This window comes from Lacticaseibacillus porcinae (assembly GCF_003946305.1).
Classification (GTDB): domain Bacteria; phylum Bacillota; class Bacilli; order Lactobacillales; family Lactobacillaceae; genus Lacticaseibacillus; species Lacticaseibacillus porcinae.
This window is the reverse complement of the sequence record NZ_RHNS01000001.1, coordinates 1-57,671: the sequence shown is the minus strand read 5'-3', so window position 1 is coordinate 57,671 and position 57,671 is coordinate 1. Positions and strand designations below refer to the sequence as shown.

The window sequence follows — 57,671 nt, the reverse complement described above, 5'->3', positions numbered from 1 at the left end:
AGCTAGCGTGACGATCGGTGGAGTGGTACACGGTAAAATCGATGCGGGATTTATGGTATTGTTAGGCGTTGGCCCTGATGATTCGCAAGATGATGTGGACTATTTGGTTCACAAAATCTCAAAGTTGCGAGTTTTCTCTGATGCTCAAGGCAAGATGAATCTCGATATTTCGCAAATTGGCGGTGGCATTTTGTCGATTTCGCAATTTACCCTTTACGCTAGCACCACCCATGGCAATCGCCCGAGTTTTATTAACGCTGCCCCACCAGCATTAGGGGAACAACTTTATGACGCGTTTAATCACACCATGGCGGCGACTGGGATTCCAGTTGCAGTCGGAGTGTTTGGCGCAGATATGCAAGTCAGCTTGGTCAATGATGGCCCAGTGACAATTTTGATCGATACGAAGGAGAAATAAATTTTTGATTACCAATGCGATTTGGGACCTCGACGGGACCTTGTATGACACTTACCCTGGCATTCTCAAAGCCTTGCACGATACCTTAGAAAGCATCGATGTCCATATCGATCAAGATGAATTGTATAAGATCATCAAACATGGATCTGTGACTGAAACCGCGAAAAACTTTGCTCGCCAACAACACTTAGACGAAGGCGAAGTGCTTGCACAATATCACCAACGCGAAGCTCAAGAAGTGATGAAAGCCACCCCTTATGCGCAAACGGCAGAAGTGTTGCAAGCGGTCGTCGACGCTGGTGGGAACAACTTATTGATGACCCACCGGGATGACAAAGCCTGGGCTTTGCTTGCTCGTAACGGTTTAGATAAGTTGTTCTTAGGTGGGGTGACGAGCGACTTACACCTAGCACGTAAGCCAAAGCCTGATGCGGTATTGTATTTAGTCGATCGTTATCAATTGAATCCTGAACGCACAGCGATGATCGGGGATCGGCGCTTAGACGTGATCGCAGGTCAAGCAGCGAATGTTCAAGGGGTGTACTTCAACATCGACAAACTCAATGATGCGCCAATGGCAGATCATCAAATCGAAACCTTGATGGACATTGTGCCGCTGTTAGGTCGATAAACTAAAACGAGTTACTTCTTTAATAGAAGTAACTCGTTTTTATTTTTCAGGAAGGGGTTTGCTCGGTAAGATCTCGATCACAAGCATGGTTAACATCATACCCCAACTCAGCAACGTTACCCACCAGCTTTGGGATAAATTAGTTGTGACCAAACCGAGCCGCCACAGAATTTGCGGGATCACGCTGACGACGATGCCGGTAATTTGAAAGGTGAGAAAGACGCCCCAGTGAACCCCGGCATCACGAAAACGTCGCACAGCGATTGCAAAACTTGGGATCGCCATGCTTAAAACCATGATGGCGACGATCAACAGCGGCCATAGGTCATAAAAGGAAAATTTAGCGGTGAACGTTTCCGGTGATCGCAAGGCTGCAAACAAGAGCCAAACGAAACTGAGCAGGAATACCGCAGTCAAAACAATCGTCAAAAACAATGTTGACCACCAATATTCGCTACGGGTACTACGGCCTTTGAAATTCGCATAGTTTTGCCAAAAGGCGAGAAAGGCTTTCCAGCCACTGGCGCCGTAATGTTCATTGAAAACAGGTTTCAAAGTGTGGACCTCCCAATCAAATGTTCAACATTATCGCACAAAAAAAGGCCTCATGTCGAGGCCTTTTACAAAAGCTTATTGATGATTGCCTGCTGCAAAGTAAGCATTCATCCCATTGACGATATCTGCGGCAATGGTTTGTTGATAGTAACTCGATTCGATGAACTTGAAGTCGTGATCATCATTGATGTAGCCCATTTCCAGTAACACACTCGGTTGATCGTTATCGCGTAAGACTTCATAATTCCCGAAGGCGACGCCGCGATTGGTGAGACTTAGGTTACTGCCTAACGCTTTGTTCAAGCTGGTCGCTAAGGCTTTATCTTTAGTCGCGTTGTAATAGTAACTGGTAAAGCCACTGGCGGTGTTGGCATTTGGCGTTGAGTCAAAGTGGAAGGAGATAAACGCATCAGCGTGGACTTTCTTAGCCACCACTGGCCGTGGCGCTAAGTCGACGAAAGTATCAGTCGAGCGGGTGTAAACCACTTTAGCACCTGCAGCTTCAAGTTTGGCCCCGACTGCTTTGGCCAATGCCAAGGTGTAAGTCTTTTCATATTTACCAGACGTGGATAAGGCCCCAGTATCATTACCACCGTGTCCAGGGTCGATGACGATCGTTGCTTCAGAAAGCTTCGTCGCGGCTTTGTTGGTGGAGGCGCCAGGCATCGACAAGATCCAACTGGCAATGTATCCAGTCTTCCCATCAGTGGTGCGGACGTGATACCAATCTCCTGATTGATTCAACACCGTCACAGAAGCACCTTTGGCAATACGGGTGACAACGGCAGCATTCAAACCTGCAGTTTGCCGCACATTGGCAGCCAGCGTGGTGGTAGCTTGAAGTGTTGGGGTCGTGGTTTTCGGTGTGGCGATCGCTGTTTGCGTTGGGTTGATCGTGGTGGTGGCACCAGTCAATTGCAATAAATTGGAACTGACCCAGGCCGCGGTATTGTTGTATTGAATCTGGCTCCAACCATTACTTTGATATAACACACTCACTGTGGTGCCACTGCTCAAGGTGCCGAGTTGTTTGGCAGAGCTTGACGCGTATTGCCGCACATTGACATTCGTCGTTGTGCGTGCGACTTTGGCAGCAGTGGTGGTAGCATCATCTTGATGCACCAACCACGAAGCGACCCAGCCGACGCGATTGCCAGCTAAGCGCACTTGATACCAAGAATTTTGTTTTTGTAAAATGGTGAGATTGCCACCTTTTTGTACTTGACCCATGGTGCCATATGACAAACCTGGGCCTAAGCGCACATTGACGACACTGGCGGTAACGGTCAACGTATTGTTATTGGCCAGTACCACTGTCGTTGCCGCAGAGATCCCGATCAACACCGCAAAAGCGATGATCAGCGGCCAGCGGCGGAGTTGTTTGATTTTCATGTGATCAGTCCTTATTTTTCTAGCATAATTATACCAAATTTTGCCTATGAACACGACTACAATTCTAGCAATTCAAGGATTCCGTTAGATTTTCAGCAAGTGGCTGCACTCGCCGGCGAAAAGCCTTGACAATCACGCATTATCTGGGCTATTCTCAATAAGTAATTAAGACATCCGAGCCGTAGAAACTGTAAGAGAGATCGCCTGAAGCGAGTCAGAACTGGTGCAAGCTGACAATGATCGACAAGACGCAGTGGAGGCAGAGTTACTCCGGTCGCCACCGTTATGGCGTGAGTTAAATCACAAGGTGGTACCGTGCTTGCACCCTTCGTTCAATCGAGGGGTGTCTTTTTTTACGGATGGACGAAAAAAGGAGATAGTTAGATGAGCTACCAACGACCAAAAGGCACCGCAGACATTCTGCCTGGCCAAAGTGAACTGTGGCAACAAGTTGAAGCAACAGCCCGCGACATTTTGACGCGCTATCGCTACCAAGAGATCCGCACGCCGTTATTTGAAAACGTCGAAGTCTTCTCCCGTTCTGCAGGTGATACTTCCGATATCGTCACCAAAGAAATGTATGTCTTCGATGATAAAGGCGGCCGCACCATGGCCTTGCGTCCTGAAGGCACTGCCGGTGTCGTCCGCGCTTATGTTGAAAACAAATTATATGGGCCAGAACATGCAAAGCCTGTGAAAGTTTTCTACATGGGGTCGATGTTCCGCTATGAACGCCCACAATCTGGTCGTCAACGTGAATTCCATCAAATCGGTGTCGAAGCATTCGGTTCCGAAAGTCCTGTATTAGATGCAGAAGTGATTGCTTTAGCCAAAGACTTGCTGGAAAGCATGGGCGCCACGAAATTACGTTTTGCCATCAACACCTTAGGCGATCCAGAAAGTCGCAAAGCTTATCACAAAGCCTTGATCGACTTCTTGACACCGTTCAAAGATGAATTATCTGATGATTCTAAGATCCGCTTGGAGAAAAACCCATTGCGTGTCTTAGATTCTAAAGATAAACATGATCAAGAACTCGTAGCCAACGCACCGAAGATCTTAGATTACCTCACTCCTGAAGCCCAAGCGCATTTTGATGCTGTTAAAGCCAACTTAGAAAACCTCGGTATCGACTATGTTGTCGATCCTGATATGGTCCGTGGGTTGGATTACTACAACCACACCATTTTTGAAGTGATGTCAGGCGATCCAGTCTTTGGTGGTGGCTATACCACAATTTTAGGTGGTGGCCGTTACAACGGTTTAGTTGAAGAACTCGGCGGCCCAGAAACACCTGGTGTTGGCTTTGGGATGGGCGTTGAACGGTTGATGTTATTGATGCAAGGCAAACAAAAGCCTAGCGTGTTGCCAGCATACATTGTGTCAATCGATGAAAGTGCCGCACCAACTGCATTGAAGCTTGCCACTGCCATTCGCAAGCAAGGTTACGCTGTGGATATGGACTACTTAGGTCGCAAAGCCAAAGCCCAGTTCAAGTCTGCCAACAAAGCAGGCGCACGTTTGGTGTTGACCTTAGGCGAAAGTGAAATCGCTGATGGCACCGTGCAAGTCAAAGACATGGCGACAGGCGAGCAACAAACTGTTGATCAAAAAGTCGTCGTGGAACAATTTGCCAGTTTATACAAAGAAACGTTGGAGGATTAATCGTGGCTAAGCGAACTTATTATGCAGGCGACGTCACCGAACAACATATCGGTGAAACTGTTACCTTAAAAGGTTGGGTGCAAAAGCGCCGCGACCTTGGGAATTTGATTTTTATTGATTTACGCGACCGTGCTGGTATCGTGCAATTGGTATTTTCTCAAGAAATCAACGCGGATGCTTTGGCCGTTGCTGAAGACTTACGTAGCGAATATGTCATCGAAGCCACTGGTTTAGTGCGCGCTCGTGACGATGCAGCAATCAACAACAAAATGAAAACTGGCCAAGTTGAAGTGGCCATTTCATCAGTTACGGTATTGAACAAAGCTAAAACCGTACCTTTTGATATCGTTGATGGCGTTAATGCTTCTGAAGAAACGAAACTCAAGTATCGCTACTTAGATTTACGCCGTCCTGAAATGCAACAAGCTTTGATCACCCGTTCAAAGATCATGACCGCAACGCATGCGTACTTTGATTCCGAAGGCTTCATCGATGTTGAAACGCCAACCTTGACGGCGTCCACGCCTGAAGGGGCCCGCGATTATTTGGTGCCTTCTCGGATTTATCCAGGGAGTTTCTACGCCTTGCCACAATCCCCACAATTGTTTAAACAATTGTTGATGGGTGCCGGCTTTGATCGTTATTATCAAATCGCGCGTTGCTTCCGCGATGAAGACTTGCGTGGGGATCGCCAACCTGAATTTACGCAAATCGATATGGAAACCAGTTTCTTATCTGCTGAAGAAATCCAAGATCTGACTGAAGGTTTGATCAAAAAAGTCATGAAAGACGTTAAAGGCATCGATGTTAAAACGCCTTTCCAACGGATCAACTGGCAAGATGCCATGGATAAGTACGGTTCTGATAAGCCTGATCTGCGCTTCGGTATGGAAATTCAAGATGTCTCAGACCTCGTCAAAGACTCTGACTTCAAAGTGTTCTCCGGTGCTGTTGCCAACGGCGGTCAAGTCCGTGCAATCGTCGCACCTGGTGCAGCTGCCGCATATTCTCGCAAGAAGATCGACGCACAACAAGACTACATCAAGCGCTTTGGTGCCAAGGGCTTAGCATGGCTCAAAGTCACTGACGACGGCATCACTGGCCCAATTGCCAAGTTCTTCGGCGATGGTGCAGCATTGACGTCAGCCTTGTCTGCGAAGTCAGGCGACTTGATCTTATTTGTTGCGGATCAACCAGCTGTGGTTGCCGCTTCTCTTGGTTACTTGCGGACGCATTTTGGTCATGAATTGAACTTGATCGACGAAAGCAAATTTGCTTTCTGCTGGGTCGTTGACTGGCCATTGTTTGAATATGATGAAGGGATCGATCGTTGGGTCCCAGCCCACCATCCATTCACCATGCCAAATGAAGAAGATGTGCACTTGTTGGACACTGATCCACACGCCGCACATGCGCAATCTTATGATATCGTGTTGAACGGTTACGAATTAGGCGGCGGCTCGATTCGTATCCACACTCGCGAGATCCAAGAAAAAATGCTTCACGCTTTAGGCTTTACCCCAGAACGTGCAGAAAAAGCCTTTGGGTTCTTGTTGAGTGCTTTAGACTTCGGGTTCCCACCGCATGGCGGCTTGGCCATCGGGTTGGATCGCTTCGCCATGTTGTTAACTGGCCGTGACAACATTCGTGATGTCATTGCTTTCCCTAAGAACTCCAAAGCTTCTGAACCAATGACCAAAGCGCCTTATCCAGTTGCAGACAAGCAACTCGTTGATCTTGGTATCGAAGTGCGTGCCGGGGTTGACCCTGAACACGAACATGACGATGATCCTGAAGCTTAGTTGAAAGCTAACGCCTGACTCTTTTGTTGAGAGTCAGGCGTTTTTCATTGTGTTTGTTTGGGAGTAGGGTAGAATAAGCGTAATTGGAGGTGAAACCGTGTCCATTTGTAGTTGATTTCATTTCGCCATACATTGTTGACATTTTTTGAATAAAAAGGAGCATACTGATGCGCAGCCTCACTGAACAAACCAACGACCTCTTAGCTCACGCAGGTTTTACTGAAAATGATCTGGTTTTATATACCACCATTCGCAAAGGCTTTGGTCAATGGTTCCAAGGTGATGCGATGCGGTCGCTATTTGGCAACCAAACCGTATTGTTGGTGTTTACCGAAACAACCTTGACGATGATCACACCGCGTTCAAAGCGTGAGCCTGATGTGATGCAAATCTCATTGAATCAGACCTCTGCGTGGCAACTGACTGCCCAACTCAATTACTTTGTGCTTGAGTTGAAGTATCAAGGTCAAACTTATCGCTTCGGGATCGACAATGGGCAGTACATCTCACTTGACGATGGGCGGACCCAACGTAATTTGAAGAAATTGCTCGCCAACGGCTTTTGTAATCATTTACCACGTAATCCCCAAGCATAAGATTTCCGTTGTGCGCAAGAGTTTAGTACAATATAGGGACAGGAGGGCTACACCATGGATGATAAGGACTTAAAACAGCGTTTGACACCAATGCAATATGAAGTGACGCAACATGCGGCCACTGAGCATCCATTTACAGGTGAGTACGACGATTTTGATGAACCTGGGATCTATGTTGATGTGGTGTCTGGGGAACCGTTATTTTCGTCACTAGATAAATATGACGCCGGGTGCGGGTGGCCGAGCTTCACCAAGCCGATCACGCGACTTACTGAGCATGTTGATCACAAGTTATTGATGCCGCGCACTGAGGTCCGTTCAACTCAGGCAAATTCACATCTCGGTCATGTGTTTACCGACGGTCCAGCTGCGGCTGGGGGCTTGCGATACTGTATTAATTCCGCCGCGTTGAAATTCATTCCAGTTGATGAGTTAAAAAGTGCTGGTTATGAGGAATTTCTTACGCTATTTTCTGAGTAGCGTGTTATACTACTCGCATTGCGTTTTCAGAAAGGAATCTCGTCATGCATGAAATTGATCGACTCATTCGCCGCCATCAAAATTGGAGTCGTTTCACGGCTGCCATTTTTTATGCGATTTGTGTCGGCATTGCCTTAAATATGTTTTGGGAACCAGCAGGGGTTTTCGCCAGTGGGATCACTGGGGCGGCCCAGTTGCTGGCAACTATTGTTCGCAAGTGGTTTGATTTTGCGATTCCGTTTGGGGGCTTGCGCACCACTGATATCTTAAACACTGGGACTTTGTTGTTCTTGCTGAACGTGCCATTGTTTGTGTTAGCTTGGCGTAAAATCGGGCATCGCTTTACGATTTTCACCTTTTTAGCGGTTATTTTCAGTTCGATTTCCATTCGCTGGTTAGGGATCGTGAAGCCTTTAACCACGGATCCCATTGTTTGTGGGATCTTCGGTGCCGTGGTCAACGGCTTAGGCACTGGGTTTGCGTTACGGAACAACTTGTCGACTGGTGGGTTAGACATCATCGGCATTGTTTTGCGGAAGAAAACTGGGACCACCATTGGTACTGTCAATATCGCCGTCAACGTCGTGATCTTGTTCTTTGCAGGATTTGTCAATGACTGGCCGCATGCGTTGTACTCCGCGTTAGCGATTTTCATTAACGGGAAGATCTTAGATTCCGTTTATACGCGCCAGCAACGTTTGCAAGTGATGATCGTGACGGAACATCCTAAAGCGGTGATCAATGAAATCCAAAACACCTTGCGTCGCGGGATCACCATTGTCCATGATGCAGAAGGGGCCTTCCGCCACGAAGAAAAAACGATTTTGTTTACCATCATCTCCCGGGCTGAAATGTATGATTTTGAAACGGCGATGAAAGTCAGTGATCCTTATGCGTTCGTGTCAATGAGCGATTCGATCAAAATCATGGGTCGTTTTTATGAACCAAAGACCGATTAATGGTGAAAGCATTCCGACTTACGGGATGCTTTTTTGACCTTGCAACTGCTCTTGAAACCGGAGACAATAAAGGTATCTCAAAGCTTGGAGGTCAAACATGTCTGAATTTTTAATTGGTGCGAATGTTTCAATGAAAGCGCCGAAGATGTTTCCTGGTGCAGTTGAAGAGGCGTTGCGCTATGGCGCTAATACCTTGCAGTTTTATACTGGCGCGCCACAAAATACTCGGCGCAAGCCGATCGACCAAATGAAGATCCCTGAAGGCTTAGATGACATGCAAGCAGGCGGATTAAGTCATTTGGTGATTCACGCCCCTTACATCGTGAATCTCGGTAACACCAAAAAACCGCAAAACTTTACTTTTGCGGTCCAGTTTATGAAAGAAGAAGTGGCGCGGGCTGATGCATTGCATGCTTATGCCATGCCTTTTCACCCTGGCGCGCATGTGGGTGCAGGGGCCGAGGCTGCGATCCAACAAATTGCCGATGGGTTGAATCAGATCCTTACCCCTGATCAACATGTCATCATTGCCCTTGAAACAATGGCAGGCAAAGGCACAGAAGTTGGTCGCCGATTTGAAGAGCTGGCGGCAATTATTGAACGCGTGGATTTGAAAGACAAAGTCGGCGTTTGCATGGACACTTGTCATATGTCCGATGCCGGATATCCGGTGCGCGATGATTTTGATGGCGTGTTGCAAGAATTCGATGACGTCATCGGGTTAGATAAACTCAAAGTCTTACATCTCAATGACTCAAAGAATCCGCAAGGCGCACATAAAGATCGCCACACGAATTTAGGTGCTGGGACTTTAGGTTTCGAGTGTTTAAATGCCATTGCCCATCACCCGGCGTTAGTCGATATTCCTAAGATCTTAGAAACGCCATATGTTGGGGTCGACGATGCGCGAGACTTTCCTCCTTATGGCGTCGAAATCAACTGGTTGAAAACAGGTGAGTATCAACCTGATGAATTAACAGCTTTATGGGAAGACGCCTAAACATGATTTAATTTTTACAATTACGGGAACGAATTGAATCTGGCTGGTCAAAAAAGAATCGTTACCCTACCTTTTGGGTAACGATTCTTTTTGACTTTATTGGTTGTCGAATTCATCTAAACCGAGTTTTTCTAAGATCAACGTTGCTGTTTCTTCGATGGAGCGGTGCGCGGTGTTGATCACTTCACAACCTAATTCTTTGTACAAGTTTTCTGCAAAGCCCAGTTCTTCGTTGACTTGATCACGTGCAGAGTAGGCAGTGTCTGGGTTTAACCCGTAAGCGATCATCCGCTGACGGCGAAATTCCATTAACACTGAAGCATCAGTGGTCAAACCAAAGATCTTTTTGCGGTCGACTTTGTAGATTTCATCAGGAATATGCGCGTTTGGCACCAATGGCAAGTTCGCCACTTTAAGGTTGCGGTTGGCCAAGAACAGCGATAATGGCGTTTTGCTGGTGCGAGAAACCCCGAGTAACACAATGTCAGCTTCCAAAAAGCCTTTAGGATCTTTGCCATCGTCGTATAACACGGCAAATTCCATTGCTGAGATCCGATCAAAGTACTTGGCGTTGAGATTGTGCACCGTGCCAGCGACACCAGAAGGTTGCTGGTGAATGTGGGCGGTGGCTTCTTTCAATAATGGCGCCATGACTTCGTTGAAGGTCACCCCTTGTTGTTGGGCATACGCTTTGGCATATTGGCCTAGGCCTGGGGTGACGAGAGTGGCGATCACGACGGCATTGTCGGCTTTGGCTTGGTCGATGATCTCTTCGAGTTTGCTTTCGGTGTGTGCGAAAGGAAAACGCAAATATCGCGGTGCGACGTCTTCATATTGGGCGGCGACGGCTTGAGCGAGCTTCAAGCCGGTTTCACCTACTGAGTCTGAAATAATGTAGAAGTTGAGTTCTTCTGCCATTGACGATCCTCCAAGTTGAATTGCGCTGATAGCGCTTTTATTGGTAATAGCTTCATTCTAGCACATTTTCTGGGTAGTTTCTTTGAATCACAGCGATTTCACGTGAATGCCGCACGTACGCCGCTGAAGCCGAATTTCCTTGTGAAAATGCATGAAACTTTTATCAAAAATCAGCAATGCCTTATTGACGCGGTTTTGATGGTTTGGTATCATAGCTTAGAACTGTTGGTGGGGTAATCTGTCAGTAGTTACACAGTGTCGGAGGGAGGGATATCATATGGCAAAGACAGTCGTTAAGAAAAACGAATCTCTCGATGATGCTCTTCGGCGTTTCAAGCGCACCGTGTCTAAGGCAGGTACCTTGTCCGAATACCGTAAGCGTGAATTCTACGAGAAGCCAAGCGTTAAGCGTAAGCTTAAGTCCGAAGCAGCTCGTAAGCGTAAGAAGCGTAAGTTTTAATCAAAGGACTTGGTGAAATAATGGCGTTGATCAACGAGCTCCAAGCTCAAATGAAAACCGCGATGAAGGCCAAGGACAAAGAAACCTTGAGCGTAGTCCGGATGTTGAAAGCTGCTGTGCAAAACAAGCAGATCTCACTGGGCCACGACTTAACGGAAGACGACGAGAAGAGTGTCTTAGCTACCGAATTGAAACAACGCAAGGATTCCCTTGCCGAGTTCAAGGCGGCTGGTCGAGACGACCTCGTGGCGCAACTGGAAGGCGAAATCAAAATCGTTGAGAGTTATCTCCCAGCCCAACTTGATGAAGCTGCGGTTGAGTCATTGGTCGATTCTGTGATCCAAGAAACCGGTGCAACCGGTAAGGCGGATTTTGGCAAGGTGATGAAGACCTTGATGCCTAAAGTCAAGGGGCAAGCGGATGGCGCTTTAGTCAACCGTATCGTCAAAGCAAAACTGAGCTAAGAAAAAGCCGTCTTCGCGACGGCTTTTTTGATGCCCACCGACAATTATGAAAAAGTAGGGAAATCGATGAAACATTGGGGATTCAGCCTCGTTGTACTGGGAATGGCGACAGGGTTTAGTTTAGTGGCAGCACAACCAGTCGCGGCAGTTGGTCGCGATCACATTACCACAGCAGATTTAAAAGCAAAAATCTCACAATTATCTACTGATGAGCAAATCGGTCAATTATTTATCAGTCGTGCACCAGCAACACCAGAACAAGTGAAAAGTGATGTCGCCAAGTATCACCTTGGCGGACTCGTGTTATTCGGAAGCGATTTTCAAGCCGGGTCAGCAGAAAGCTTGAAGCAAACCGTCGCGAGCTATCAAGCCGCTGCTAAAGTGCCATTGTTAGTTGCGACGGACCAAGAAGGTGGAACAGTTTCACGGTTATCCGACAGTCCCAGCTATCAAAATACCAACTGGTCTTCCCCACAAGACGCCTTTGCGGCAGGTGGCATGAGTAACGTCTTAGCTCAAGCCAAGCTCACTGCGGAAACGTTGAAATATGTTGGGGTAAATTGGAACTTTGCCCCGATTGCAGATGTCGCCGAAGATTCTAGCAATTATATTTATGATCGGACTTTTGGTCAAGGCTACCAATCAACTGCTGAGTATATTAAAAAAGTTGTTCCCGTTATGCAAAAACAAGGCGTTGGCGCGACGTTGAAGCATTTTCCAGGCTATGGTGCCGCTGGTGATACTCATACTGGGTTTGCCAAGATCACCACACCTTATGCTGAACTTGAGAAAAAAGATCTTTTGCCCTTTAAAGCAGGGATCGATGCTGGTGTTGACGGCATCATGGTCACCCATATTGTGATGGAAGCCATCGACAACACTTACCCGGCAAGCTTGTCACACAAAGTCATTACTGGGGTTTTACGCAAACAACTCGGTTACCGTGGCGTCATCATTACCGACGGGTTAGGGATGGGTGCGATCGGGCAGTTCAAAGCGGCGCACAATATTCCATCGATCGATGTGTTAGCTTTGCAAGCAGGCGATGATGCGGTGTTGGCGACAGATTATGCGACGGCGGTACCGGCGATCAAAGCCGCTTTACAAAATCATCAGTTGACGACCAAACAAATTACCACTGCAGATCTGCACTTATTTCAATTGAAAAACAAATTGGGGCTGTTGAAACCTGCCGATTATATCACCCCTAAGCTCGCGTTGAGTCAGTATCGTCAGCAACAGGCTAAAGTCACTGCCAACGTCGCTGTGACCATGCCAAGCGCCAAAGCCAACACCAAATTAAAAGTTTACGCCCATCATCAACTCGTTGATCAAGTGAAGTTGCCAAAATCTGGACGGGTGGCGATCGAAGTGAAGCGCACAAGCAAAGTCCAACCATTGACCTTCAAAGTTGCTGGTCATCAATTTAAATCAAAGCTTTGGGTACCCGCACGCGTAAACTGATACGCTATCCCGAAATGACGCGGCTTGTGGTAAAATATAGAGAAATTGTATCTTTTGAGGAGGCCAAACTTTTTGGCGGAAAACACCAGTAACAAGACCTTTTTGTTAAGTGATCCAGACGAAGCGATCACGATGGCTGGGATCAATGATGAACACTTCAAAATGATCGAATCAGCCTTAGATGTCACCATCGCGCCTTTTGGCAATGAATTGCGATTAAGCGGCGATAGTCACAATGCCAGCTTAGCGTATCAACTGTTGGCGCAGATCCAAAAGCTCTTGCAACAAGGCATCAAACTCTCAGCAGCAGATATTGCTAGCGGTTTGAACATGGCCAAACGCGGGACCTTGGATTATTTTGCTGACATGTACAATGAAACCTTGATCAAAGATGCCAAAGGCGCGCCGATCCGGGTCAAAAACTTTGGTCAACGGCAATATGTTAACAAGATCCGCCACAATGACATTACCTTTGGGATCGGCCCTGCCGGCACTGGGAAAACTTATCTCGCAGTGGTCATGGCAGTCGCTGCTTTGAAAGCTGGAGAAGTCGAGCGCATCATTTTAACCCGGCCAGCCGTTGAAGCTGGTGAGTCATTAGGCTTTTTGCCAGGGGACTTAAAAGAAAAAGTCGATCCTTACTTGCGGCCAGTTTATGATGCCTTGTACGCGGTACTTGGCAAAGAACACACCGATCGTTTGATGGACCGTGGCGTGATCGAAATTGCACCGTTGGCATACATGCGTGGGCGGACGTTAGATAACGCCTTTGCGATTCTCGATGAAGCGCAAAACACCACCCAAGCACAAATGAAAATGTTTCTCACCCGCTTAGGTTTTGGGTCAAAGATGATCGTCCAAGGAGATATCACCCAAATCGATTTGCCGCATAACGCGAAATCTGGTTTGATACAAGCCCAACACCTCCTGAAAAACGTTGACCACATCGCGTTTACTGAATTTTCTGCTGCAGATGTCGTGCGCCATCCAGTGGTGGCTGCGATCATCGATGCTTATGCCCAAACTGATGCCGAAACCCTTAAAGGAGAATAAACCCTGATGGATTTAGAATTTTACGATGATGACAACCGCTTAGATGCCGAACACCAAGACTTGGTGAAGAAGCTGGTGGCCTTTTGCGGTGAACAACTGAAAAAGCCTGAAGATACAGAAATGTCGATCACGATCGTGTCTGATGAAGAAATTCAACGCATCAACCGTGAATATCGCGACACTGATCGCGTGACTGATGTGATCAGCTTTGCCATTGAAGATGGGGAAGATGATTTACCTGACGTCCCAGGCTTGCCAGAAAATATCGGCGACTTGTTCATCGATCCTGACAAAGTCCGCGCGCAATCTGTCGACTACGGGCATTCTTTTGAACGCGAACTCGGCTACACCGTGGTGCACGGCTTCTTACACTTAAACGGTTATGATCACATCAAACCAGAAGATGAAGCAGTGATGATCCCATTGCAAGAAAAAATCTTAGATGCTTATGGCCTCAAACGGTAGTCCGGCGCATAAAAATAAACACTTTAGTCAATCACTTCGCCATGCCTTACATGGCGTCGGCTCAGCGCTAAAGCGTGAACGTAATTTACGCTTTGACCTGTTTGCCAGTGTGGTGGTGATCATTGCTGGGTTTTGGTTGCAAGTGACACGCCGTGATTGGTTATGGCTAGTGTTGGCGATGATTTCAGTGATCGCCGCAGAACTGGCTAATTCAGTGGTTGAAGCATTGGTGCGCCTACAAGTGGGACCAGACTTTGATTCAGATCCCTTGATCGGGCGCTTATTGAATATGGCGGCAGGGTTTGTGCTAGTGATCGGCATTGGCGCAGCGTTGATCGGTGTGCTGGTATTTTGGCCTTATCTATTTGGAGGTAAGTGACATGGATGATTTGATTCAAGTGGCAACCAAAGCGCGGGAGAAATCATATTCCCCATATTCCAAATTTGCGGTAGGGGCTGCCGTGAAGGCTAGCACCGGTGAGATCTTCGGCGGTTGCAACATTGAAAATGCCAGTTATGGCTTAAGCATGTGTGCAGAGCGCAATGCCATTTTCAATGCCGTGTCTGCTGGACATCAAGATCTGGTCGCCATCGCCGTGATCGGTCAAACGGAAGGCCCGATTTCACCATGTGGCGCATGTCGGCAAGTGATTTCAGAATTCCTGCCGCAAACAGCACCAGTTTATCTCACCAATTTATCCGGGAGCACTGTGACGACAACTGTTGCGGCGATTTTACCCGGGGCATTTTTAAAAGGAGAACTCATTTGACTCATCATTCAGGTTTTGTTTCCATCATCGGTCGCCCTAACGTCGGCAAGTCGACGTTTATGAACCGCGTCCTCGGCGAAAAAATTGCGATCATGTCGCCAAAAGCCCAAACGACCCGCAACAAGATCAACGGCATTTACACCACTGACGACGCGCAAATCGTGTTTGTCGACACCCCAGGGGTCCACAAACCGAAAAACGAACTCGACAACTACATGGATACGGCGGCATTGTCGACGTTAAACCAAGTCGACGCCGTGTTGTTCATGGTACCTGCTGACGAACGCCCAGGCGCTGGTGACCAATACATCATGAGTCAACTGGCCAATGTCACTAAGCCAGTGTACTTAGTAGTCAACAAAATTGATTTGATCACGCCAGATGAATTATTACCATTCATCGATCACTATCGTCATGGCCATGATTTTGCTGGCGTTTATCCAATTTCTGCAACGGAAGGGAACAATGTCGATGAATTGCTCACCGACTTGACCTCTAAGTTGCCAGAAGGCCCGCAATATTATCCTGATGATCAATTGACCGATCACCCAGAATATTTTGTGGTTGGTGAATTGATCCGTGAACAGATCTTACACCTCACGGAAAAAGAAATTCCCCATTCAGCAGCGGTAGTGGTTGAACGCATGAAAGACCGCACCGAAAATGGTAAGTTGATCATCGAAGCGTACATCATTGTTGAACGCGACGGTCAAAAAGCCATCGTGATCGGGAAAGGTGGCTCGATGCTTAAAAAAATCGGGACCCGAGCTCGCCGAGAAATCGAATTGCTGCTAGGGGAGAAGGTCAACTTGAAGTTATGGGTACGCGTCCAAAAGAATTGGCGCGACAACAACCAATACTTGCGCACCTTAGGTTATAACATGAAGGATCTCAAGTGAGTAAAGAAGTCGCTGAATTCAACGGTTTGGTGTTAGCCCGTCACAACTATCGGGAATCTGATATGTTAGTGAAGCTGATGACCGATCGTTTTGGCAAAAAAATGTTTATGCTCCATCGTGCTCGCAAGCCAGGATTTCGGATGGCGGCGGGCTTTTTGCCATTTACTGTCGGCACTTACGTCGGGTCGATCAATGATAACGGCTTAAGTTTTATGACCACTGTCAAAGATGCGACTCAGTTTCAACACATCAGCCAAGATATTGAACTCAATGCTTATGCGACTTATTTGTTGAGCTTGATCGATGAAGCCTTTCCTGATGGCGAAGCGATACCGCGATGGTATCAACAAGCCCAAACGTCGCTGCAGTTGATCGATGATGGTTTAGATCCTGCAGTGGTCACCAACATCACTGAAGTTCAGCTGCTGCAAGCATTCGGGGTGCAACCAGAATGGCGGGGATGTGTGATCGATGGTCGTAGCGACTTGCCGCTAGATTATTCAGAGCAATATGGTGGGGTGTTATGCCGCGACCATTGGCATCTGGATAATTATCGCTTCCATGTGTCACCTAAAGCGATGTACTTGTTGCGGTGGTTCTCCGTGGTGGATCTCAAGCAATTGCATAGCATTCAAGTCTCTGATGCCACGAAAAAAGACCTTCGACGCGTGCTTGATCGCATTTATCAAGATACAGTCGGCGTAGTGCCGAAAGCCAAGCAGTTTCTGGATCAAATGCATCAGTGGGATGCGAAGCTGCCACCACTGGCAGACGATGAAAAGCCTCAGTCAACTGACTGAGGCTTTTTTTAAGGTCAAACAGCGATAAATTACCGTTTATTAACGGACAAGCGTTCAATAATAAACAATCCAGCAAAAGTTTTAAAGCGCTAGCCACTTTCTATTAAACTATCGTTGTGTTAAATTATAGACAGATGTTCATTAATGACAAGGAGAAAACCGCTATGGATCGTCGTGTTCGCAAAACGCGCCAAGCGCTCACTGAAGCGTTCTTAGCCTTAGCCCAACAAAAACCTGAAGACCAAATTTCGGTCCAGGAACTGACTAATTTAGCTGATGTGGGTCGCGGGACATTTTATTTGCATTATCAAACAGTGCAAGACCTTGCCGATCAAATTACCGCCGACAGTTTGCAAGACCTGCTGGACAAGTTCACGCAAGCGGCCCCGGTGAAACTTGATGGCGCGTATACCACTTGGCTGAACGGGTTGATGCAGTATTTAACCGCACATAAAGCCGCTTTTACTCGCATCGCAAAAAACCCAGTCACGCCGAGCCTACATACGCAGTTGGTGACTGGATTTGAAGCGCCGCTGCCATACGAAGCCGCGGTGAATTGTTTTTTGGTGAATGGGGCGATCGGCTTGATCAAAACTTGGCTCACCCAAAGTCAAACATTGTCTCAAGCAGAAGTGGTGGCGTTGTTAAACGCTCAATTGTTGGCGTCTGACAGAAACGGTTTGGTCAACAATTCGGTCAAATAACTGCGTGCAGTATCTAAGGTAACGTTGTGTTGCGCCAAGAACACCCATTTTAAAACCAACAACACAGTGTTTGAGTAATATTGCGCCATTAATTCGATCGGTGTTTTGGTTTGATGATTGGATAAGCCATTGGCAAACAACTGCGTCATCACCTGATTGAAGTGGTGAATGAAGTCGTTGATCAACAAGCCATCGATCGGATTATGTTCGACGACGCGATTGAGTAAATCGTGGTGCTCAGTGAATAAGCGATAGACTTCATCAAACACCGCCAGCAGTGATTCATTCGTCGGCAAGGTTTGCGCCGCGTCGAGATGCGCATCTTTGCCGAGTTGATACCAGCAATAAGACACCAGGTCGTATTTGTCATCGAAGTAGTTGTAAAACGTTGCGCGCGGGTAGTCACAACGTGCACACAACTCATTGACTGTGATCTTTTCAAAGTTCTTTTCACCCAGTAACCCAAACATCGCTTCAGAAAACGCCTTTAACGTGCGCTGAGTGTTGCGATTCAACTTTTTCTGTGGATCATATTTCATGAAAATTAATCCCCTTACATTTAGACAAATCAATCATTGTGTCCAACTTTAGACGTCAGACTAAAGATTGTATCTTGTCTATTCCTTGACTCGAATCTATCATGAATTTTGTGGTTTTACAAGTGTCTAAATTTTGACGATGATATGAATTTTCTTGATGTTGATCAAGGCCCATTCAATCGCCAAGCCTTACGATATAAATCATGAAATTGTTGATACGAGGGGATAACATGAAGGAATTCACACAAAAGCATTACCCGGCGCTGATTGCTTGGATCGTGATCGTGGCCATCGCCATTATCGCGCTGCCTAACGTTTCGGCGCTGGTGCGTGAAAAAGGGGCAGTCACGCTGCCAGACAATGCACCAAGCCAAGTGGCATCGCGCATTGAAAAAAAGGCCAACGGGAACAAAGCGGTCCGCACGTATACGGCGGTGTTCTCTAACGGTGACAACAAACTGTCGACGCATCAATCCAAACAAATCGACACCAAGTTATCCGAACTCCAAAATGAGTCCGGCTTAACCGTCACCAAAGTCTTAGGCCCAAGCGACAACGCTGAAACTAAAAAGCAGCTCCAGGCGAAAGACGGTACCACGCAGCTGGCGCAGATCACGGTTAAAAACAATGGTCAAATCGCCAGTCAAGTCAAGAAGTTGCGCAGTCAGCTGAAGCTCAACGGCATCGATACTTATATCACCGGGGTCGATGCGTTAAACGATGATTTCTCCACTGTCACTGAAAAAGGGATCCAAAAAACTGAAGTGATCGCGGTGATCTTCATTTTCATCGTGTTGGTGTTGGTCTTCCGTTCACCGATCGTACCGGTCATTTCCTTATTAAACGTCGGGGTGGCGTTTATCACCAGTTTGTCGATCGTGATGAACTTGGTGCAACACTTCAACTTCCCATTATCTAACTTCACTCAAGTGTTCTTGGTGATCGTGTTGTTTGGGATCGGGACAGATTACAATATCCTATTATATGATTACTTTAAAGGCCAGCTTGCTGCCGGGGTGCCAGTTCTAGACGCTACTCGTGAAACTCGCCGTCATGGTGGCCGCACGGTATTGTACTCTGGGTTATCTGTGTTGATCGGGTTCTCCAGTTTGTGGTTAGCGAAGTTCCCATTTTATCAAAGTGCTTCTGCGGTGGCCATTGGGGTCGTCGTGTTACTACCAGTGTTGTTGACACTGAACATGTTCTTCATGAACGTTCTTGGCGAAAAAATGTTTTGGCCAAGTAAAGTGGCAGGTGGCGAAGGGTCTTCCAAGTTGTGGCACGGCTTGTCTCGCGCTGCGATCGCCCAGCCAGTGGTTGCCATCGCTGTGGTGTTAGCGGTCGGGGTACCTTTTGCTTTAGGGTATGATTCTGAATTAAACTTCAACAATGCTGATGAAGTGCCTTCTAGTTATCAATCAAAAGCTGGTTACCTAGTGATTCAAGATCACTTCTCCAAAGGGATGTCGGCACCAGCCACGATTTACATCAAGTCAGACAAGAAACTCGACACGCAAGCCAAGCTCGCGGCAATCGATGATCTGACGCAATATTTGCAAAAAGAACCAGGCATTAAAACGGTTGCTTCTGTCACCGAACCTGGTGGTAGCAAGTTGTCGCAAATGTATTTAGGTGATCAACTCCAAACCATCACCAAAGGTTTAAAAGCATCCCAAGCCGGTTTGAAGAAGATTCAAAGTGGGCTAGGCGCCGCCAATTCACAATTGTCTAGCTCTGACACCTCACAACAAATCGCTCAAGTGAAAAAACTTGCCAGTGGCTCAAGCCAAGTGCAAGCAGGGTTGAAGCAATACACTGATGGCGTCAAAGCCATCGACACCAACACTCAAAAGCTGGCTTCTGGTGCGCAACAAGTCGCCAGTGGCGCCGGTACTGCATCAAGTTCAGTGAAAACAGCAGCTAGTGGTGCCAGTGCTTTAGCCAGTGGGTCCAGTCAAGTCGCTAGTGGGGCACGATCTGCTGCTAGCGGTGCCAGTGCCTTAGCTAGTGGTGCCAGTCAAACGGCTAGTGGCGCGCAATCTGTTGCCAGTGGGGCCAACACGTTAGCCACTGGGGCAAGCAAAACTGCCAGTGGGGCCAAAGATGTTGCCAGCGGGGCAGCAACGGTTGCATCTGGTAACAGTCAATTGTCCGCTGCGACGAGTGCATTTACCACCAAGTTACCTGAAATGTCTGATCAACTCAGTCAATTATCTCAAGGGACCCAAGCGTTAGACACCAACTTAAATGCGATGAATGCGCAAATGGCGACCATTCAAACTGAAGCGCAAAACTTGCTGAAAGTGATCACGAACGCCCAAAATCAAGGGACCTTAAATGCTGTGATGCCAAGTGTCACCAAGCAATTAACCACGTTGACCAGTGGCATCAGCACTTTAGCTGGCGTTGCCACCAAAGTTAACACCGGTGTTTCTGGTTTCACCACGGCGATTCCTGAATTATCCAGCAATGTCTCGACTTTAACGAGCAGTGCTGCCAAGCTGGCTGCTGGCTCCAAGCAAGTTTCTGATGGTGCCAGTCAGGTTTCCGATGGTGCTAGTCAAGTCGCCAGTGGCAGCAAAAACCTTGCCAGTGGTAGCAATCAAGTTGCTAGTGCCGCTAATCAAGTGGCGAGTGGTTCAACCACATTAGCAGGCGGCTCCAGTCAAGTCGCTAGTGGCGCGAGTCAAGTTTCTGCTTCAACGCGTCAGCTTGCCAGTGGCTTAAACGCATTAGCGCTTGGTTCTGACACTTTGAGTAGTGGTGCGAGTCAAGTTGCTAACGGGACTAGTCAATTGGCAGCTGGCACCAAAAAGGCCGATGATAGCTCGGCAACTTTAACTTCTGGCGAAGACCAAGTTAACGCTGGCGTTCAAGAACTTAACACGAAACTTTCTGGCATGACCAAACAATTGTCAGCGTTAGGCACAGGGTTAACAGACGCTGACAAAGGGCTGTCGACGATCGCCAGTGGGTCTAAGACCATGCGGAGTTACTTGTTAGAATTGCAAAATTCCTACATGGGTAAAGATTTCTACTTGCCTAAATCATCGATCCATTCAAAGGCCTTCAAGCCAAGTTTGGATACTTACATGGCAGATGGTAAGCACATCACTTACTTCACTGTCGTCTTCAAAGGCGATCCCAACTCCACGAAAGCTAACACGCAATTCACCAATATGAAACGTGATTTGCAAGCCAAACTCAAACATTCTGCATTGAAAGGTAGCACCTTAGCGATCGCTGGGCAAACGGCTCAAGACAACGATTTGAGAAGCTTAGCCAACGGCGACTTCCAACGTACCGCGACGATCATGTTGATCGGGATCGCCATTGCGTTGATCGTGGTCACCCAATCGATCCTTCAACCTTTGACCATTTTAGGAACATTGGTCACTGCGTTCTTTGCTTCAATGGGGATCACCCGCTTATTCTCCATCCATGTGCTAGGCGATAACTTGTTGAGTTGGAACACACCATTCTTCACCTTCATTATGTTGATGGCGTTAGGGGTGGATTACAGTATCTTCTTGATGATCCGCTTTAAAGACGACAAACAAGAGCCTGATTTACGTCAACGAATGTTGAAAGCTTCGACCACTATTGGTGCGGTTGTCTTATCTGCTGCCGTGATCTTAGGTGGGACGTTTGCCGCGTTGATCCCAAGTGGCGTCACCACCTTGATTCAAGTGGCGTTAGGTGTGATCTTCGGGTTGATCATTTTAGTTATTTTGTTGCCGATCGCAATGAGCGGATTAGTTTCATTAAACGAATGGCATGAACAAAAGGAACACGAAACCAAGGAATAAGGACAAAAGTCGGCGAATGCCGGCTTTTTTTGTCGAGAGAATTTGCGTATACTTGAAAGCGTACGAGAAAGGATGTCCGCCTTGACTGAAATTAAATTGATCGCCTCTGACCTTGACCATACCTTATTAGATGAAGCCGGCCACTTGCCGCCGAAATTCTATGACACGATCCGCGCGGTACATGATGCGGGGATGCATTTTGTCGCGGCTTCTGGTCGCTCACTGTACACCTTAAAGCCGATGTTTGCGCCAGTGGCGGATGTCGTCAGCTTAGTTGCAGAAAATGGTGCCGTCGTCGTGCGTGATGGGGAAATGGTTTACTCGCAATTCATCCCGAAAGCTGAATACGTCCGTTTGATCAACTATACTTACAGCAAAAAACTTGGGGAACCGATTTTATGCGCGCTGGATACCGCCTATATTGCCAAATCCGCAGAAAAATATCGCGATTATTTCGACCAATTTTTTGCCAAGCTTGAAGTGGTTGACGATTTGACCCAAGTGGATGCGCAAGTTGCGAAGTACACCGTTTACTTCCCAGGTGGCGAAACTTATGACATTTTTGAACCTGATTATGCAACACCGTTCAAAGAAGAATTCCATGTCACCATCGGCGGGGATTATTTCTTGGATATGATGGCTTCTGGCGTTGATAAAGGCAATGCGTTGACGGAACTTGGCAAACTGATCGACGTCACCCCTGAAGAAATGGTCACATTCGGCGATAACTTAAATGATACAGAAATGCTAGCGATCGCCGGCCACAGCTTCGTGATGCAAGCTGGTCAAACAGAACTCGATCGCGTTGCCACTGAACGCATCGGGAGTAATTCTGATTATGCCGTGCAAGCGAAGATCAACGAGATCTTAGCCAATGGAGGTCAATTATGAGTCGCATTGCTGTTTATTGTGGCGCCAACACTGGTAATGATCCTAAATACATTACCGCAGCGCGTGATTTAGGCAAATGGTTAGTCGCCAATGGTCACAGTCTCGTTTATGGTGGCGGCGGTGTTGGGTTAATGGGCATTCTCGCTAAAACCGTGTTAATGCAAGATGGTCAAGTTACTGGCATTATGCCAGATAACTTATATAAGCGCGGGGCTGCACTAGAAGAGCTTGAAGACCTTGTCGTCGTGCCGAATATGGCCACTCGCAAAGCCGAAATGTTGCGAATGGCGAGTGGTTGCATTGCGTTACCTGGCGGCCCTGGCACTCTTGAAGAAATCTCTGAAGCTTTCTCATGGGCGCGGGTCGGCGATAATGATGCGCCTTGTGCCTTTTACAATGTGTTTGGCTATTGGGACCCGTTAGCGGAAATGTTTGATAAAATGGTGGCCAATGATTTCTTAACTGCAGAGCATCGCAGTAAGTTATTGTTTTCTGATGATTTAGATGAAATCGGTGCATTTTTCAAAACTTATACGCCACCGACGATTCGCAAATACTAGAGGTTATTCAAAGAAATCGCCAACTAATCGTGAATTGACAGAACATGATGAAGCGGTTACAATTTGACTCGTAATTAAATATTTGGTTCGTCTTCAGGGCAGGGTGCAATTCCCGACCGGCGGTGATAGTCCGCGACCCGCATGTGCATGCGGCTGACAAGGTGTGAGTCCTTGACCGATAGTATAGTCTAGAGTAAAGAAGATAGAGCTTATTTGAATCAACATTCAAGTGAGGTCTGTTTGCCTTTTGGGGAAACAGGCCTTTTTGGCTCTTCTGAAGCGACCAACATGGAGGAATGATCTATGTCTGGTTCTAAGGTGCACCGTTTAGTGGGGATCGCATTGCTGGCGGCAGTGGGATTTGTGTTACAAATGTTTTTAGCATTTCCAATTTTGCCGGGATTTGATTTTTTGAAACTCGATTTATCAGATCTCACAGTATTGATTGGCGGATTATTATATGGTCCAGCAGGTGGGATCATGGTAGCGTTTGTGCGGTCGTTGTTGCATTTTGTGATGACTGGCGGCGGGTTTGTGAACTTCATCGGCGATGGCACCGCGTTTGTCGCCAGTGTCTTGTTTATGTGGCCACCAGTGGCGTTGATGCATTCTAAAAACAGTTTATGGCGGCAAATCGCAGGTCTTGTTGGTGGGACCTTGACGTTGACTGTGGTGATGATCGTGTTGAACTGGTTAGTGTTGATGCCAGTGTACATGGCCGTGATGGGTTTTCACTTGGGAATGTCGCTGCTGAAGTATTGCGCGGTCGTCGTCGTCCCATTCAACCTGATCAAAGGCACCACCGTTTCGGTCGTGTTTTTCGCCTTAGCGAAAGCCTTGATGCCTTGGCTTGACAAGCAACATGCGATTCAAGCCAGTCGTTTGCAACATTCTCAAGTAAAGTGACCGCATAAGCATTGAAAACCTTGTGAAAGCTGGTATACTAAACACATATATTCGGTGTTGAGAAAAAGAATCACAGCTGCGAGCCAAGCGAGTGAGGGATAGTGAAAGCCTCATGCTTTTAACTGTGAGGGGCATTTCGAACCGATCAATCAAGTGCACGGCGTCAAAGCCGTGAAGTAGGGTGGAACCGCGCGTGAAGCGTCCCTATGTCAATTATTTGGCATAGTGGCGCTTTTTTGATTGGCACCGATAAAAAATAACTAACGCATGTCAGCCAGTAACTCATCAATTCGAACTGGCTGATCAAAGGAGATCTGACATGACCAAGAAAATGTCTGTCCAACAAATGATCCAGACCTTGCAAAAGTTCTGGGGCGACAAAGGTTGCATGTTGATGCAATCTTACGATACAGAAAAAGGTGCCGGTACCATGAGCCCTTACACGTTTTTACGTGCGATCGGCCCAGAACCATGGGCTGCAGCTTACGTGGAACCATCACGTCGTCCAGCTGATGGTCGCTACGGTGAAAACCCGAACCGTTTGTATCAACATCATCAATTCCAAGTGGTGATCAAGCCAAGTCCTAAAGAAGTCCAAAACTACTATTTGGATTCCTTGCGCGCCTTAGGGATCGAACCATTGGAACATGATATTCGCTTCGTTGAAGATAACTGGGAAAACCCATCCATGGGTTGCGCCGGTGTTGGTTGGGAAGTTTGGTTAGATGGCATGGAAGTCACCCAATTCACTTACTTCCAAGTGGTCGGCGGCCTTGAAGTTTCGCCTGTTACTTCTGAAATCACATACGGGGTTGAACGTTTAGCTTCCTATATTCAAGACGTGAACAATGTGTTTGATCTTGAATGGGGCGATGGCGTGCTATATGGCGACATTTTCAAAGAACCTGAATACGAACACTCTAAGTATTCCTTTGAAGAATCCAACCAAGACATGTTGTTGCAATTCTTCGACGCCTATGAAAAAGAAGCATGGCGCTTAATGGATCTCGGTTTGGTGCATCCCGCTTATGACTACATTTTGAAGTGCTCACATACTTTCAACTTGTTAGATGCCCGCGGGGTGGTTTCTGTGACTGAACGTGCCGGCTATATGAACCGCATTCGTAAAATGGCCCACAAAGTTGCGCGTGCCTTCGTTGAAGAACGCAAAAAGTTGGGCTTCCCATTGTTGAAGCATGCAGAGGAGGCCGCAAAATAATGGCAAACTACTTAATTGAAATCGGTTTGGAAGACATGCCAGCGCATGTGGTTACCCCAAGCCTCAAACAATTCGCTCAAAAAACTGCCAAGTATCTCAAAGACAATAACTTGGACTTTGGCGAGATCAAACAATATGCCACGCCTCGGCGCTTGGCATTGCTCATCGAAGGCTTAGCTGACAAGCAAGCTGACGTTGAAGAAGATCTTAAAGGCCCAGCCAAGAAAATCGCGCAAGACGCTGATGGCAACTGGACGAAAGCCGCGATCGGCTTCACTCGCGGTCAAGGGATGACGGTTGACGATATCGAATTTCGCGAACTCAAAGGCGTTGACTATGTGTACTTGCACAAAGCCGTTGCTGGCAAGCCTGCTGCTGAAATTCTCGGTGGGTTGATCAAAGTCATCAAGTCGTTGACCTTCCCAACTCGGATGAAGTGGGGCAACAACGATTTTGAATATATTCGCCCGATTCACTGGTTAACGTCTTTACTCGACGATCAAGTGGTCCCAATGTCGTTATTAGACGTTGAAGCTGGTCGCACCACTGAAGGTCACCGTTTCTTAGGTCACGCGGTTGAATTGAAGACTGCTACTGACTACGTTGACGCGTTGAAAGCGCAATTTGTGATCGTTGAACCGGCTGCGCGCAAGCAACTGATCGCAGATCAAATCGCGAAGATCGCTGAAGACAATGCTTGGACCATTGATTTAGACGCTGACTTATTAGAAGAAGTCAACAACTTAGTCGAATGGCCGACTGCTTTTGCTGGGCGTTTTGATGAAAAATACTTGGCGATCCCAGAAGCTGTTCTCATCACTTCCATGAAAGATAACCAACGCTACTTCTATGCCCGCGATGCGCAAGGTAAAATGGTCAACGCGTTTATCGGCGTTCGCAATGGTAACTCCGATTACATGGAAAATGTTATCGCTGGTAACGTCAAAGTGTTGACCGCTCGCCTTGAAGATGCCGCGTTCTTTTATGCAGAAGATCAAAAGAAGACCATCGCTGACTTCACCAAGCGTCTGGAAACAGTCAGCTTCCATGATAAAATCGGGAGCATGGCTGACAAAATGCGTCGTACCAAGACGATTGCTGGTTTGTTAGCTGATCAATTCGGGTTGAACGCTGACGATAAAGCCCATGTTTTACGTGCGGCTGAAATCTACAAGTTTGACTTAGTCAGCGCCATGGTCGGCGAATTCGCTGAACTGCAAGGAACCATGGGTGAAGTTTACGCGAACCTTGCTGGTGAAGATAAAGCCGTCGCCCAAGCGATCCGCGAACATTACATGCCAATTTCTGCCGATGGCGCCTTGCCTGCAAGCTTAGTCGGCACCGTCCTTGCGTTAGCAGACAAATTGGAATCATTGATGAGCTTCTTTGCCGTTGACCTGATCCCAAGTGGCTCCAATGACCCTTATGCATTGCGTCGTCAAGCTTATGGGATCGTTCGCATGATCGCGGCACATCACTTCTCCTTTGATGTCAACGCGGTGCAAGCCGCTGCGGTCAAAGCGCTGGCTGACAATGATCAACTTGCAGGCTTAGATTACAACGCGAACGCCGCTGCTTTAGCAGACTTCATGCGTGATCGTGTCAACCAATTCTTAGCTGGACAAAAAGTTCGCCATGACTTAGTCGACGCCGTATCTGCTGCTCCAACTGTCGATGTGGAAGCGATGATCGATGCTGCCAACGTTTTATCAGCACATCAAGACGACGATAACTTCAAGCCTGTCATGGAAGCCTTAGGCCGTGTGACTCGTATCGCTGACAAAACACCAGAAGAAGGGGCCGTTGACGCGAAGTTATTCGAAAACCCATCCGAAAAAGCCTTGCATGATGCTGCCGTGGCAGTAGCGATCAAGTTTGATGACAAACCAAGCGAAGCGAACTATCAAGCGTTAGCAAGCCTTGAACCGGTGATCACTGAATACTTCACGGAAACCATGATCATGGCAGACGATGACAACGTTCGTACCAACCGCTTACGTGAATTGACGAACCTTGCTAACTTGATCCATCAATTCGGTGCGGTGGCGCAAGTCATTGTGAAGTAATTAAACATCGATGTCGGCTAATCGAATCGTTTGTGACATATTGGATGTTTAGGTCGTTGACGGAAGTAAAAAGTGTGGAGGCGGGCTGAATATCAGTCGTGGAGCTCTTAGCGGTTTACCGCATAGAGCTCAGCGAGAAGGAGATCCACTCGCGGTCTTTGCGAGTTAGCTCCGACGAGCGTCATTGCTCTACTTCGGTCGCCATATTCAGCCCGCCGGAACGCTTTTTACTGGGATGCAAAAAACATTTGCTTACGATAAATTAGTACTTGCAAAACCAGGCCTCAGCGGCTATACTATAGGTTGCAGTATTTTGCGCTGACACGATCTCGAAAGTCGCATTTCACCATGAAGTGCGACTTTTTACCGCTACGAGGAGGTGAGGACATGGCAGGGATGATCCCCGAAACCAAAATCGATGAAGTGCGCAATAGCGTTAACATCGCCGATTATGTGGGGCAATATGTGCAATTGCACAACGCCGGTCAGAATCTTTTTGGCATTTGTCCTTTCCATGATGAAAACACACCGAGTTTTTCGGTGAACGAGTCCAAGCAGATCTTCAAATGCTTTTCTTGTGGTCGCGGCGGCAACGTCTTCTCGTTTGTGCAACAATATGACAACCTGAGCTTCCCAGAAGCAGTGGTCAAAGTCGCTGAATTCGCGCATATCGACCTCGGTGTCACGGTGCAAAGCAATCGCGCACCCGTTGATCCTGAAGTTGCAGCACAAAAGGATTTGTTGAAAAAAGTCACCGACATGTGCCACCACATTTTGGTGAACACGACTGCCGGTGAAAAAGCGCTAGCGTACTTGACGGATCGTGGCTTGACGCGCGCAACCATCGATCACTTCGACATTGGCTACGCACCTAAAGACCGCACGTTGATACGCACGTTTTTGGAACAGCAACAAGTCGATTATGCGACGCAACGCGCCAGCGGGTTATTTGTTGAAGATGAACATGCCACTTTGTTTGATCGCTTCAACGATCGCGTGATGTTTCCATTGAAAGACGCATTTGGGGATGTGATCGGCTTTTCTGGCCGGGTACTGGACAAAGAATCGCATCAAGCGAAGTATTTGAACAGTCCTGAAACCAAGCTGTTCAACAAGCGCGACGTGTTGTTCAACCTCGACACCGCCAAAAACGAATTCAAGCAATTCGGTTCCGCCGTCTTGTTTGAAGGGTTTATGGATGTGATCGCGGCGTATCAAGCTGGGGTACCTGTGGGGATCGCGTCCATGGGCACGAGCCTCACCCAAGAGCAAGTCAACATCATCGCTAAGCAGACAAGGCAGTTGACGATTTGTTACGATGGCGATGAACCTGGACAAAACGCCACAGCTCGAGCTTTGACATTAGTGCAAAATCACAAACGTCTGCAAACCAATGTGGTGGTGTTGCCAGATGGCATGGACCCTGATGAATATATCAAAGCTCGTGGCGCTGACGCTTTTAAACAACAAGTCCAAACCGTGTTAACGCCGACTGCCTTTGCCTTGCACCATGGAGCGCTTGGGTTGGACATGACCAATGACGCAGACAAGTTGCAATACTTGGATGCCGCATTGAAAACTGTTGCCCAAGTGCCAGCTGGTGCTGAACAAGCGGTGTACTTGCAACAGATTTCTCAAACCACTGGCGTTGCCGTCAACGATTTGAAAGTCTCGCTGCCACAACCGACAGTTCAGCCTGCTAGCAGCGCGTCTGAATACGCGCCTTGGCCTGATGAGGCGCCACCGCCAATGCCAGACGACGGCCAAGGCTTCGGCATGCCAGTCATGCCAGCGCCGGTGCAACATTTTGACAAATTCGAACAAGCTGAGCGGCAATTACTCGCTTATGCTTGGATCGAACCGGCAGTGGCAGCACGGCTGCATCAAAGTCACTTTCAATTTGGGCATGCCCAATATCAAAGTTTGTTTGATGCGTGGGTGCAATACGCGGCAGCGACTGATCCGCCGCAATTTGCTGGGTATTTGGACCATGTGCCGCAAGACTTGGTGGCGTTGGCAACTAATTTAAGTGAACAAACCTATCCTGAACCTGATGATGACGTCATCGAAGAGTTGATCGCCTTGGCTGGCAAAGAAGATGCCTATGCGCAGCTTCAACAAGTCAAAGCAGCGCTTCATCAAGCGCAGGTATTAGGGGATAAAGCGGGGGCGACCCAATTAGGCATGCAATATATTCAACTGTTGCGTGCTTATAAGACCGGAAGTGTTGCTGAGTAGGCAATGGCATTTTCAAGGAGGAACTTTAATGGCTGAAAAAACCACGAAAACCGATCCAAAATATGATGCTGCCGTTAAGCAGATCATCAAAGACTACAAAAAGGCCAAACAAATCACCGATGATGATTTGGCTCACAAGGTAGTTAAGCCTTTTGCACTGCGCAGCGAAGCCGTTGATGATCTGATGCAAAAACTTGAAGACAACGGCATTTCTGTTGTCGACAAAAATGGTGATCCTACGGCCCAATCGATCAAAAGCACCAAAGCCGTCACCAAAAAGGAAATGAAAGATCTTTCTGCACCAAGTGGCGTCAAGATCAACGACCCTGTGCGGATGTACCTCAAAGAAATCGGCCGTGTCAACTTGTTGACTGCTGATGAAGAAGTCGCTTTGGCGTTGAAGATCGAAGCCGGCGACCCAGAAGCCAAGCAACGTTTAGCTGAAGCTAACTTGCGTTTGGTGGTTTCCATTGCCAAGCGTTACGTTGGCCGTGGCATGCAGTTCTTGGATCTGATCCAAGAAGGGAACATGGGGTTGATGAAAGCTGTTGAGAAATTTGATTACCGTAAAGGCTTCAAATTCTCCACTTACGCCACTTGGTGGATCCGTCAGGCCATCACGCGCGCCATCGCTGACCAAGCCCGCACGATTCGGATCCCTGTGCACATGGTCGAAACTATCAACAAATTGATCCGCATCCAACGTCAACTCCTTCAAGACTTAGGCCGCGAACCTACGCCTGAAGAAATTGGTGCCGAAATGGATATGCCAACGGATAAAGTCCGTGAGATCTTGAAAATCGCTCAAGAACCAGTTTCTCTTGAAACCCCAATTGGTGAAGAGGATGATTCTCACTTAGGCGACTTTATCGAAGATGCTGATGCGACGAGTCCTGAAGACCATGCCAGCTACGAATTGCTTAAAGAACAACTCGAATCTGTGCTTGATACTTTAACTGACCGTGAAGAAAACGTTTTACGTTTGCGCTTCGGGTTAGACGATGGCCGCACTCGCACTCTTGAAGAAGTCGGTAAAGTCTTTGGCGTCACCCGTGAACGGATCCGTCAAATCGAAGCCAAAGCCTTGCGGAAGCTTCGTCACCCAAGTCGTTCCAAGCAACTCAAAGATTTCCTTGAATAGCATTCAAGTTTTAGGTCAGGCCGCGTGCCTGGCCTTTTTTGGTGGCTTAGTAGCTAAATTCGACCCCAAAGCACCACTCAGGTTTGGTATACTAAATACAGAAAATTTTTCAAAGGGGATCAACATGACAATTCATTTATCCAAACGTTTGGCCCAAATTGCCAGCTTCGTCGAATCAGGGGCGCGCTTAGCAGACATCGGTACTGACCACGCGTATATCCCGATTGCATTAGCCCAAGACGGCGTGATCGATTTTGCGGTGGCTTCTGATATCGGGGCAGGCCCTTGCAAAATTGCCAAAGCCAACATTGAACAAGCTGGCGTCGCTGACAAAATTGTGGTGCGTCAAGCAGACGGCTTAAGCGGCATCAAGGCGGAAGATGACATTGATACGATCATCATTGCCGGTATGGGTGGCGAGTTAATGGTGGAATTATTGGAAGCAGGCCTCACGCAACTCGATGGTACCGAAAGTTTTATTTTGGAACCGAACCGCGACGACTACACGGTACGTGAATGGTTGGCCAAACACGAATTTGGGATTTTGGATGAAGCGTTGTTAGAAGATGAAGGCCATGTTTATCCGATCATCGTGGCCGGTCAAACTAGTCCTGAAGTGCCATACACTGAAGCGGACTTGGTGCTTGGCCCAGTGCTCAAGCGCAAGCGAGGCGTAGTGTTTGAGCAACAACTCGCCCGCAATATTGCCACTGAAGAATTTATTCTGGCCAGCTTGCAAAAAGCGACCTCTGACAACTCTGAGAAAATTGCTGCAGTTCAAGCGCGTTTGGACTTGTTAAAGGAAGCGCAACATGACTAAAGGCTTAGATATTATTGCCAGATTTGAACAATTTGCCCCTAAAGCTTTGGCAGTGCCAGGGGATCCCATCGGCATTCAAATCGGTGATGCGACTAAAACCGTGAAGCGCGTCTTAGTGACTTTAGATGTACGTCCAGAAGTGGTGGAGGAAGCCATCGCGTTAAACTGCGATATGATTTTTGCTCATCACCCAGCGATGTTTCGACCCGCGAAGAATTTAAATTATGCGAACCCGCAATTTGCGATGTATGCCAACTGCATTCGCCATGATCTACTGGTGTATGCTGCACATACCAACTTGGATGCTGCGATCGGTGGGATGAATGATTGGTTGGCCCAAGCGTTGAAGTTATCAAAGGTGTTGCCATTCATCGAATCAGGCGATGAAGAACATATGGGCCGGATCGGGCAACTGCCGCAACCACTCAGCTTAAAAGCGTTCGTTGCCCAAGTGAAACTTGCTTATCATGTCCCAGCGTTGCGGGTGATCGCCAATGATTTGACCCGTCCGGTGCAAACTGTTGCGATTTTAGGTGGTGACGGTGGGAAGTTCTACTTGGACGCGCAAGAAGCAGGTGCTGACGTTTATATCACTGGGGATGTCTACTACCATACTGGTCATGATATGTTAGCGGCTGATATGCCAGTGATCGACCCTGGGCATCATATCGAAAGCATTATGAAGTCGCATGTCGCTGAATTACTTAATGAATGGTCACAAGAAAATGGGTGGGGGATCCAAGCAGTCGCTTCGACGCTAAATACAGATCCATATACCTTTATGTAAAAAATCTCCGCTGACGTGGAAACGTCAGCGGAGATTTTTACGTTGTGGCACACCAAATCCACGAAACAGTATTCTGCTTCGTGGATCCACGGCTTTTATGCCATTCAATTACGTGTCTGCGGTATCAAGCATTTCAAGGACGTTGCTGCGGGCCTTGGCTTATTAGACCTCAACCACGTTCGTTGCTAATCGGCTTTGCACTGCCTTTCGCAAACAGACGTCGCCTTGCGTCTCACGTCACCGTGAGGGCACTACTCCCGGCTGTAACTGGTTTGAGTCCACGACTGGGACCCTTCAGTACCGGCACTTTGGAACTGGAGATCTAGCAGCGCTCGACAGCTAAGCCCAGATGCTACGGGATGGTCTCCGAGAGTTTAGCGGGCACTTCCACCCGTCGCGAAGTGGTACGGGTGACCTGCGCTAAGCCACTCACTCCTCATAGAATTCGAAATTATGATAGCGCCTTCAAGAAACAAAGTCAAGTACTAATGACGAGAACTTTTTGTAAATGTTTTGTATCGCCGAAAAAAGCATCCGTGCATGACGGATGCTTCGAGCGATTCAGACCACTTGATCAGCGTCATCAGTGGTGTGTAACGCCATGTATACTAGTTCAACACCAGTGGCCAAAAGACACACAGGTGGGAAAAAGTAAATTGCGACGCCCAACACGATCGTAAATGTTGGCAAACGCCAAGAATTCATAAATCGGTAGGGTGGCATGGCGGAGATTTTTTGGGCAACAGCGGAATCAGCATGGGCCTCAATTAAGGCGCGCGTCAACCACCAATAAGCGATGCTCCACAAGAAAAATACCCCTAAATAGAAATATTCTGGCGCACGGTCGTTCAAAAAGCGCCCTGCCCAAGCGGTAGCGACAGGAATCATCGACATTGTAAACAACCAAGCATTATTGATCCAGTAAATTTTCTTGGTTAAACGCGTGGCTAACGCAAACATGTAGTGGTGATTAAACCAAGCAACCCCGATAAATAAGAAGCTGATCAAGTAGGCAAATAAATACGGGGCGTCTGCTAAAATCGCGGTCCATTGCGGACTTTCCGGCGTTTTAAATTCGAGGATCATGATCGTCATAATAATGGCGATCACAGCATCAGTAAAGGCTTCAACGCGGGCATGATTCATAAGTGACTCCTACAAATTAGCGTCATGGGTGAAATTCAGCGGTGACAGATCCGTGCTAGTCATCAATAACTGCATGGTGAAATCATGCCAGGCGTTCAACGCGATCGCAGCGTTAGCAGCAGTGGCGGTGGTAGCAAGGCCGGCTAAGCCTTGTTCATCGAGGTTGACACTAGCCGCATCTGCTTGAGCGATACTAGCAAGGAGTTTTTGATGAGTGCTGGTTTGCACCGCATCTAAATCTTTGGCAAATTGCATGAAGTGGGCATCGACTAAGACACTCGCCAACTTGAATTGCCAATAAGCAGAATTCAGGTCGGCAGGGAGTTTGCCTTGTTTGAAGGCATCAGGCGTGTCAGTGGTCCCAGCAAAAAATGGAATGAATTGACTTTCAGCGGCGACGCCCATGGCTTGCCAGTGAATGTCTGCGATCGGTTGCGGTAAGTTTTGCCGTAGTTGCAACACATGCGCTTCTTGAGTCTTGGCCACAGAAATCGGGCGATAGTGATGTGGGAACTTCGCGCGTGGGTCTGCAGGGTCGAAGTCGGTTTCTTGATAATGTGACCCCAGCACTGCAAAGGCATCATCGACATGTAATAAGCGATCGGCTTTTTGAATGAAAGGCAAGTCGCTAGATTCTGGGTCTTGCACGACACTAGGCGTCAAGCGGCGTTGGCCGTCCCACACGCGCGCCGTGTTGTAGGTGCGATCAAAACTTGAGTCGGTGCCAAAGATCCGCCGGAAGTTAAAATCGGTGCCTGGGGTCCACAAGTGGTGGCTTTCGGCAAAGTCTTTGAGGTCGGCACTGAACATAAAGTCGTCGCTGTCAAAATCAATGACTTGAATCGCCAGTTGATTGGCGACTACCGCGTAACTGTCGTCAGGAATCCGTTGGGCGACATAGCGATGGCCCGTCGCGATTTCCATATACCAAGCTTCATCGTGATCGGCAAATAAAATGCCGTTTGCTTCACCAGTACCGTATTTCTCAACGATATCGGCGAGACGTTGGACCCCTTCACGGGCAGTGGTCACATAAGGCAATACCACAGTCACCATGGCTTCTTCAGTGATCCCATCTTCAATGAAAGGGTCATACGCGAGCACCCGCATATTCGCATAAGCTGATTCAGTCGCACTCATCGCGACACCAGCGCTGTTGATGCCGGCTTCTTCAAATAACCCGAATTCATCGGTCCACTCAGGCGTTGCGGTATAAGCCAAAGCGTTTTGCGGCAGCGGCATCGCGAATTTGTTGGCTTTTGAGGTGAATTGTTGCGCCTCAACCACTGCGGCATGCTTGACCACATGCTTTGGCCAAGCGGCTTTGGAGTCTTCGTTGCGGCCGATGATCACGGAATGATCAAAGGTCGCATTTTTACCGATCAAAATACTGGTACATGAACTGCGAGTTAACATTGGGCCACTTCCTTTTTCTTCTATTTAGTAGTATACCTTGTGCGCAGGGAAAATGCGAAACTGGCTTTCTTTTCGTAACCGACGATCTATGCTAAAATAACAACAACAACATTAAAAGGGGATCATCTTATGCCATTAGTTCATATCGATTTAATCGCGGGCCGCTCTCGCGAACAATTGCGTCAAATGTGTGCAGACGTCACCGAAGCCATCGCCAAAAACACTGGCGCACCTAAGGAACACATTCACATCGTTCTCAATGAAATGGCCAAAGAACATTATGCCGTTGGCGGTGTGTTAAAGGCAGACGAAAAGTAATTCGGAGGGCAGCTTATGGCTGAAACCACAGATACTGCTTATTTTGAAAAAATGAAAGGCGAGATCCTTGAAGCCTTAGAAACGGTCATTGATCCAGAGCTGGGCATCGATTTGATCAACTTAGGGCTGATCTACGGCGTCGACCTCGATGAAAACGGCAAATGTGAAGTGGAAATGACGCTCACCACCATGGGCTGTCCACTGACGGATATCCTTGATGAAGATATTCATCGCGCTTTGATGGGGATCGATGGCATCAAAGCGGTTGAGATCCACTTGGTTTGGTATCCTGCTTGGGGACCAGAACGCATGAGCCGGTATGCGAAAATGGCGTTAGGCATCCACTAACGCTGATCATCAATTTAAAAAAAGGGCATGTCCGCATGCTCTTTTTTCAAGTGTAAAGGAATCACTATGCCTTATTGGACCAAATTGTTACAATTGAATCAACAACTCGCCCATCCCGCGTTAAATGCCCAAATCAAAGCGATGACAGCTTGGCGCGAAGCCTTGGCTCACCGCCAACTGCCCAAACATCCCTTACCGCGCTTAGGGATCGATGAAAGTTTATATTTGGATCTGGTGATGGCTGGCCACGATGTCAAAGCCATTCAAACAATGGACAAAATGCTTCGCAACTTCCGGCAGTATTTTGCCTATCATTACGGCATGTGGTCTAGCGTCAATCAAGATTTGTTTACGACTTGGCAGCAATTATTTGGACCGCTGCGTTATTTAGAAGTGGCTAGTGGCAATGGCTACATTTCTGCAGGTTTAAAAGCCCAAGGTAATCACGTGATCACCACTGACGCGTTGACTTGGACGCAAGAGAATATGACTGGTCGCACACCGCTAGTGCAAACTGAGGCGTTGACGGCAAATGCTGCATTATGGGCTTATGGCGATCAAGTCGATGCGGTGGTGATGGCTTGGAGTCCTGACCGCGATATCAACGACGCGCATACGCTTCATTTAATGCGACGACAGTTTCCGCAGTTGTTGTGGTTTGTGATCGGCGAGCGCAACGGCGCGACTGATAGTCAATTATTTTGGTCATTGGCGCGCATCAAAGCAGATCGCCGGTTGTTGAAACTTAACCGGCAACTGCCGCAATTTGATGCGATCAATGAACGCATTTATTTGATCCAGTGAGAGGAGCCATTGTGAAAAGACTATTTATTATCGATTTACTATGGATCGGCTTGGTGGTGTTAGCCGGGTTGACGTGGTCGGTGCATGATCAATCTGCTTATGCCGATCGGTTGAATCATTTTGGATTAAGCGAATCGGCGGTGGTGCTGCACACCAAAAGTCAAATGACGCCGGCCCAAGCCGTCAGTAAGTTAGCTGACGCGAAACTCGATGACTTACAAGTGCAATTTCAAGGGTCAGATCAAACCATTTATTATTATGGTAGCGGTGACGCGGCGAAATTACCGTTGCGTTCAGGCGCGTGGTTTTCTGATGCAGATCTGACGTCGAGTTTACCAGTCGCAGTGGTGGGCAACGAGTTATCAGATCAATTATACGCCGGCAGTAATCAACGTTATGTCACCCAAAATGATCGCTACATCCCAGTCCTTGGTGTCGTCGGCACGCAAAAAGGCAGTCCCTTAAATGACGTGACTTTCTTGAATGCCAGTGCTGCCACTGATGCACCGGCGTTAAAGCAGTTGACGGTGATCGCTGATGGCACCAACATTGAACAAGACGCCAGTCAATTGAAATCGCTACTTCATGCAAGTTCAACCAGTCATTATGTTTACACCGGTTCGCAATCGCGCACGTGGTGGCAAGAAAAAGGGCAAACCTTTGCGATCCTTGCCGTGTTGTTAGTGGTGGCATTAGGTTTAGGCATCTTTGCCAGTCGCTTAGTCCCAATGAACCAAGCCTTAGGGTTAACGCCGGTGATGGTGGCCACTTACATTCGCGGCTGGTGGGGACGTGCCGTCGCCCATAATGTCGTGGCAGGTGCTATCGGGGTGGCGATCGCTTGGTGGGCCTTTTACTTGACGGATCATGCTTACTTATTAATTTATGCGATTTTATTGTTAGCGGTATTTGCAGCTGGGGATTACCTGAGCTTGCGCGCGCGCTTTAATCGTGAAAGGAATGAACAATGAGTCAATTTCCCACAGGCTTTGAAGCCAAATATCAACAATTGTTAGGTGACGAGGCAGCCAGTTTCTTTGCGACTTTCGACCAACCGGCGCAAAGCGGTTATCGCACCAATCCCTTGCGGCCCGCCGTCGCCACTGAAAATTCCGACGTGGCTGTCCCTTGGAGTCAATGGGGCCATTATGGCAAAGTCCAAGGCAACAGCATTGAACATGTGTCTGGTTATGTTTATTCACAAGAACCCAGTGCGCAATTCGTGGCCACGGTGCTTGAACCACAACCTGGTGAACGGGTCTTAGACTTGTGTGCCGCTCCTGGGGGTAAAACCACGCATATTGCCAGCTTCATGCAAGGACAAGGTGTGGTGGTGACCAATGAAATCAACCGCGGTCGTGCAAAGATCCTTGCCAGCAATGTTGAACGCTTCGGCATTACCAATGCGTTGATCACTAATAACGATCCTGAAAGTTTAGCGGCGGCTTGGCCGGAAGCTTTTGACCGCATTTTAGTCGACGCGCCTTGTTCTGGTGAAGGGATGTTTCGTAAAGATCCTGAAGCGATGCAATACTGGAACGTTGATTATCCTGCCGAATGCGCTCGCCGCCAAAAATTGATCTTACAGTCAGCGCAAGCGATGTTGCGACCTGGTGGTACCTTAGTGTACTCCACGTGCACCTTCAGTCCTGAAGAAGACGAACAAATCGCCAGCTGGGCGAATGCTAATTTGCCGTTAAATTTAGTGCCGATCGCAAAAGACTTCGGGATTGAATCAGGTCGTCCGCAGTGGGCCGACGGCGATGACGCCGTCAAAATGACTGCTCGCTTATGGCCGCAACATGTAAACGGGGAAGGGCATTTTGTCGCGAAATTCATCAAAGCAGATGATGCGGCGATCCATGGTAAACTTGCTGATGTTGGGCGTTTAAGTGCGACGCAACGCAAAGATTTCGACGCCTTTGTTAAAAGTGACTTAACCCACAGCTTAAATGGGCAATTGATGGCGATCAAAGATCAATTGTTCTTGGTACCTGCTGGGACGCCTGACTGGCGCAAAGTCCATGTGGTGCGCGCTGGTGTTCACGTCGGCACGTTCAAAAAGAATCGCTTTGAACCGAGTCACAGCTTGGCGACGGCGTTGAATCCTGAAGATTTTCAATTAAGTGTCGAAACCACCCCGGAAGAATATGCGCAATACCGTCATGGTGACTTGTTGCACCGCGAAATACCGGGCAAACATTACGTGTTATTGACGTTGAATGGCATGGGCTATGCCTTAGGTAAACTAGTGAATGGCAGCATCAAAAATGTTTATCCCAAAGGTTTGCGGGTTTAAAAAATGTGGCTGAGACATAAAGCGAACTTAGCATAGAGTAGAAGGCGCCTGACGAGTAAATCCCGAACTTAGGATTTGCTTGGCAGGCGCCTTCTACGCAAATGCGTTGCTTTATGGCTCGTACAATCTTGTCATTGTCGTGTTTATTTTGATGCCTTTAATGATGTCTTGGTCTCATTTATTTACAATAATTTCAATTCACGCTGTTGGGCGTAATTGACCAGCTCTGAGCTGTATACGACTGGGACTTGCTTAAGGGCTTCAAGGTTGTCAGCACCAAGCATCGCCATGAGGACTGGAAGTTCTTGTTGCCAACTTTCAAGTTTAGCTTGCGTTTGGGCATCTCCGAGTTTGATCAACCAATGAAGCACTAGTCCGGCAACCCCGACTGCACTGGCCCCTAAACGTAATGCTTTGATCACATCAAACACAGTGCGGACACCGCCAGTTGCAAAGAGTTGCGCTTTTGCCTTTTGGGCTTCAAGCAAAGATTCGACCGTACTTTGGCCAAAGCCGGCGAGATCTTCCAAAACTTGGGGATCGTTGGTCCGGGCATTTTCAATTTGGGCAAAATTTGTCCCGCCGCGGCCACCGAGGTCGATGTATTTTGCGCCGAGGCCTTCAATTTGAGTGATGGCTTCGCGTGTCATCCCATTGCCGACTTCTTTGACGATCACTGGGACCTTTGAGTGGGTGATAATGTCGGCGATGTTGTCCAACCAGCGATAATCGCGATCACCTTCAGGCATCACCGCTTCTTGGACGACGTTGACGTGAATTTCTAAGGCATTGGCATCAATCATCGCCACAGCGTCATGGGCTTGTTGCCAAGTGGCGCCTGCGCCAAGGTTAGCGAGAATAAAGCCGTCTGGATCATTTTCTCGCAAGGTGGCGAAGGTTTTTGCTAACGCAGGTTCTCGCAACGCCACTGATTGTGATCCAGTGGCAATGGCGAGGTGCAAGGCATGCGCCAAACGTCCTAAGCGCGCATTGTACTCACCAGTTTGTTTGGAGCCGCCAGTCATCGCATTAATGAAAAACGGCCATTGCCAATCAAAGACGTTAGGTGAGACGTCGATGTCTTGAACATTGGTTTGGACCAGTGGGGTGTGGATCAACCGCACTTGATCAAAGCCAGCAGATGAATGTTCTTGAAAGAATTTCTCCGCTAAAAATAAATGTTCATCTTTGCGGTGGGATTGAATCGATTCAGACATGCGTTCCTCCGATCACTTGGGCAGCAGGACCAGGCATCGTCGTCAATACCCGATCCGCGAAATCTGGTTGCAACGCCTGTAAGATCTGCGGCACATAGTCGCTTAAGGTCAAAATTTTGACGTTAGGTCCAGCATCCATCGTCGCATAAGCGGGGATCCCATTTGCCCGCAGTTGTTTGACGATCGCCCAGGCTTTCAAGGTTTCTGGTGTCCAGTAAGTGAACGCAGGGTCGCTGGCAAGGATCGTCGCGTGCATTTGCATACTGGATTGTTCAGTGAGGTGGCCGATCGTTGCAAAATCATTGGCAGAAAGGGCAGATACCATTTGTTGCGCGGCTTTTTGATTATGAGTCACCCATGCTGGGTAGTAAGGGGAAGTTGCCACCGTGTTGGCCATTAAGTTGCGCGAAGAAATGGGTTTCGGTCCCGCGTCGACCAGTACCACTAACATCGCGAGATCAAGGTCAGGCATCGGCAACGACTCCGCAAAACTCGTCGCATCGTCATCGCCGCGATGCCAAATCGACAAACCACCGTAAATACTGCGCGTCGCCGAACCTGATCCGCGGCGAGCTAACCGCGACAATGCGATTTCATTAAGTTGTAAACCAGCAGCGCGACTTGCCGCCAACGCTAATGCGGCATATGCAGACGCTGAACTCGCTAATCCTGCCGCAGTCGGGACGTGGTTGACACTGTCGACATGCGCAAAGGCAGTGATCTCAGCACGTTGGCGCACCAAATCAAGAAATGGGGTGATTTTCTTCGTTGGTTGCGCCGCACCATCTAATGAAAAAGTATCTGCCGTCAGCGCGTCGTCGAATTCAACAGTCGTATCAGTATAAAAATCATTCAGTGTCAATGACACGCTATCAGTATAAGGCAAGATCAACTGCGGGTCTTTTTTACCCCAATATTTGATCAGCGCAATATTGGTATGTGCGCGGGCGGTGATTGCTGTCATCAATTTGTCCTTTCGTCGCTAAAATCATATTGCCAAGTTGCCGTCGCCCCAGCTTGCGTCAATGCGTCGCGGATCTGCGTAGCCTGAGTCGCATCAAAGGCCAAAGCAATCATACAACCACCTTGACCAGAGCCAGTGAGTTTTGCCCCTAAAGCACCATTTTCCTTGGCAGTGGCAATGAGTCGATTTAATGCGTCATTGGAAACCCCTAACGCTTTAAGTTGCCCTTGGGCGTGATCCATTTGCGTTCCTAGTGCTTGTAAGTCGTCTTCCGCTAAAGCTTTGGCGGCAAACACAGTTGCTTGACCGATCGCTTCGATACTTGCAGTCGTCGCCGTTGGATCGTCGGTTAAATGTTGCGCCACAGCGCCGACAGCCACTTTGGTTTGGCCAGCGATGCCAGTATCTGCGATCACCAAGGTCCCATTTTTCGGAAATTGAATCGGGATCGGCGGTTGCCCTTTGACAAACCATTGCGGTCGATCTGCAGAAGTGGTCGCGGCATCTAACCCGCTAGGATTGCCATGGATCGCGTGTTCTGAAGTGGCGGTCCAACTTAATAGTTGTGCTCGGCTCAACGGTTCGTCAAAGGCCGCGTAAAAAGCCCGCACTACCGCCGTTGCACAAGCGGCAGAACTCCCCATGCCGCGTTCGGGTGGCAAGGCAGAATCGATCGTTAAGGTAAAGCCTTGATTTGAGGCATTGAAATGTTTCAATAAAGCAGAGATCAAGTCCGCGATTCCAGCAAAATTAGTCCCTGCTGCAGCGTGTAAGCTGCCAGCATAAAAACTCGATTGAATGATTTGCTCGGTGTTCGTCGTTAAGCTGGCTGTTAAGCGAATGCTTTTGACAGGCAAGGCGATGGCAGGTTGGCCATACACCACAGCATGTTCACCGATCAGAATAATTTTGGCGAAACTTTCGCCACTTGCGTTTTTCATGTGTGTCCCGCTCCTTAAATTACCACAATAATCATACCTTAAACCTAGGCGATAAACTAGCTTGTGCTACACTAGAACTAACAAATCTAGGAGGCAGTGCCATGGCGTTACAATTTGTGATCGGACCGGCAAGCAAAGATCATCAACAAGCGATGATCGCCCAGATCAAAGCTGATCTTGCCGACCCCCAAGCTGAAGTTTTTTACTTGGTGCCTAACCACGTGAAGTTCGAAAGTGAAGTCAGTTTACTCAAAGGGTTAAAAACTGGCACCATCGCCGCGCAAAATCGCGTGCAGACCTTTTCGTTTACGCGTTTGGCGTGGTATTTTTTACGGGAAACCCCGATTTTTGCGCAACCACGTTTAGACACTGCCTCAAATGCGATGCTTGTTGCCCGCTTGTTGCATGAACATCGTGACGACTTACGGTTATTTGGTGGGTTGGCCAATGCGATGGGCTTTACCACGAAACTGGCAACACAGCTCACCGAATTACTTAACGGCCGCATTGACGCTGAGACCTTGCAAAAAGCTTGTGACGATTTACCAGGTAATGACCGCCATCGCGCGAAATTGCAAGACTTGGTGATCATGCTTGACGCTTACGAACAAGCAGTGGGGCCGTTTGCGACAAATGCCAGCTTACTTGCGGCATTAAGTCAAAACTTGCAAAATCGTGACCTCAGCCACACTTATTTTTATTTGGATCACTTCAACGACTTAGCGGCCAGTGAACTCAACTTAGTGGAAACGTTAATGCAACAAGCCGCTCAAGTCACTGTGGCCTTGACTTTAGATGACTTAGAAACAGCGCAAACGCCTGATTTGTTCTTGCCTGCTAAGCGGTTGTCTCAGCGTTTGTACGGCGCGGCTAAACGCCTGGACGTGGAAATCGCACCACCGATCACTGCCCCTGATCGCAAGCTTTCAAAGGGGATGCAGGCAGTTGAACAATTCTTTATCGCTGACACCAAGCTTGAATCGATCAAATTCAGTCAGCCAGTGCCTGATGTCACCTTAGCCAAAGCGGATTCGCCATACACGGAGTTGCGAGCTGTCGCCAAGCAGATCAATATTGCGGTGCACCATGGTGCGCGTTATCGCGATTTCTTGGTGATCGCAAGGCATTTGGATCCTTATGCCGATGTGATCGATCCGATCTTTGCAGAATATCAATTGCCGGTGTTCGTCGATCATGAACACCCGATGCAACATCACCCAGTAGTCGCGTTGTTTGAAAGCTTGTTTGCCATTTACCAACATCATTATCAATATGCCGACGTGATCCGGTTGTTGCGCACAGAGTTATTGATCCCCAAAGACATGACGCCAAAAGCTTTTCGTGAAGCCGTTGATGTATGCGATAATCATTTGCTGCGGACTGGGATCTCTGGGAGCTATTGGACTCGCGATCAAGATTGGCAATATTTACGGCGCCGCGTCGATGAAGCAGGCGTTGATCGCGATGCTGAAAAAACCGAACAACTCAATATTGTGCGGCGGCTGATTCAAGAAAATCTGCCGCGTTTATTTAAAGCACTCAACAATGCCACGACCGGTCAAGAAGGTGCGACCATTTTATATCAATGGCTCATTGATATGGGCGTCGTTGCGCAACTGAATGATTGGCGTCAAGCAGATATTGATCATGGAAAATTACAAGCGAGTCAAGCTGGTGAACAAGCTTGGGCGACCTTTGTGAAGTTGTTAGATAATTATGTCGCGATTTTAGGAGAAACCCCTTGGAATCTCGACCAATTTGTTGAAATCTTAACCGCTGGGTTTGCCAGTGCCACTTACACCCAAATTCCATCGACACTTGACCAAGTCGTCGTTTCAGAAACGGCGTTAACGCGATTGAATCATTTTAAACATGTGTTTGTGATCGGTGCGACTGCAGCTGTGATGCCAGATCAAGTCTCTGACAGCGGGTTGTTGTCTGCAGAAGATCGCGTGGCACTACAATCGCGGCTACCAGAAACTGCGTGGCTTGCGGTTAATGGCCCGCAAGTGGCGTTAGGGGATCCGTTCATCAACTATGTGGGGATGTTAGCAGGAAATTCGCAGCTGACCATGAGTTATCCAGGCTTTGGCGACAGCGAAAATCACGCGTCGCCTTATTACACCCATATGCTAGAAGGGTTGCACTTAACTGAACAAACTTGGGGGCAACCCACACCAAGTGACGCACCAAATGGCGGCACCCCGCGGAGTTTGCTTAGCGATTATGTCGCCATTGCCCAAAAAGCCCGCGAACAAAAATATCCTAAACTGCCACTAGCGTGGCAAAAAGTCTACACCCAACTGTTAAAAACTAACTGGCAACCACTCACGATCCGCTTAGCCAGCAGCTTGACTTATACCAATGACGTTGGCAGCTTGCCACCAAAACTCGCCGAAAAGCTTTACGGTGAGCATTTATTTGTTTCGGTGTCACAACTGGAAACTTATTATCGCAATCCGTTTGAATATTTCTTGCGGTACGGTTTGCGGTTGCGGATCCGACCAGAATTTGAAATGACGCCTGCAGACACCGGCTCCCTTGATCATGCCACCCTTGATTTGGTGTTTAAACAACTCGCCGAAAAACAGTTACGTTTAGGTGATTTGAATGCGCAACAATTGCGCGACCTTGTCGGCGAAGTGGTGGATTCATTAGTCGCCCAACCAGGTTTAGAAATACTCACCACCAGTTTACAAGGCGATTATGCCAAACGCCGGATCCAAAGCATTTTAGTGGCGGTACTCACGGCGATCCGGCAACAACAAATGGCGAGTCGCTTTGCCACCCAAAAAACAGAATTACCATTTGGTGCGGGGGACCGGGCGCAACAACTTGCCCCGATCGTGTTACCGATCGGCAATCACCGCCAAGTGTCTGTGCGTGGGAAAATCGATCGCCTAGACACGGTCAACTTAAATGGCGACGAATATTTCCTTGTGATCGATTACAAGTCCAGCAAGCATGTGTTCACTCCGCTTGAAGCCTACTACGGCGTGGCGATGCAAATGTTGACTTATATCGATGCCGTCGAAAATGATCTCACAGAAAAAGGGGTCAAAAATAAACCTGCCGGCGCCTTGTACATGCATATGCATAAAAAGCCGGTCGCTTATGCTGCCAATCCGGATGTGTTACAAGTCGAACATCAAAAAGCCTACAAATTGCAAGGCTTATTAGTGTTGCCTGATGATCAAGAGCAAGCGTTAGACCTTGCGGAACAATTCGATGTTGGTTTAGCAGAAGCTGGATTCACCAGCAATATCGTTCAAATCGGCACGAAGAAAAATGGGGAATTTTCCGCCCGGACTCATGCCATTTCTCAAGGGGCATTAGACTTGTACCTCAATCACAACCGCCAAGCGATCATTCACGCCGCTCAACAGATCCTCGCCGGCAACATCGCCTTAGCCCCACTGCAATTTAAGTCAGAAGCGACAGTGATCACCCAATCGGATTATCAAGCGATCATGTTGTTTGATCCGGCCACTGAACACGACCGCTATCACCATGTCGACACCCTTGATATCCCGACCATTATGCAAAACATGCGAAAGGAAGCTGAAGACCATGACTAAATATACAGAGAATCAAACCAAAGCGATTTTACATGGCGGCCATGATGTGTTGGTGTCAGCTTCTGCCGGCTCTGGGAAAACCACGGTGTTGGTCGAACGCATTTTACATCAATTAAAAGCTGGCGGCGAATTGTCGCGAATGTTGATCGTGACGTTTACCAACGCCGCCACCAGCGACATGAAACTTAAAATTCAAAAAAATCTCAAAAAAGCTTTTGCCAAAGAATCCGATACGCAAATTCGCCGTCATTTAGGCACCCAACAAGCCTTAGCCAACAGCGCCCCGATCATGACGCTGGATGCTTTTTGTCAACAAGTGGTGCAACAATATTACTATGCCATTGACTTAGAACCAGGATTTCGGATCTTAAGCGATCCTGTCGAGCGACAAATGCTTGCAGAATCCGTGTGGCATGACCTTGTGGAGAATGAACTGGCCAGCGATCATGCGGCGGACTTTGAAGCACTAGCGGACAATTTCAGCACTGGCACTGATGATTCAGGGTTGTCAGAGGCGGTGTTTGCCTTAGTAGATTATGCCAACACCACGCCGACGCCGACCAAGTGGTTACAACAAATTGCTGATGCTTATGATCCTGAAAACTTCGATGCCTGGTTCAACCAAACTGTCTGGCCGCGATTGGCAGAACAACTGCGACAAGCCCATGACAGTTTACAAGGGTTACTGGCAGACCTTGATCCTGCAGACAATGCGTTAGCGGATGCTAGTGCCCAATTGCAAAGTTTATTAACGGCGTTAGATACCGCTGCGCAACAAGACACCCAAGACTATGCCAGCGCGCAAAGTTTGTTGACTAATTTGCCTTGGCCTGACTGGCGCAAAGGCCGCCGTACCAAAGATGAAGCGGCTAAGGAAATTAAAAAACAAACAGTCGACGCTGCTAATGCAGTGAAAAAAGCTTTTCAAGCGAATGCGGGAACGTTGGTGCAAATCGCCCCTCAAGATTTAACCGAAGCGCTGCAAGCCACTTATCCGTTGATGCAAACCTTAAGTGACGTGTGTTTGGAATTCACTTTGGCTTTTGCCACTGAGAAAACTAGCCGCCACGTCCAAGATTTCAATGATATCGCCCATCACGCGTTAGACATTTTGCATACTGATGATCCCCAAACCGGCAAACCGATCGCAGAAAACTTTAAAACAAGCTTTGATCAAGTCTTTGTTGATGAATACCAAGACATCAACTTGTTGCAAGAAAGTTTGCTCGACGCCGTTTCCCAATCAAACCCTGGCAATCGCTTTATGGTCGGCGACATTAAACAAAGTATTTACGGCTTTCGTTTAGCGGACCCGCGGTTGTTTTTGGCGAAATATCAACGCTTCGGTGAAACAGACAGTGAAGGCGAGCGGTTGGTATTAGCGGAAAACTTCCGCTCGAGTCGCAATGTCTTGGATTTCACCAATTTGATTTTTTCTCAAATCATGGATCCTGCCGTTGGGGACATGGCATATGATCAAGACGCACAACTTAAACGCGCGACGTTTAGTGCACCTGAAGACTTTGCACCAACCACGGAATTGTTATTGAATGTTGCCGATCCTGACGCCGAACCAGACGACGAAGACGATGAGCCTGATGTGGAGAACTTGGACAAAGCCACCCGCCAAGCAAATTTGGTGATCGCCAAAATTCAAGCGCTGGTCAATGATCCTGACGCGATTTTATACGACGGGCAACACCAAGACGAAAATGGGGATTTAGTTTGGAACAAACATCGGATCCGCTATCAAGATATTACCTTGCTTGTGCGCGGTCGCACCAATAACGTCGCCATTCAAAGTGCGTTTGCCAAAGCCAAAGTGCCGATCGTCGTCGCCGACGCCCAAAATTATTTCAAAACCACCGAACTGATGACCATGTTGTCGTTGTTACGGGTGATCGACAACCCGAAACAAGAAATTGCGTTAGTGGCTGTGTTGCGGTCGCCGTTAGTGGGGATGCGCGCTGATCAGTTAGCGTTGATCCGCTTGGCGAAACCACAAGCGACGTTTGATGATGCCTTTGAAGCCTTTCTCAACACACCGACCACCACTGACTTTGGTGCGCAAACGCAAAAAGTCGCGCAACATTTTGCTGATCAAATCACCAGTTTACGCGATTTTGCTCGCGGGCATGAATTGGTGCAGTTGATTTGGCGGATCTATGATGAATTCGGGTATTTAGATTTTGTCGGCGGTTTAGCAGGTGGGGTGCAACGACAAGCAAACTTGCGCGCTTTAGCTAGTCGCGCGGCGAGTTATGAGCAAGGTGGCTTCCGCGGCTTGTTTGCTTTCATTCACTTCATTGAATTAATGCAAAAGCAAAACAAAGACCTCGCCAGCGCTGTCACTGTCGATCCTGATGTTGATGCGGTATCATTGATGACCATTCACGGTTCCAAAGGATTGGAATTCCCAGTGGTGTTTGTGATGGGGATGGATACTAAATTTGATCTGCGGGACTTACAAAGTCGTCAGATCTTAACCCCGAACTTAACTGGGGTGCAATGGTTGAATCAACAAACTGGGGCCATTTACCCATTGCCACAATTTGAATTAGCCAAAGCGACTAAGCGGCGGCAAATGCTTGCCGAAGAAATGCGGTTGTTGTATGTGGCGTTGACGCGTGCAGAACAATATTTATTTTTAGTCGCTAACGTCGACAGTCCTGATGCTTTGACTAAGAAGTGGGCAGTTGCGACCACAGCGACCCATCAAGTGTTGCCGCAAGCCATGCGCGCCAGTGCTGGTCGTTATCTCGATTGGATCGGCATGGCGATCGCGAGACTTGATGATCGCCGCATTGAAACATTTGGTGCAACCGTCAAAACGGTGAGTGATGCCGATCAAACCCAAAGTGCTGCCACATCCCCAACCAAGTGGCCTGAGCCTGACCCACAACTTGATCTTGAGCAGTGGTTCAACTGGAAATATCAATATGATGAGGCGACCAAAACCACTGGCTTTCAATCTGTCACTGAAATTAAACGGGCGCAACAAGAAGATGAAGATATTCAAGAGCTCGCGACCTCAAACCGCCAACTCGGCGGCAACCGTTATGTCTCAGACTTCGCGCAACCACAATTTTTGAGTAAACCGAAAGCCCCATCAGCAACTGCCATTGGGACGGCGACACACTTGGTGTTGCAACAACTCGATTGGACGAAGCCGGAAGCTTCCATTGCTGAAACGATCGCGCGCTTAGTCGCCGAACAACGCCTCGATGATCAAGTCGCGGCAAAAATCGATCAGGCCAACTTGTTACGCTTTACGCAAACTGAGCTTGGCCAACTGATTGCCGACAATGCGTCAAACTTACATCGCGAAGTCGCCTTTTCCTTGTTGTTACCAGCGGAACAAGTCTTTGCCAAAATGGCAGGGGATTCGGACAACGATATCTTAGTCCATGGGATGATCGACGGGTACGTCACCACACCAAAAGGCGTTGTGTTATTTGACTACAAAACCGATCATGTCCACTCAGCCAGTGAATTGTTGCCGCGCTACAGCATGCAGTTGCAACTATATGATGAGGCGCTTAGTACCATGCAGCCGCAACCGGTGATCGCACGATACTTGATCGCTTTGGCCACTGGTGAAGTGATCAGCGTAGCCAAAGCCGCACAAGAATAGTAAAATAGACGCTGAAACTATCGAGAAGTGAGTGAAGTCATTGGCTTTCGACCAAATTTACGCTGTATTAGACTTAGAAACCACTGGTACAGCAGTTAAAAATGGGGATCGCATCATTCAAATTGGATGTGCCTTCGTCAAAAACTTTAAGGTGATCGCCACCTTTTCACAATTGATCAATCCGGATCGCGACGTTCCAAAAGCGATTCAGCAATTGACCCATATCGATCCAGAGGCGTTAGTGGCAGCGCCTTATTTTGAAATGGTCGCAGAAGCTTTCGCCAAACGGCTACAAAATTGTGTGATCGTTTGCCACAATGTGAATTTCGATTATCCTTTTTTAAGTGCAGAGCTTGAACGCGTCGGGTTGCCGGCGTTGACCAATCCTGCCATCGATACTGTGGAACTGGCGCAGATCTTGTTGCCAACACTTGGGAGCTATCGTTTGCAAGATCTCACTGCAGCCCTTGGGATCCAACACAAAAATCCCCATCGCGCAGATTCAGATGCCATTAGCACGGCGAAGCTGTTGATGGCGTTGGCACAGCACTTTCAAACGTTGCCGAGTGTGTTGCAACATCAACTGGTCGCCAAAAGTCATGCTTTGATCCGCCAAACTGGCGATTTCTTAGCCCAACTGGAACGCTTTGACGTGCCGCTTGCAAAGCCAATGATCCAAGTTGGTGATTTGGTGTTGCAAGCCTTACCTGAAGTCGTCGACCCCATCCAACCGCGCGCTTATCCACTAGCGCCTGCTGACAAAAAAGCCATTTTAAAGCCTGCATACAAATGGCGCGCAGCTCAAGGCAAAATGATGGACGCCATTTATCAAAATGCCACTAACGACCAACAACCAATAGCGATTGAAGCAGGCACTGGTTTAGGGAAAACCATGGGGTATTTGTTGCCTTATGCCTATCTCACCAACGCCGAACAAAAGCTGGTGGTGGCCACCACGACGACAGTACTTCAAAGTCAACTGTTTGCTCAAACCCAAAAACTTGCCGACCTGCTTGATCGCCCGATCAATGCGGTGATCGTCAAAAGTCCGAAACATTACTTAGATCTGAACCAATTCCATCACAGCTTACAATTGCCTGCAGGTGATCGGTTAACCGCAGTGCTACAAATGAAGTTATTGGTGTGGTTGAGTCAAACTACCACAGGGGATCTCGATGAACTGCATTTAACGACTTATCGCGCACCATTATTTGGTCAAGTCGCCCATGCCGGCGGCAAAGTCAATGGGGCTTATGCCGATTATGATTTTTATTCGCGGCTACAACAGCAGATCAAAGCCGCCAGCATTGTGATCACCAACCACGCCTACTTAGCGCGACACGTCGAACTTAGCGACCAGTCACCATTTTTAGTGGTAGATGAAGCCCAGCATTTTGCTGATAATGTCGCGTTAGCCCATGCCCATCAATTGGATCTGGCAAAATTGCGGATCCATTTGCAACATTTGGCCCGGTTGATCAATCGCCCAGAACATCACAATTTGATGCAAGTTTTTGCCGATTCCAAAATGCAAACTTATCAGCTGCAAAGCTTAGCCACGGCGGTTGCGACTAGCATTGCCACCATTGAAGCCGTGCAGATCAAATTCAGTCGCCTGCTGATCGACCCGCAACCTGGTTTTATGGCGCAATCGCTAGGCGAAGCAGATGCACAAGCAGTGGAAACTCAGCTGCGTGAGTGGTTGCCTCGTTTATCGCGACAACTTGATGCTGTTGCTGGCGTTTGCAGTCAATTGCAACAAGTTTATCGCAACCATCAAGACCATTTTGGCATGCATGCCGCTGGGTTGTTTCAAGCATTAGGGGCACTTCGCAAAGCCTTTGATCAAGATCGCACACAGTTGACGGCATTAAACGACTTCAAACATCTTGATCAACAACTTTGCCGCTTGGAACTGTCCAACGGTCGTGATGCGTTGAGTTTGAAGCTCACTTGGCAACAAGTGTCAGGCGCCAAGGCCTGCCAAGTGCTACTTGATGCGTTCAAGGCCCCTGTATTAGTCGGTGCGACCTTGATGGTAGCGCGGAAGTTTGATTACTTACTTGAAGCAGTCGGCTTGCCGCTAGACACTCAGACCTTGCGACTGCGCAGTCCTTTTCATTACGCCAGTCAAGCACAGGTGTTTGTCGATCCTAACGCCCCGCATCCTGATGATCCAGAGTATTTGGATTACTTGGTGGATGCGCTACAACAATTGTGTCAGGGGCAACATCAAACCATCGTTTTGTTCAACCGCTTAGATACCATCAAAGCGGTGTATGCGCGGATCAATGATCGCAAGTGGACGCAAGATTTGGAGATCTTAGCCCAAGGGGTGTCAGGGTCGGCGGAAAAAATCGCCAAGCGGTTTGCGATTTCTAAAAATGCGTTATTGCTTGGGGCCGCTAGTTTCTTTGAAGGGGTCGATTATCCTGACAAACAATTGGAAATGGTGATTTTAACCCGACTGCCATTTGATGCGCCGAGTCAACCGTTGGTGCAAGCTAGAAACGAACAACTGGAAGCCCAAGGTCGCGACCCGTTTAAAGAAGAAGCTTTGCCGAAAGCGACGTTACGTTTGCGACAAAGCTTCGGGCGTTTGATCCGTACCGAACATGACCGCGGGGTGTTTATTTGTTTAGATCCGCGGTTAGTCACTACGAAATACGGGAAGCAAATGCAACATGCCTTACCAAATCTTAAACCGATGAGCCTTTCCGTCAGCGACATGGCGCAGTATAGTCAAGCATGGTTAGCTCATCAACCACTATTTTCAAAGGAGGCGCCTCATGCGTAGAGCAAATCGCCGCAACTGGCAAAAACAGATCTGGATCGTCGTCGGCTTAGTGCTGATCGCCTTGGTCTTAGGCATTTATCAAAAAGGGCTCGCCCCAATGCATGCGGTGCGCAAACAAGCCATCAGCATTGCCAAAAAGAAAGCCGATGTTCAATCTGTCAGCGATTTTTATTGGGATAAACAACGGGATTCTTATGTCACGGTGGCAGGCACCACCAAAAACCATCAAAAAGTTTATGTGTTGATCCGTCAAAAAACTGGGCATCTCCAAGTGTTGCGACAAAGCAACGGGATCTCACGGCAAGAAGCAGAAGCTGAAGCGATCCAAAACTTCGCGCCTAAGAAAATAATTAGCGTAGGATTAAGCATTCGTAAACAAAAAGTGGTTTGGGATGTTGGCTATCGCGCAAAGTCTGGTAAACTAGGCTATGTAACTTATGATTTTAAAAACGGTGATCAATTATTTGCCGTTGCTAATTTATAAAACCGCTGGGGAGTGAGCCTATGCATTTATCAAAGCGAATCAATACTGTGGCACCGTCGGCAACATTGGCTGTGTCGAATTTAACCAAGCAAATGAAAGCGCGCGGAGAAGACGTGATCGATTTATCGATCGGTCAACCAGATTTTGAAACGCCCAAGCACATTGAAGAAGCTGCCATTGCGGCGATCAAGGAAAATAAAACCAGCTTTTACACCCAAGCTAGTGGCATTCCTGCATTGCGGCAAGCGATCGCCGATCACATTTTTGATCAAACCAAGGTGAAATACGACCCCAAACAAATCGTGGTCACCACCGGGGCGAAGTTTGCGTTGTTTGGGTTGATGCAAGTCTTGCTTGATCCAGGTGAAGAAGTCTTAGTCCCAATTCCTGGTTGGGTGTCATATGTGGAACAAATCAAACTTGCCGGCGGTGTGCCACGGCAAGTGGTGGCTAAAGCGAACTTCAAAGTCACGGTTGATGAACTCGAAGCCCAACGCACTTCAAAAACGCGCGCTGTGATCATCAACTCCCCACAAAACCCAACTGGTGCTGTGTACACCAAACAAGAATTGACTTTGATCGGGAACTGGGCGTTGAAACATGACATTTTGGTGGTCGCTGACGATATTTATCGCGATTTGATTTATAACGGCACCGAATACACTTCCATGATCCAAATCGATCCTGCCATCACCGAAAACACGGTATTGATCACCGGGGTTTCCAAGTCTTATGCCATGACTGGCTGGCGCATCGGGGTGATCGCTGGTCCTGAAAAAATTACCGCTGCCATGGGCAAATTACTTGGCCATGCCACTGGCAATACCACTGCCGTTGCGCAATATGCAGCGTTGGCTGCGTTTAGCGGGACTCAAGCACCAGTCGAAACCATGCGCCAAGCATTTGAAAAGCGCTTGAATGCGGTGTACGATCGATTAGTACAAATTCCTGGCTTTGAACTGGAACAAAAGCCGCAAGGGGCCTTTTACTTGTTCCCGAAGGTTTCTCGCGCTGCGCAATTGTGCCACTACACCTCAGTTGATGACTTTGTGGCGGCATTGCTTGAAGAAACTGGCGTGGCGTTAGTGCCAGGCCGCGCCTTTGGGATGCCAGAACATGCGCGGTTGAGTTATTCAAAGGATATGGACAGTTTAATGACAGCGATGGATCGCATTGCCGCCTTCGTTGCCAACAACTGATTTTACTTAGAGGAGAATTTATTGCATGACTACCACGATTCGCATTAAAGATGCCGCCCAACACGTTGATGAAGAAGTTCAGATCAACGCGTGGCTGACTGACAAACGCTCAAGCGGGAAAATCGCCTTTTTACAATTGCGCGATGGCTCTGCCTTTTTCCAAGGCGTGGTGTTAAAAAACGCTGTGTCTGAAGAAGTGTTCGCCACGGCCAAAGAATTACACCAAGAAACGTCCATGACTATCACTGGGACCATTCATGAAGATAGTCGCAGCCACTTCGGTTATGAAATTCAAGTGTCTGACATTAAAGTCGTCGGGACTTCAGAAGATTACCCGATCACCCCTAAAGAACACGGGATCGAATTCTTGTTGGATCACCGTCATTTGTGGTTGCGCTCCAAGCGTCAATTCGCGATCCAACAAATTCGCAACGAAATGATCCGCGCCACTTATGAATTCTTCAACAACGAAGGCTTCATTAAAATGGACCCACCGATCCTCACTGGTTCTGCTCCTGAAGGCACCACGGAATTATTCGAAACTGAATATTTCGACAAGCCAGCATATTTATCTCAATCTGGTCAATTGTACGCAGAAGCTGGCGCCATGGCTTATGGCAAAGTCTTCACCTTCGGCCCAGTGTTCCGTGCTGAAAAGTCCAAGACCCGTCGTCATTTGACGGAATTTTGGATGATCGAACCAGAAATGGCCTTCATGCATCAAGATGAAAGCTTGAAGATCCAAGAAAACTACATCGCCTTCTTAGTGCAATCCGTTATCGACAACTGCGAATACGAATTAACGTTGATCGATCGCGATATCGACACGTTGAAGAAGTACACTAAGACGCCATTCCCACGGATTCGTTATGATGAAGCGATCGAAATGCTCCAAAAAGCGGATTTTGATGTGAAGTGGGGCGACGACTTCGGCTCTCCTGAAGAATCTTACTTGTCCGAACAATTCGAACAACCTGTGTTTGTGTTGAACTATCCAAAAGCCATCAAACCATTTTACATGTTGCCTGAAGAAGGCCGCGACGATACTTATGTCTGCGCTGACTTGTTGGCACCTGAAGGTTATGGTGAAATCATCGGCGGTTCCGAACGTGAAGTCGACTATGATAAGCTCAAAGCGCAAATCGAAGCCAAAGGGTTATCTTTGGACGAATACGAATGGTATTTGGACTTGCGTAAATATGGCAGTGTGCCGCATTCAGGCTTTGGTTTAGGATTTGAACGGGCGATCACTTGGATCTGCCACTTGGATCACTTACGCGAAGCGATCCCATTCCCACGGATGATCAACCGCATCAAGCCGTGATCACAAAAGGGCCAAGACTGTCATTGTCTTGGCTTTTTGTTTAGCTCAATATGATCATCTGAGGTGCTCCGCTGGTTTGGCGCCGCTACGGACAACTGACCAAGTTGCCGGTGCGGCCGGCTGCAGAAATCGGCACAAACCGCCGATGTTCTTGCGCCTAAAATATGAACCAGAGAAAATCGCTCTGTTTCATATTTTGCCGGTGAAATCTACGGGAGCCGCACAAACCGCGTCTTCCTTGATTTCACTACCACAGGCAATTGGTCAGTTGTCCTCCGCTTTACCAAACCAGCTACGCGCATCAATTTTCTCGGCTAACAGACGGATGTGATGACGGTGATCATAGCTGACTGATTTGCATTATCATGAGTTAAAGGAGTTTTTCCATGGCAGATGCTTTAAATAGCTTTTTACAAAGTCGCAATACCAGTTTTTCAGATGTGTTATTTTCCCACTTCGCTCAAACCGATTTGACGCAAAGTGAATTTGTGGTGTATTTGTTTTTGACGCGGTGGGGGCAGTCTCATGTCGAAGCCCCGGAACCACAAGCGTTAGCGCAAGCAACGAAAATGACACCAAGTGGGGTATATGCGGCGATCACCAGCTTGATCAACAAACAAGCTATCGCCTTGATCAGCGTGTCTGACAATGAAGGCCATTCAGTTGATCAATACGATGTGACGCCGTTGTTGCGGCGGTTGTTGACGACGCCGCAAACCTCGACTGCTAAAACGACGACTGGCAACGCCTTGGTGTTCAATCAAATCGAAATTGAATTTGGGCGGCCATTGTCGCCGATCGAGCAACAAACCATCAGTGATTGGTTGAATATCGATCATTACGACGCTGGTGTCATTCAGTTAGCGTTGCGCGAAGCAGTGATCAATCAAAAGTATTCGCTGCGGTATATGGATCGGATCTTGATTGCTTGGGAGAAACAACACCTCACCACAGTGCAACAAGTCCAAGCTTATCAAGCGCAACGTGAACAATTGTAAGGAGGGATCTGCATGAACGACGCGTTAGCTGTTGAGTTTTTGAATGCGGTGTTGAAAGAGTATCCTGATGCCCAACCGACGTTAGTGGCACACAGTCCATTTGAAATTTTAGTGGCGGTGATGTTATCAGCGCAAACGACTGACGTTGCGGTCAACGCCATCACGCCGAAATTATTTGCGGCGTATCCAGATGCTTTGGCGATGTCAAAAGCCACTGCTGAAGAAATCGAGCCTTACATTGATCGCCTCGGGTTATATCGCAACAAAGCCAAATACTTAGCGACGATGAGTCGTCAGTTGATGTTGCGGTTTGATGGGGTGGTGCCACAAACATATCCAGAACTCACAGCACTTGCTGGCATCGGTCGCAAAACTGCGACGGTGGTGCGCACTGACGCCTTCAATATTCCAGGGATCGCGGTAGATACGCATGTGTCGCGGATCATCAAAGGTTTTGGGATCGCTGGGCCCAAAGCGACGCCTGATCAAATTCAAAAGCGTCTAGAAGCCTTGATGCCAGAATCGACGTGGATCCAGTTGCACCGTGGCTTGATCCGCACAGGTCGCGAATGGTTGTCCGCTCGCGATCCGCAATTTCCTGAAGCTTGGGCGAAGTTTAAACCTTATTATCATCCAATTAAAAAGGAGTCTCGTCATGCCTGATACCATTCAACCTTCGAAACGTCACGCTAAACGTGAATCATGGGATCATTATTTTATGAAGCTGGCGTTAAATGTTGCCGAACGCTCCACTTGTGAGCGCGCAACCGTCGGCGCCGTTCTCGTGAAAGACCATCGCATCATTGCCACTGGCTACAACGGCAGTATTTCCGGGGACCCGCATTGCGATGAAGCCGGGCATTTGATGCGCGACGGTCACTGCATTCGCACCTTGCATGCGGAAATGAACGCCATTTTACAATGTGCGTTAAATGGTGTGTCGACTAAAGGCGCTACAGTTTACGTGACGTTCTTCCCATGTTTGAACTGTACCAAAGCCTTGATCCAAGCTGGGGTCTCGAAAATTTATTATGCTAACGACTATCGCAATGATCCTTATGCCGTTGAATTGCTGGCCAATCATCAAGTTGACGCTGTGCATTTAGCCGTCGAAAATTAATTTGAAATATTTTGGACCAATTGCTTGCAATTTAATTTAGGAAGCGTTATCATGATGTCGAATTCTATGAGGAGTGGGTGGCTGAGCGCAGGTCACTCGTATCACTTCGCGACGGGTGGAAGTGCCCGCTAAACTCTCGGAGACCATCCCGTAGCATCTGGGCTTAACTGTCGAGCGCTGCTAGATCTCCAGTTCCAAAGTGCCGGTACTGAAGGGTCCCAGTCGTGGACTCAAACCAGTTACAGCCGGGAGTAGTGCCCTCACGGTGACGTGAGACGCAAGGCGACGTCTGTTTGCCAAAGGCAGTGCAAAGCCGATTAGCAACGAACGCGGTTGAGGTCTAATAAGCCAAGGCCCGCAGCAACGTCCTTGAGATTGTGTGATACTGTAGACACGTAATTGAATGGCATAAAAGCCGTGAATCCACGAAGCAGAATGCTGTTTCGTGGATTTGTTGTGCCTTGACGCAAGTTATCGTCAAAACCCACAACAGACACCAAAAAAGCGATCCGAAAAATTTCGGATCGCTTTTTTGATTGTGCAGGCTTTAGCCTGGTACGCGCGGAAAACGCGCGTGCCTCAAAACCACCCGCTGTGCGGGTGGAGTCAAATA

Annotated in this window: 52 protein-coding genes and 1 riboswitch (1 of these 53 running past the window's edge); of the genes, 42 read left to right on the top strand and 10 right to left on the bottom strand. The window is 48.0% G+C overall.

The annotated features are described in order from the left end of the window. Positions 1–418, top strand: partial view of a D-aminoacyl-tRNA deacylase gene (gene dtd / locus EKM92_RS00255; protein WP_125706786.1) — the 3' portion only. It extends 29 nt beyond the left edge of the window; only the last 418 of its 447 coding nucleotides appear in the window; its start codon lies off the left edge, out of view; its stop codon occupies positions 416–418. A 4-nt stretch (positions 419–422) separates the two neighbouring features. Next, a complete protein-coding gene (locus EKM92_RS00250; protein WP_125706785.1) occupies positions 423–1,049 on the top strand; it encodes an HAD hydrolase-like protein in 627 nt (208 codons plus the stop codon). Positions 1,050–1,088: 39 nt separating this feature from the next. Here the strand turns inward: EKM92_RS00250 and EKM92_RS00245 are convergent, their stop codons facing one another. Both EKM92_RS00245 and EKM92_RS00240 read right to left on the bottom strand, forming a co-directional pair. Further along, positions 1,089–1,604, bottom strand: a complete 516-nt coding sequence (locus tag EKM92_RS00245; RefSeq protein WP_125706784.1) for a DUF805 domain-containing protein — start codon at positions 1,602–1,604, stop codon at positions 1,089–1,091. 75 nt (positions 1,605–1,679) lie between these two features. After that, the gene (locus EKM92_RS00240) at positions 1,680–2,996 is read right to left on the bottom strand and encodes an N-acetylmuramoyl-L-alanine amidase family protein (RefSeq protein ID WP_125706783.1); all 1,317 of its coding nucleotides are present in this window, start codon (positions 2,994–2,996) and stop codon (positions 1,680–1,682) included. Between the two features lie 384 nt (positions 2,997–3,380). Here EKM92_RS00240 and hisS point away from each other — a divergent pair, with 384 nt between their 5' ends. From hisS to EKM92_RS00210, 6 genes are all read left to right on the top strand, one after another. Further along, on the top strand, positions 3,381–4,661 hold the full coding sequence (hisS, locus tag EKM92_RS00235; RefSeq protein WP_125706782.1) for a histidine--tRNA ligase: 1,281 nt from the start codon (positions 3,381–3,383) through the stop codon (positions 4,659–4,661). Between the two features lie 2 nt (positions 4,662–4,663). Then, the gene (aspS, locus tag EKM92_RS00230) at positions 4,664–6,463 is read left to right on the top strand and encodes an aspartate--tRNA ligase (RefSeq protein WP_125706781.1); all 1,800 of its coding nucleotides are present in this window, start codon (positions 4,664–4,666) and stop codon (positions 6,461–6,463) included. Between the two features lie 167 nt (positions 6,464–6,630). After that, entirely contained in the window at positions 6,631–7,059 is a 429-nt protein-coding gene (locus EKM92_RS00225; protein WP_125706780.1) for a hypothetical protein, read from the top strand. 54 nt (positions 7,060–7,113) lie between these two features. After that, positions 7,114–7,539 carry a peptide-methionine (R)-S-oxide reductase MsrB gene (gene msrB, locus EKM92_RS00220; RefSeq protein ID WP_125706779.1) on the top strand — a complete coding sequence of 142 codons (426 nt, stop codon included), beginning with the start codon at positions 7,114–7,116 and terminating at the stop codon, positions 7,537–7,539. Positions 7,540–7,583: 44 nt separating this feature from the next. Then, positions 7,584–8,498: a YitT family protein gene (locus tag EKM92_RS00215; RefSeq protein ID WP_125706778.1), complete on the top strand. Its 915-nt coding sequence runs from the start codon at positions 7,584–7,586 to the stop codon at positions 8,496–8,498. Between the two features lie 97 nt (positions 8,499–8,595). Next, positions 8,596–9,498: a deoxyribonuclease IV gene (locus EKM92_RS00210; protein WP_125706777.1), complete on the top strand. Its 903-nt coding sequence runs from the start codon at positions 8,596–8,598 to the stop codon at positions 9,496–9,498. A gap of 96 nt (positions 9,499–9,594) precedes the next feature. Here EKM92_RS00210 and EKM92_RS00205 read toward each other — a convergent pair whose 3' ends face one another. After that, positions 9,595–10,416, bottom strand: coding sequence for a pyruvate, water dikinase regulatory protein (locus EKM92_RS00205; RefSeq protein ID WP_125706776.1), 822 nt, complete (start codon positions 10,414–10,416; stop codon positions 9,595–9,597). Between the two features lie 277 nt (positions 10,417–10,693). On the opposite strand from EKM92_RS00205, the gene rpsU reads away from it, so the two are divergent. The 10 genes from rpsU to EKM92_RS00155 all read left to right on the top strand — a co-directional run bounded on the left by rpsU (position 10,694) and on the right by EKM92_RS00155 (position 17,495). Then, entirely contained in the window at positions 10,694–10,876 is a 183-nt protein-coding gene (rpsU, locus tag EKM92_RS00200) for a 30S ribosomal protein S21 (protein WP_054714142.1), read from the top strand. Positions 10,877–10,896: 20 nt separating this feature from the next. Beyond that, complete coding sequence (locus EKM92_RS00195) at positions 10,897–11,340, top strand: GatB/YqeY domain-containing protein (protein WP_125706775.1); 444 nt, start codon at positions 10,897–10,899, stop codon at positions 11,338–11,340. A gap of 66 nt (positions 11,341–11,406) precedes the next feature. Further along, complete coding sequence (locus tag EKM92_RS00190) at positions 11,407–12,804, top strand: glycoside hydrolase family 3 N-terminal domain-containing protein (RefSeq protein WP_164509844.1); 1,398 nt, start codon at positions 11,407–11,409, stop codon at positions 12,802–12,804. Between the two features lie 72 nt (positions 12,805–12,876). Beyond that, entirely contained in the window at positions 12,877–13,857 is a 981-nt protein-coding gene (locus EKM92_RS00185) for a PhoH family protein (RefSeq protein ID WP_125706773.1), read from the top strand. 6 nt (positions 13,858–13,863) lie between these two features. After that, a complete protein-coding gene (gene ybeY / locus EKM92_RS00180) occupies positions 13,864–14,322 on the top strand; it encodes an rRNA maturation RNase YbeY (RefSeq protein WP_125706772.1) in 459 nt (152 codons plus the stop codon). Then, positions 14,300–14,701 (top strand): diacylglycerol kinase family protein, encoded by a 402-nt coding sequence (locus EKM92_RS00175; protein ID WP_125706771.1) that lies wholly within the window; start codon positions 14,300–14,302, stop codon positions 14,699–14,701. The genes ybeY and EKM92_RS00175 overlap by 23 nt, the downstream gene beginning before the upstream one ends. A gap of 1 nt (position 14,702) precedes the next feature. Then, complete coding sequence (locus tag EKM92_RS00170) at positions 14,703–15,092, top strand: cytidine deaminase (RefSeq protein WP_125706770.1); 390 nt, start codon at positions 14,703–14,705, stop codon at positions 15,090–15,092. After that, on the top strand, positions 15,089–15,991 hold the full coding sequence (gene era / locus EKM92_RS00165) for a GTPase Era (RefSeq protein ID WP_125706769.1): 903 nt from the start codon (positions 15,089–15,091) through the stop codon (positions 15,989–15,991). The genes EKM92_RS00170 and era overlap by 4 nt, the downstream gene beginning before the upstream one ends. Next, on the top strand, positions 15,988–16,791 hold the full coding sequence (gene recO, locus EKM92_RS00160; RefSeq protein WP_125706768.1) for a DNA repair protein RecO: 804 nt from the start codon (positions 15,988–15,990) through the stop codon (positions 16,789–16,791). Before era ends, recO begins: the two co-directional genes overlap by 4 nt. Positions 16,792–16,955: 164 nt before the next feature. After that, on the top strand, positions 16,956–17,495 hold the full coding sequence (locus tag EKM92_RS00155) for a TetR/AcrR family transcriptional regulator (protein WP_125706767.1): 540 nt from the start codon (positions 16,956–16,958) through the stop codon (positions 17,493–17,495). On the opposite strand, the gene EKM92_RS00150 is transcribed toward EKM92_RS00155, so the two are convergent. Continuing rightward, positions 17,444–18,034, bottom strand: a complete 591-nt coding sequence (locus EKM92_RS00150; protein ID WP_125706766.1) for a TetR/AcrR family transcriptional regulator — start codon at positions 18,032–18,034, stop codon at positions 17,444–17,446. The two genes, EKM92_RS00155 and EKM92_RS00150, sit on opposite strands and share 52 nt — an antisense overlap. A 230-nt stretch (positions 18,035–18,264) precedes the next feature. On the opposite strand from EKM92_RS00150, the gene EKM92_RS00145 reads away from it, so the two are divergent. From EKM92_RS00145 to EKM92_RS00100, 10 genes are all read left to right on the top strand, one after another. Then, entirely contained in the window at positions 18,265–21,843 is a 3,579-nt protein-coding gene (locus EKM92_RS00145) for an MMPL family transporter (RefSeq protein ID WP_164509843.1), read from the top strand. Positions 21,844–21,924: 81 nt separating this feature from the next. Continuing rightward, a complete protein-coding gene (locus EKM92_RS00140; protein WP_164509842.1) occupies positions 21,925–22,734 on the top strand; it encodes an HAD-IIB family hydrolase in 810 nt (269 codons plus the stop codon). Next, a complete protein-coding gene (locus EKM92_RS00135; RefSeq protein ID WP_125706763.1) occupies positions 22,731–23,294 on the top strand; it encodes an LOG family protein in 564 nt (187 codons plus the stop codon). Before EKM92_RS00140 ends, EKM92_RS00135 begins: the two co-directional genes overlap by 4 nt. An 85-nt stretch (positions 23,295–23,379) precedes the next feature. Then, a riboswitch (FMN riboswitch) is annotated at positions 23,380–23,502 on the top strand. Between the two features lie 95 nt (positions 23,503–23,597). Next, positions 23,598–24,200 carry an ECF transporter S component gene (locus EKM92_RS00130; RefSeq protein ID WP_125706762.1) on the top strand — a complete coding sequence of 201 codons (603 nt, stop codon included), beginning with the start codon at positions 23,598–23,600 and terminating at the stop codon, positions 24,198–24,200. Between the two features lie 319 nt (positions 24,201–24,519). Beyond that, positions 24,520–25,419 carry a glycine--tRNA ligase subunit alpha gene (glyQ, locus tag EKM92_RS00125; RefSeq protein WP_125706761.1) on the top strand — a complete coding sequence of 300 codons (900 nt, stop codon included), beginning with the start codon at positions 24,520–24,522 and terminating at the stop codon, positions 25,417–25,419. Beyond that, positions 25,416–27,485: a glycine--tRNA ligase subunit beta gene (glyS, locus tag EKM92_RS00120; protein ID WP_191988940.1), complete on the top strand. Its 2,070-nt coding sequence runs from the start codon at positions 25,416–25,418 to the stop codon at positions 27,483–27,485. Before glyQ ends, glyS begins: the two co-directional genes overlap by 4 nt. Before the next feature lie 396 nt (positions 27,486–27,881). Then, positions 27,882–29,723 carry a DNA primase gene (gene dnaG, locus EKM92_RS00115; RefSeq protein WP_125707471.1) on the top strand — a complete coding sequence of 614 codons (1,842 nt, stop codon included), beginning with the start codon at positions 27,882–27,884 and terminating at the stop codon, positions 29,721–29,723. Between the two features lie 28 nt (positions 29,724–29,751). Continuing rightward, complete coding sequence (gene rpoD, locus EKM92_RS00110) at positions 29,752–30,864, top strand: RNA polymerase sigma factor RpoD (RefSeq protein ID WP_125706759.1); 1,113 nt, start codon at positions 29,752–29,754, stop codon at positions 30,862–30,864. Between the two features lie 124 nt (positions 30,865–30,988). Next, on the top strand, positions 30,989–31,684 hold the full coding sequence (locus tag EKM92_RS00105) for a tRNA (adenine(22)-N(1))-methyltransferase (RefSeq protein WP_125706758.1): 696 nt from the start codon (positions 30,989–30,991) through the stop codon (positions 31,682–31,684). Further along, complete coding sequence (locus EKM92_RS00100) at positions 31,677–32,471, top strand: Nif3-like dinuclear metal center hexameric protein (protein WP_125706757.1); 795 nt, start codon at positions 31,677–31,679, stop codon at positions 32,469–32,471. Before EKM92_RS00105 ends, EKM92_RS00100 begins: the two co-directional genes overlap by 8 nt. Before the next feature lie 561 nt (positions 32,472–33,032). On the opposite strand, the gene EKM92_RS00095 is transcribed toward EKM92_RS00100, so the two are convergent. Further along, positions 33,033–33,617 (bottom strand): TMEM175 family protein, encoded by a 585-nt coding sequence (locus tag EKM92_RS00095; RefSeq protein ID WP_125706756.1) that lies wholly within the window; start codon positions 33,615–33,617, stop codon positions 33,033–33,035. Positions 33,618–33,626: 9 nt separating this feature from the next. Continuing rightward, positions 33,627–35,033: a C69 family dipeptidase gene (locus tag EKM92_RS00090; RefSeq protein WP_125706755.1), complete on the bottom strand. Its 1,407-nt coding sequence runs from the start codon at positions 35,031–35,033 to the stop codon at positions 33,627–33,629. A gap of 129 nt (positions 35,034–35,162) precedes the next feature. Between EKM92_RS00090 and EKM92_RS00085 the strand changes: the two genes are divergently transcribed. From EKM92_RS00085 to EKM92_RS00065, 5 genes are all read left to right on the top strand, one after another. Continuing rightward, positions 35,163–35,351 carry a 2-hydroxymuconate tautomerase gene (locus tag EKM92_RS00085; protein WP_125706754.1) on the top strand — a complete coding sequence of 63 codons (189 nt, stop codon included), beginning with the start codon at positions 35,163–35,165 and terminating at the stop codon, positions 35,349–35,351. Between the two features lie 15 nt (positions 35,352–35,366). Beyond that, a complete protein-coding gene (locus EKM92_RS00080; protein ID WP_125706753.1) occupies positions 35,367–35,699 on the top strand; it encodes a metal-sulfur cluster assembly factor in 333 nt (110 codons plus the stop codon). Between the two features lie 66 nt (positions 35,700–35,765). Continuing rightward, the gene (locus EKM92_RS00075) at positions 35,766–36,503 is read left to right on the top strand and encodes an SAM-dependent methyltransferase (RefSeq protein ID WP_125706752.1); all 738 of its coding nucleotides are present in this window, start codon (positions 35,766–35,768) and stop codon (positions 36,501–36,503) included. 11 nt (positions 36,504–36,514) lie between these two features. After that, positions 36,515–37,474, top strand: coding sequence for an ABC transporter permease (locus tag EKM92_RS00070; protein ID WP_125706751.1), 960 nt, complete (start codon positions 36,515–36,517; stop codon positions 37,472–37,474). After that, positions 37,471–38,802, top strand: coding sequence for an RsmF rRNA methyltransferase first C-terminal domain-containing protein (locus EKM92_RS00065; RefSeq protein ID WP_125706750.1), 1,332 nt, complete (start codon positions 37,471–37,473; stop codon positions 38,800–38,802). Before EKM92_RS00070 ends, EKM92_RS00065 begins: the two co-directional genes overlap by 4 nt. 182 nt (positions 38,803–38,984) lie before the next feature. Here EKM92_RS00065 and fni read toward each other — a convergent pair whose 3' ends face one another. Genes fni through mvk form a run of 3 tightly spaced genes read right to left on the bottom strand, consistent with a single transcriptional unit; the run spans position 38,985 to position 41,924 of the window. Beyond that, complete coding sequence (gene fni, locus EKM92_RS00060; RefSeq protein WP_125706749.1) at positions 38,985–40,019, bottom strand: type 2 isopentenyl-diphosphate Delta-isomerase; 1,035 nt, start codon at positions 40,017–40,019, stop codon at positions 38,985–38,987. Further along, on the bottom strand, positions 40,012–40,983 hold the full coding sequence (gene mvaD, locus EKM92_RS00055; RefSeq protein ID WP_125706748.1) for a diphosphomevalonate decarboxylase: 972 nt from the start codon (positions 40,981–40,983) through the stop codon (positions 40,012–40,014). Before mvaD ends, fni begins: the two co-directional genes overlap by 8 nt. After that, positions 40,983–41,924 carry a mevalonate kinase gene (mvk, locus tag EKM92_RS00050; RefSeq protein ID WP_125706747.1) on the bottom strand — a complete coding sequence of 314 codons (942 nt, stop codon included), beginning with the start codon at positions 41,922–41,924 and terminating at the stop codon, positions 40,983–40,985. Before mvk ends, mvaD begins: the two co-directional genes overlap by 1 nt. A gap of 101 nt (positions 41,925–42,025) precedes the next feature. Here mvk and EKM92_RS00045 point away from each other — a divergent pair, with 101 nt between their 5' ends. The 9 genes from EKM92_RS00045 to EKM92_RS00005 all read left to right on the top strand — a co-directional run bounded on the left by EKM92_RS00045 (position 42,026) and on the right by EKM92_RS00005 (position 57,058). Next, positions 42,026–45,502, top strand: coding sequence for a PD-(D/E)XK nuclease family protein (locus EKM92_RS00045; protein ID WP_125706746.1), 3,477 nt, complete (start codon positions 42,026–42,028; stop codon positions 45,500–45,502). Continuing rightward, on the top strand, positions 45,495–49,136 hold the full coding sequence (gene addA / locus EKM92_RS00040; protein ID WP_125706745.1) for a helicase-exonuclease AddAB subunit AddA: 3,642 nt from the start codon (positions 45,495–45,497) through the stop codon (positions 49,134–49,136). Before EKM92_RS00045 ends, addA begins: the two co-directional genes overlap by 8 nt. 40 nt (positions 49,137–49,176) lie before the next feature. Further along, a complete protein-coding gene (locus EKM92_RS00035; RefSeq protein ID WP_125706744.1) occupies positions 49,177–51,933 on the top strand; it encodes a helicase C-terminal domain-containing protein in 2,757 nt (918 codons plus the stop codon). Next, complete coding sequence (locus EKM92_RS00030) at positions 51,926–52,417, top strand: cell wall elongation regulator TseB-like domain-containing protein (RefSeq protein WP_125706743.1); 492 nt, start codon at positions 51,926–51,928, stop codon at positions 52,415–52,417. Before EKM92_RS00035 ends, EKM92_RS00030 begins: the two co-directional genes overlap by 8 nt. 20 nt (positions 52,418–52,437) lie before the next feature. Next, entirely contained in the window at positions 52,438–53,616 is a 1,179-nt protein-coding gene (locus EKM92_RS00025) for a pyridoxal phosphate-dependent aminotransferase (protein WP_125706742.1), read from the top strand. A gap of 25 nt (positions 53,617–53,641) precedes the next feature. Beyond that, a complete protein-coding gene (gene asnS / locus EKM92_RS00020; protein WP_125706741.1) occupies positions 53,642–54,940 on the top strand; it encodes an asparagine--tRNA ligase in 1,299 nt (432 codons plus the stop codon). 386 nt (positions 54,941–55,326) lie between these two features. Next, positions 55,327–55,938, top strand: a complete 612-nt coding sequence (locus tag EKM92_RS00015; protein WP_125706740.1) for a DnaD domain-containing protein — start codon at positions 55,327–55,329, stop codon at positions 55,936–55,938. A 12-nt stretch (positions 55,939–55,950) separates the two neighbouring features. Further along, the gene (locus EKM92_RS00010) at positions 55,951–56,601 is read left to right on the top strand and encodes an endonuclease III domain-containing protein (RefSeq protein ID WP_125706739.1); all 651 of its coding nucleotides are present in this window, start codon (positions 55,951–55,953) and stop codon (positions 56,599–56,601) included. After that, a complete protein-coding gene (locus tag EKM92_RS00005; RefSeq protein ID WP_125706738.1) occupies positions 56,594–57,058 on the top strand; it encodes a deoxycytidylate deaminase in 465 nt (154 codons plus the stop codon). The genes EKM92_RS00010 and EKM92_RS00005 overlap by 8 nt, the downstream gene beginning before the upstream one ends. A gap of 317 nt (positions 57,059–57,375) precedes the next feature. Here the strand turns inward: EKM92_RS00005 and EKM92_RS13680 are convergent. Then, positions 57,376–57,671 (bottom strand): hypothetical protein (locus tag EKM92_RS13680; RefSeq protein ID WP_225420682.1); only part of this gene is annotated, 296 nt, incomplete at its 5' end.

What these genes read in the sequence shown, in the direction of transcription:
- EKM92_RS00065 (WP_125706750.1), top strand. Translation starts at nt 37,471, where the DNA reads ATGAGTCAATTTCCCACAGGCTTTGAAGCCAAATATCAACAATTGTTA.
- EKM92_RS00215 (WP_125706778.1), top strand. Translation starts at nt 7,584, where the DNA reads ATGCATGAAATTGATCGACTCATTCGCCGCCATCAAAATTGGAGTCGT.
- EKM92_RS00085 (WP_125706754.1), top strand. Translation starts at nt 35,163, where the DNA reads ATGCCATTAGTTCATATCGATTTAATCGCGGGCCGCTCTCGCGAACAA.
- EKM92_RS00210 (WP_125706777.1), top strand. Translation starts at nt 8,596, where the DNA reads ATGTCTGAATTTTTAATTGGTGCGAATGTTTCAATGAAAGCGCCGAAG.
- mvk (WP_125706747.1), bottom strand. Translation starts at nt 41,924, where the DNA reads ATGAAAAACGCAAGTGGCGAAAGTTTCGCCAAAATTATTCTGATCGGT.
- EKM92_RS00205 (WP_125706776.1), bottom strand. Translation starts at nt 10,416, where the DNA reads ATGGCAGAAGAACTCAACTTCTACATTATTTCAGACTCAGTAGGTGAA.
- EKM92_RS00170 (WP_125706770.1), top strand. Translation starts at nt 14,703, where the DNA reads ATGGATGATTTGATTCAAGTGGCAACCAAAGCGCGGGAGAAATCATAT.
- glyQ (WP_125706761.1), top strand. Translation starts at nt 24,520, where the DNA reads ATGACCAAGAAAATGTCTGTCCAACAAATGATCCAGACCTTGCAAAAG.
- EKM92_RS00135 (WP_125706763.1), top strand. Translation starts at nt 22,731, where the DNA reads ATGAGTCGCATTGCTGTTTATTGTGGCGCCAACACTGGTAATGATCCT.
- EKM92_RS00095 (WP_125706756.1), bottom strand. Translation starts at nt 33,617, where the DNA reads ATGAATCATGCCCGCGTTGAAGCCTTTACTGATGCTGTGATCGCCATT.
- dnaG (WP_125707471.1), top strand. Translation starts at nt 27,882, where the DNA reads ATGATCCCCGAAACCAAAATCGATGAAGTGCGCAATAGCGTTAACATC.
- EKM92_RS00005 (WP_125706738.1), top strand. Translation starts at nt 56,594, where the DNA reads ATGCCTGATACCATTCAACCTTCGAAACGTCACGCTAAACGTGAATCA.
- EKM92_RS00030 (WP_125706743.1), top strand. Translation starts at nt 51,926, where the DNA reads ATGCGTAGAGCAAATCGCCGCAACTGGCAAAAACAGATCTGGATCGTC.
- EKM92_RS00075 (WP_125706752.1), top strand. Translation starts at nt 35,766, where the DNA reads ATGCCTTATTGGACCAAATTGTTACAATTGAATCAACAACTCGCCCAT.
- ybeY (WP_125706772.1), top strand. Translation starts at nt 13,864, where the DNA reads ATGGATTTAGAATTTTACGATGATGACAACCGCTTAGATGCCGAACAC.
- asnS (WP_125706741.1), top strand. Translation starts at nt 53,642, where the DNA reads ATGACTACCACGATTCGCATTAAAGATGCCGCCCAACACGTTGATGAA.
- EKM92_RS00240 (WP_125706783.1), bottom strand. Translation starts at nt 2,996, where the DNA reads ATGAAAATCAAACAACTCCGCCGCTGGCCGCTGATCATCGCTTTTGCG.
- msrB (WP_125706779.1), top strand. Translation starts at nt 7,114, where the DNA reads ATGGATGATAAGGACTTAAAACAGCGTTTGACACCAATGCAATATGAA.
- EKM92_RS00045 (WP_125706746.1), top strand. Translation starts at nt 42,026, where the DNA reads ATGGCGTTACAATTTGTGATCGGACCGGCAAGCAAAGATCATCAACAA.
- fni (WP_125706749.1), bottom strand. Translation starts at nt 40,019, where the DNA reads ATGTCTGAATCGATTCAATCCCACCGCAAAGATGAACATTTATTTTTA.
- mvaD (WP_125706748.1), bottom strand. Translation starts at nt 40,983, where the DNA reads ATGACAGCAATCACCGCCCGCGCACATACCAATATTGCGCTGATCAAA.
- EKM92_RS00225 (WP_125706780.1), top strand. Translation starts at nt 6,631, where the DNA reads ATGCGCAGCCTCACTGAACAAACCAACGACCTCTTAGCTCACGCAGGT.
- rpsU (WP_054714142.1), top strand. Translation starts at nt 10,694, where the DNA reads ATGGCAAAGACAGTCGTTAAGAAAAACGAATCTCTCGATGATGCTCTT.
- EKM92_RS00015 (WP_125706740.1), top strand. Translation starts at nt 55,327, where the DNA reads ATGGCAGATGCTTTAAATAGCTTTTTACAAAGTCGCAATACCAGTTTT.
- EKM92_RS00145 (WP_164509843.1), top strand. Translation starts at nt 18,265, where the DNA reads ATGAAGGAATTCACACAAAAGCATTACCCGGCGCTGATTGCTTGGATC.
- EKM92_RS00150 (WP_125706766.1), bottom strand. Translation starts at nt 18,034, where the DNA reads ATGAAATATGATCCACAGAAAAAGTTGAATCGCAACACTCAGCGCACG.
- EKM92_RS00025 (WP_125706742.1), top strand. Translation starts at nt 52,438, where the DNA reads ATGCATTTATCAAAGCGAATCAATACTGTGGCACCGTCGGCAACATTG.
- EKM92_RS00100 (WP_125706757.1), top strand. Translation starts at nt 31,677, where the DNA reads ATGACTAAAGGCTTAGATATTATTGCCAGATTTGAACAATTTGCCCCT.
- EKM92_RS00090 (WP_125706755.1), bottom strand. Translation starts at nt 35,033, where the DNA reads ATGTTAACTCGCAGTTCATGTACCAGTATTTTGATCGGTAAAAATGCG.
- EKM92_RS00105 (WP_125706758.1), top strand. Translation starts at nt 30,989, where the DNA reads ATGACAATTCATTTATCCAAACGTTTGGCCCAAATTGCCAGCTTCGTC.
- addA (WP_125706745.1), top strand. Translation starts at nt 45,495, where the DNA reads ATGACTAAATATACAGAGAATCAAACCAAAGCGATTTTACATGGCGGC.
- EKM92_RS00080 (WP_125706753.1), top strand. Translation starts at nt 35,367, where the DNA reads ATGGCTGAAACCACAGATACTGCTTATTTTGAAAAAATGAAAGGCGAG.
- EKM92_RS00155 (WP_125706767.1), top strand. Translation starts at nt 16,956, where the DNA reads ATGGATCGTCGTGTTCGCAAAACGCGCCAAGCGCTCACTGAAGCGTTC.
- EKM92_RS00130 (WP_125706762.1), top strand. Translation starts at nt 23,598, where the DNA reads ATGTCTGGTTCTAAGGTGCACCGTTTAGTGGGGATCGCATTGCTGGCG.
- rpoD (WP_125706759.1), top strand. Translation starts at nt 29,752, where the DNA reads ATGGCTGAAAAAACCACGAAAACCGATCCAAAATATGATGCTGCCGTT.
- EKM92_RS00010 (WP_125706739.1), top strand. Translation starts at nt 55,951, where the DNA reads ATGAACGACGCGTTAGCTGTTGAGTTTTTGAATGCGGTGTTGAAAGAG.
- hisS (WP_125706782.1), top strand. Translation starts at nt 3,381, where the DNA reads ATGAGCTACCAACGACCAAAAGGCACCGCAGACATTCTGCCTGGCCAA.
- EKM92_RS00195 (WP_125706775.1), top strand. Translation starts at nt 10,897, where the DNA reads ATGGCGTTGATCAACGAGCTCCAAGCTCAAATGAAAACCGCGATGAAG.
- EKM92_RS00175 (WP_125706771.1), top strand. Translation starts at nt 14,300, where the DNA reads ATGCTTATGGCCTCAAACGGTAGTCCGGCGCATAAAAATAAACACTTT.
- EKM92_RS00190 (WP_164509844.1), top strand. Translation starts at nt 11,407, where the DNA reads ATGAAACATTGGGGATTCAGCCTCGTTGTACTGGGAATGGCGACAGGG.